The organism is Paratissierella segnis, from assembly GCF_014385195.1.
Lineage (GTDB): Bacteria > Bacillota > Clostridia > Tissierellales > Tissierellaceae > Paratissierella > Paratissierella segnis.
This window is the reverse complement of the sequence record NZ_JACRTG010000019.1, coordinates 1-46,857: the sequence shown is the minus strand read 5'-3', so window position 1 is coordinate 46,857 and position 46,857 is coordinate 1. Positions and strand designations below refer to the sequence as shown.

The following is a 46,857-nucleotide window of genomic DNA, read 5'->3' as shown; positions in this document are numbered from 1 at the left end:
GGTACAATATACTTAATCAAACGACCTTTGAAAGAGTCGGTTTTAATATTATATTACTTTGTATTCTTTTACCAATTATTAATTAAAGAATGAGAATACACAAAATTATTTACACTGCCAATTCATTCACGAATTCTTTATAGAATAAGTTGGTAGCATTTTCAATATCATCTACTTCTATTGCTCCTTGTATGGAATTGGGATTTCCTCCTCCTTTAATGTTTACTTTAGACGAAACATCTTTGTAAGTATCCAATAGATTTATATTTACATCTTTTGTTTTGGTAATATAAAATTGTCCTTTATCTTGACTTTTTAAACCATAGATTTGAACCAGATTTTTATTGTTGTTGTTTAAGTAAGATGATATAAAGCTTACCTCCAAAAGGCTTGTATTTTCCAATATTTTTACAATAAAATTCACTTTTTCATTTTGCTTAGCGGATTTTAAAAACTCATCACCTTTTATTTTATTTAAATCTTCTCTCAATTCCCTTGTTTCCTTTTCTAAAGCATTTTTATCATCATACAGCTTTTTGACCTTGGTCAATAGGTCCTTATCCAAAGACGATAGCATTAGACTTAAAGTTTTGATATATTTATTTTTCCAAGTATAGTCCTTTAAGGCTCTATTTCCGCAAAGAAACTCTACTCTTATATTACCCTTATATTTTTCCCATTTTCGGATTTTTATCATGCCGAGTTCACCTGTGCTTTTAAGGTGGGTCCCTCCACATGGAGAATAATCAAATCCATCTATTTCAACAATTCTTATATTTTTCGTTACAGTAGGCATCTTTCTTAAAGGCAATTTTTTCAATCTCTCTTGACTGGGAAAATATGATTTTATATTGAAATTAGACCAGATAATTTTATTGGCCATTATTTCTATTTTTTCTGCATCTTCTTCTGTTAATTCACTCATTGTGACATCTATGGTAACATAATCATGCCCCACATGAAAACCCACAGTTTGAGCATCGAAAAGGCGGTAGAAACATGAAGACAATAAATGCTGTCCGGTATGTTGCTGCATCATATCCAATCGATTGTCAAAATCTATTGATATTTGCACCTTATTTTCTTTGATATCTTGCTTAAGGACATGTATTATATCATCATTTTCTTCGTAGGATTCAAGGACTTCTATACCATTTATAGTTCCTTGGTCTCCGGGTTGACCTCCTGAAAGATGAGGGTAAAAAATAGTCTTATCCAATTTAATATGATATGTATTGTCCTTTTTCTTTTTATCTATGATAAAAGCATCTAATTCTTTTAAATATGGGTTGTCCATATATACTTTTTTAGTCAAAAATAAACACCTTCCTTAATATTAGTCATATTAATCTATTGCAATATGTTATAATCAAAATAACTTAAGTATAATTATATATTACAAAAATAACTAACTTTCGTCTAGGGAGAATTTTATGGACAAGCCATTTGTAAAATTGACATTTTTATTAATCATAGGGATATTATTAGCATTCTGTTTTGATATAAGCATAGAGTTTATAAGCCTTTTGTTAGGAATTATTGTATTTATTTTCATCACCAATGTGATGAAAAATAGAGATAACAATATAATTATTATTTTTGTGTTTATATTTCTTGGGCTGTTTATCACTAGTATAAATAAAAACAGCAGCTTGGAGTCCCTAATAGATCAGAGGGTTGACTTTATTGGCAGGGTGTCAAAAGTTGTTTATTCAGATGAAAACAAAGGGAAGTATATGGTAGATATTGTTGAAGCGGATAACCATAGAGTAAAAGAAAAGATTATGCTAAACATAGTGGATGGTGGGATATTGGAATTAGGGGATTGTGTTGAGTTCAACGGTGTGTTGAAGTTTCCTAAGGAAAATACAAATCCAAAATTGTTCAATTACAGATTAAATTTATTGACTCATAAGATATATACGACAATGTCAATTAAAGGCTATTCAATAACTGGAATACAAAGAGAAAATAAACCCATTAGGTATAGAGTAACTCAAAAATTTACTGATGACATAAATGGACTTTTCAATAAATATTTAAATCCCCAAAATAGCGGTTTAATATCAAGTATTATCTTAGGGAATTCTAATTTTTTAGATGAGGAGGAGTTAACTCTTTATAGGGATTTGGGATTAGCGCATATACTTGCAGTTTCAGGTTTACATATAGGGATAATATCAGGGTGTTTGATTTTTGTATTTTCAAGACTTGGAATAAAGAGAAAATACAATTATGTCATAACTTTAAGTATAATATGGTTTTATGCAATTTTGATTGGATATTCTCCGTCTACCCTAAGAGCATGCCTGATGTTTAGCATTTTATTTTTATCCGATTTAGTTCATGAGCCTTATGATTCCTTAAATACAATTTTTATTTCCATGTTTATTCTTTTAATTTTCAATCCATTTTGGATATTTAGTGTGAGTTTTCAATTGTCATATATAGCAACTATTTCGATTATTTTAATCAAGCCCAAGATAACTCAATGCCTTTATCCATATAAAGGGAAACTTATCAACTCACTATCCTCGGTTGTAGCTGTAAATATTGGATTACTTCCAATCAATGCATATTATTTTAATACATTGCCTCTACTGGGAATTATAGCGAATTTAATTTCTATTCCAATTTTATCTATAGCTCTTATTGTTGGGATGTTTATGGTAACTTTTAATTATTTGTTTCCTTTTATAATTTCTATTTTGGGTATCGTTTTAAATTTATTACTTAATATAAATTCAATGATAATAAATTTTTTAGGAGATTTTCCTTTTATAAAATTAAATATTTTTTCGCCGGATATTATTACTATTCTTATCTATTATTTTTTATTAAGTATTATCTTGGGACTTATAAAATTTAATAGAATGGAAATGAAGATTAAAAAATTTATATTCTGTTATTTATTGATAACTGTTCTAATCACAACAATCAGATTCAATATAGATGATAGCATAGAAGTGGATTTTATAGATGTAGGGCAAGGAGACAGTATTCTGATACATACAAAGACTTCAAACTATTTGATTGATACAGGGGGGTCATTCAATGAAGATTTTGATATAGGTAAAAATATTACCATGCCTTATCTGTTGAAAAATGGGTTTAATAGATTGGACGGTATAATAATAACTCATTTTGATGCCGATCATTGTAAAGGGCTTGACGCAGTAGTCGAAAATATAAGGGTTAAATCCATTTTTGCAAGTTATATACCCGAAGATAATAGATATAAATTGAATATAATTGCTGACAATAACAAAATTGTTTTAGATAAAAATACAATCCTTGATATAATATGGCCTAAAGATTCTATGGACATAGACCATTTAAGTGCCAACGACAAATCTTTGGTAATGATATTATCTTATTTTAATCATGAGATTTTATTTACCGGAGATATAGAAAAAGAAGTGGAAAACCTACTGCTTGATTCTTTATATCCGGTTGATATACTCAAAGTAGCACATCATGGAAGCAAAACATCATCTACAGAAGATTTTATAAATAAAATTAGACCCAAATATAGTATAATATCCGTTGGGAGAAACAATTTTTATAATCATCCAAATTTAGAAGTGGTTGAGAGGTTATCGGATAGTGATTCAATTATCTATAGAACGGATGAAATGGGACAAATAAAGATTATTTTGGATAGAGATGGGATTGATATTATCCCTTATGTAAGGGATAGGAGCATGGATGAACTTTTTAATTTATCCATATATTTATTATTTTTACTTATCTCTTTTGTGAGCATAAAGAGTTTAAACGTAGGAAAGGAGTGTTTAAGGCTTGAATTATACTGAATTTAAAGAGCTTATTAAAGAAGATAAATTAGAGAACGCCTATTTATTTGTAGGAGAAGAAGATTATCTAATGAATGAATGTATTTCTACCTTAAAAAACAAATATATATTAGGCTCATGGGAAGAGCTGAATTTCACAGTTTTAGATGGTGATAATGCAAATTTTGATACTTTGATAAATGCATGTGAAACATTGCCATTCATGAGTGATAAAAAGATTATTATACTTAAAAGCGTAAATCCTTTTATTGCAAAGGAGGAATTGATTTTAAAGGATGAAATATATAAGTATTTGGATTCTCTCGGCGACCATATTTGTTTAATCCTGATGGATGATTTAAATGAATTGAAAAAGAATACTAAAATATATAGATTTTTTAAGAAAAAAGACTGTGTTGTGGAATTTTCAAAACTAAAGGGCAAATATTTAAATTCTTGGGTGGAAAGTCAATTGAAGCAATATAATAAGAAGATGTCATTTTCAAATATAAATTATTTTTTACAAAATAGCTGTTATTTAAGTAAAAATATCCATTCAGATCTATATGATTTAGAGAATGAATTGAAAAAGCTGATGGATTTTACTAGCGGAAGTGAAATAAATAAAGCTGATATAGATTTTCTATTGATAAAACCATTGGACAATAATATATTTGATTTGTTGTCTCAATTAAGCAAAGGGGATATAAATAACTCATTGAAAATATTTAATGAGATATATTTATCCAATGAACCCATTCAAAAGATATTGTTTATGATTACAAGGCAAATACGGCTATTATTGAATTATAAATTGTACAAAGATGAAGGATGTAATGATGAATATATCCAAGGGAAACTTCAAATAAAATCCTATGAATTTGGTAAAATAGCTTCAAGTTCAAAAAATTATGAAATAGAGGATCTGGAAAATTCCTTAAATTCAATATTGGAAGTGGATAGAAGAATAAAAACTACAAGTACTAATGATAAAATAGAGATGGAGATGCTTTTAGTTAAATTAGCAAAAAAGAAATAAAACTTCGGTGTGTCCGAAGTTTTTTTAAAAGGAGAAACCTATTACATAGCCTGATTCAATTTTTTTGTCAATCTACTTACTTTTCTTGAAACAGCATTTTTATGAATTGTGTTTCTTTGAGCCGCTCTCTTTAGTTTTTTATCAATTACATTAAGCAACACTTTTGCCTCATCTAAATTTCCGTTTGCAACAGCGTCATCAAATCTTTTTATATATGTTTTAATTTCTGATTTTCTACTTTTATTTAAAGCAGTTCTTTTTTCGGTAACTAGGATTCTCTTTTCAGCGGACTTAATATTTGCCAACAATTTCACCTCCTATAATCTAACAAAAATTATTATACTATTAAGTTTTACAAATTGCAAGGATAAATAAGCTCTTTATGGTTAAAAATATTACAAACTAACAATGAAAGGAGAATATAATTGTATCATATTTATACGGATTTAGCCATAGAAAGCAAGGAATTATACGGTGGAAAGGACGTTGAAGTAGAAGGTGTTTCCGTAACGACTGAGACGATGAACAACTACTCTATAACCAGAGTTAAGGTAAGCGATGAGAAAGGTGCACAATCGATTAGGAAACCCATTGGAAACTATATAACAATAGATGTACCTGATTTAAACAATTCAGATGAGGATTTAAAAGATGAAATAAGCAAAGTGTTAGGGAAGGAAATAAAAAATTTTGGGTTAAACAATTCCCATTCAAAGATATTGATTATAGGATTGGGAAATTGGAATATAACTCCTGATGCACTGGGGCCTAAAGTGGTGGACAGAGTATTGGTGACCAGACAGTTTTTTGTAAATTATCAAAAAGACTTTGATGAGGATATGGCAAATGTAGCGGCTATGGCACCCGGAGTTATGGGCATAACAGGGATTGAAAGCTTTGATATAATCAAAGGTGTGGTAGATAAGATAAAACCGGATCTGCTTATAGCAGTAGATGCCCTTGCTTCCAGAAAAATGGATAGAGTAAGTACAACTATCCAATTGTCAGATACAGGCATATCTCCCGGCGGCGGAGTTGGCAACAAAAGAATGACTCTCAATATAAGCACATTGGGTATTCCTGTTTTAGCTATTGGGATTCCTACAGTAGTAAATGCAGCAACTATTGTCAATGATACTTTAGATTTAATAATTTCATCGATGAAAGAGGAAGCGGAAATGGGAAAGGAATTTTATAATATTCTTGAACAATTGTCGGGAGAAGACAAATATTCTTTGATAGAAGAGGTCTTAAATCCCTATATGAAAAACACAATAGTTACACCAAAGGATATTGATGATGTAATTGATGATTTGTCTATTATCGTAGCAAATGGGCTTAATATAGCATTACACCCGGGCATCGACATAAAAGATGTAAATAGATATATAAGATAGAGTTATGGGAATTCACAATGCACAATGCATACCAACTCAGTGAAATTTCACAAAGCATAAAGCTTTGGAAATTTCTACTGCTTGGCACACGGCAATGTACAATAGATACATAACTTAAAAATCTTGTTATAAGATAAACATCCCTTGAATATAAATTGGTTAAGATATATTTTAGGGAGTGTTTACATGAGGAGAAAAAGAAGATATAGAAAAGGAAGATATAGAAAAGTCGTAAGGAGAAAAAAAAGAGGAGACATAATTTTAATTGTACTATCATTATTGATATTTTTAAATATAAGTCTATTAACTATTAATTATTTTCGTGGAAAGAACGATAAAGAAATTGTTAATATTTTTTTTGATTTCTTTAACTTTAAAGGGGGAAAAGATGATTCAGCGGATAGAAATTCTAATTTGAATGAGACAAATCTTGAAGGAGATATAGAGGATGAAGATGAATTCAATAAATATGAAGAATCATTAATAATAGACAAATTGGATGAATATGAGAGCCTAATCATTATTAAAGATTCACATGGGATAAGCTCTATTGAAAATATACCTAAGCCTTTGAATATCAACAAAATTAAATTAGACAAAGCTAAAGATTATATTTTGATGTATCATACTCATTCAACAGAATCTTATCTTACAGAGGATCCGAATGTTTATTACAATTCAGACCCAAATAAAAGCGTAGTAAGCGTAGGTAGGACTTTGGCAACTGTCCTTAAGGCAAATGGACATAAAGTAGACCATGTAGAGACAGCACATGATAATCCTTCTCTTTCAGGATCTTACTCCCGCTCCTTAAATACAATAAATAAGAAAAAAGAAGAAAACTCTAATTTTAAAATTCTATTTGATATTCACAGAGATGGAGTAGAGAACAACGCTTCATATAAGGATAAGTTTCTTCAAAAAGCAAAAATAGATATAAATGGCGTAAGTACCGCTACTTTTTCATTAGTAGTCGGTCCTGACGCAGCTAATTATGAAAAGGTCTTAAATTTCGCAAAATATATAAAGGCTGTATCCGATACGATATATCCTAATCTATGTACCGGAATAATTGTCAAACCTACAGGTAGGTACAATCTATATACTTCCGATTATTCAGCGCTAATCGAAATGGGCAGCAATCTAGTAACATTAGAAGAGGCAAATGAAAGTGCAAAATTAGTTGGTGAAATATTGAGCCTCGTAATAGACAGCATTATAGAATAAACTTTAAATTTGGAATTAATAGTGATATAATCTTATTATGTCTTGTTAGGGGGTTATATTTAATTGGAAAACAATGATGATAAAAAAAATAAAAATGAAACGATAGAATGGATAAAAAGCATAGTAACAGCCGTAATAATTGCAGTTTTAATAAAAACTTTTGTTTTTAATACAACTTATGTGTTGGGGTATTCTATGTATCCAACATTACATGAAAGAGATAGATTATTTTCCTTAAAAGTTCCTCTATATTTTAGTGGACCGGATAGAGGAGATGTGATTGTCTTAAAGGCTCCGGACAATACAAACAAAGACTATATTAAAAGGGTCATAGGGGTTGCTGGAGATGAAGTTGAAATAATTGATGGGAAAGTTTATTTAAATGATCAAATTTTAGAAGAGGACTATATAGACGGAGACGCATTTACGCATACCTATAATGAAAGCTCATGGATAGTTCCAGTGGGTGAAGTCTTTGTTTTGGGAGACAATAGGGAGGAAGGAGCCAGTAAGGATAGCAGATACTTTGGATGTGTTTCTGTTAAGTCGATCAAAGGCATAACAGGATTTAGATATTTTCCTTTTGACGATAGATTTGGCAAGATATATTAGAATAAAATTTTAAAATTGTGTCAACCCTATGAATGGTGATCAATATGGGTGTACGCATGGAAAAATATAAGGAAAGAAAGAAAGTTAAATTTATCAATTTATTAAAATTTAATTCGATATTTCTATTATTTTGCTTAATGATTTTGTTTTTATTTACGGTAAATGAAACTATTATAGCTTTAAATTGTATGGAAAATCCAAATTTATTATCATTTGATTTGCAAAACAATGTACTAAATGTAATGGGCAAATCCTATTATTTAAATTTAAGTTTAATATCTAATTTATTTTAAAGACCAGTTTTTCTGGTCTTTTGTTTTACATAATAGTCTTAATTTGCTATAATTATCTAGAATATGGTGTGTTTTAAGGAGGAAAAATATGCAGGATTTCATACAAAATAGAATTAGAAATTTTTCGATTATAGCTCATATAGATCACGGGAAATCAACCTTAGCAGATAGGTTGATTGAAAAAACTGGAATGTTGGCTTCCAGAGAGATTAAATCTCAGGTTTTAGACAATATGGAATTGGAAAGGGAAAGAGGTATTACCATCAAGCTTAAAGCAGTTAGGTTGGTTTATAAGGCTAAAGATGGAAATGAATATATACTGAATTTAATAGATACCCCGGGGCATGTTGACTTTAATTATGAAGTATCAAGGTCATTAGCAGCATGTGAAGGAGCTGTATTGGTAGTGGATTCTACCCAAGGTATAGAGGCACAAACTTTAGCGAATGTATATCTGGCTTTGGAACAAGATTTGGAGATTCTTCCCGTCATAAATAAAATTGATTTGCCCAGTGCCAGACCTGATGAAGTTAAAAAAGAAATCGAAGAAATAATTGGCATTGACTGTGAAAATGCACCTTTGATATCTGCAAAAGAAGGTATAAATATAGATGATGTACTTGAGGATATAATACAAAATGTACCTGCACCTATAGGAGATCCCAATGCACCTTTGAAAGCTTTGATATTTGATTCATACTATGACAGCTATAAAGGAGTCGTATGTTATATAAGGGTATTTGAGGGGGTTATTAAACCCGGCATGATTATAAGGATGGTATCCACCGGAAAAACCTTTGAAGTAACAGAAGTAGGGATTAACACCAACAGACATATTCCCTTTGAAAGTTTGGGAGCGGGTGAAGTCGGGTATGTAACTGCCAGTATAAAAAATGTAAAAGAAGCTAGAGTTGGGGATACTATTACAGATGACGACAATCCCACAGATGAGCCTCTTCCGGGATATAAAAAGGTTATACCTATGGTATATTGTGGAATTTATCCTGCAGAAGGTGAGGATTTCAATTCCGTTAGAGAGGCTTTAGAAAAGTTGCAAGTAAATGATGCATCGTTTGTATTTGAGCCCGAGACTTCAGTAGCATTGGGGTTTGGATTCAGATGTGGTTTTCTGGGACTGCTCCATATGGAGATTACTCAAGAGAGATTGGAAAGAGAATTCGATTTAAACATCATAACCACAGCTCCCAGTGTTATATATAGGGTTACCAAGACCAGCGGAGAAGTATTGGAAATTCAAAATCCTACAAATTTACCCGACAGTTCGGAAATTAGTTTTATTGAAGAGCCGATTGTAAGTGCTTCAATCATGACACCTACAGAATATGTAGGTGCGATTATGGAATTATGTCAGAATAAAAGAGGCACATTTTTAAATATGGAATATTTAGAGGAAAAACGTGTTGTTCTTCATTATGATATGCCGTTAAATGAAGTAATCTATGATTTCTTTGATGCATTAAAATCTAAGACAAGAGGCTATGCATCCTTGGATTACGAGCTAAAGGGATATAAGGAGTCTAGATTAGTAAAATTGGATATATTGATAAATGGTGAATTGGTAGATGCTTTTTCTTTGATTGTGCATGAAGATAAGGCATATGAAAGAGGAAGAAGAATAGCGGAGCGCCTTGTTGACGTAATTCCAAGGCATCAGTTTGCGGTTCCTATACAAGCAGCCATTGGCTCTAAAATAATTGCAAGGGAAACTATAAGGGCTTTAAGAAAAGACGTGTTGGCTAAATGTTATGGCGGAGATATATCAAGAAAGAAAAAACTATTAGAAAAACAAAAAGAAGGCAAAAAAAGAATGAGACAAATTGGTTCTGTAGATGTTCCCAATGAGGCATTTTTAACTGTCCTTAAGTATGACGAAAAGTAATTAAAGTGAAATTTAATTGCTGTTAGGAGTGGAGGTAAACATGGAATCCTTTAGCCTTTATATTCATATACCGTTTTGTGAGAGGAAATGCTATTATTGCGATTTTACATCCTTTCCTATGAAAGGGCAGGATATAGAAAGGTATATCAGCTATTTAAAAAAAGAATTGTCAATATATAAGGAGAGGTTCTCAAACTATAAATTGCATACAATTTTTATCGGAGGGGGAACGCCATCTGCAATTCATGAAAGATATATCATAGATATTTTGGAATATATATATAAAAATTATGATGTATCCGATTTAAAAGAGATTACAATAGAGTTAAATCCGGGAACTGTTACCAAAACAAAATGTGAAGCATATAAGTCAATTGGGATAAATAGAGTCAGCGTGGGAGCACAATCCCTAAATGATAAAAAATTGCAAATGTTAGGGAGGATACACAATTGTAATGATATAAGAAATACATTGTATCTTTTAAGAAGAGCAGGCTTTGATAATATAAATGTGGATTTGATATTTGGCTTGCCGGATGAGACTTTGGAAGATGTGGATCGTACGTTGAAGCAAATAATTGAATATGAAATTGAGCATATATCCTATTACAGTCTCATCATAGAAGAGGAAACTTTGTTTAATGAATGGCATAAAAAAGGTCTGATTTCATTACCTAATGAAGATTTAGAAAGACAGATGTATCATTATATAGTAGATTTTCTTATACGAAACAGCTACAATCATTATGAGATTTCCAATTTTTCAAAATCCGGATTTGAGTGCAAACACAATTTATCATACTGGAAGATAAAACCCTATTTAGGTGTCGGATTAAATAGTCATTCCAATAGTTTTGGAAAGAGATTTTGGAATACTTCAGATCTTAATGCATATTATGCATTTTTAAGTCAAGATAAATTGCCTATTGAGGGAGAAGAAACAATCGATAAATCTATGGAAATGGCGGAATATTCTATTATGGGTTTGAGGCTCATAAAAGGCATATCAAAGGAAGAATTTTGCAATAGATTTAAACAAGATATTTATAAAATATATAGGGAGGCAATCGACAAACACATAAAAAACGGACTTTTAAAAGATGATAGTAAAAATCTAACATTAACTAAAAAGGGTCTAGATTTAGCTAATTTAGTGGAAGTAGACTTTATGCCTTGAAAATATTTTAAATAGGTATTGACAATATTTATTACAAATGGTAGATTTATATTATGGGTTTAGCACTCGATGACCATGAGTGCTAACAACATCCAATTAACATTTGAGGTGATAATATGTTGGATGAAAGAAAATTAAAAGTTCTATATGCTATTATAAATAGCTACATTTTAAGTGGAGAGCCTATAAGTTCAAGAACTATTTCAAAGATTTATAACTTAGGTGTAAGTTCTGCTACAATCAGAAATGAAATGTCTGATTTGGAAGATTTGGGTTTTTTAAACAAACCTCACACATCAGCTGGAAGGGTGCCATCAGATAGGGCATATAGACTATACGTTGACAGTATATTGAAGTTGGATAATTCAAATATAGACAATAATTTAAAAAATAAAATAAAAAAAACCCTAATTGAAGAATCTAAGGAAATGGATCAACTATTACAAAATGCAGCCAAAATTTTGTCAAAAATAACAAAGTATACTGCATTGGCAATTTCACCTCAACTAAGCAAAAGCAAAATCAAGCATATACAACTTATACCAATAGAAAACAATCAGATACTTTTAGTATTGGTTAATAATTCTGATATAGTTAAGAATACTATATTTAAAGTAGATTCCACTATATCGCCAGGTCAGTTGAATATAATTTCAAATTACCTTACTCACAAATTGAGAGGGGTTTTATTTTCAGAGATACCCAACGAAATAGATTTTAAAGAGATGTACGCTTATAAGGAAATATTAGATAAAATTTTGCCTATGCTGAATGATTCCTTCGATATTATGGATTCCATTGATCTCTATTCAGAAGGTATTACTCAGTTATTAAATTTTCCGGAATATAAAGATGTTGATAAAGCAAAATCTATTATTTCTTTTATAGAGAACAAGGATTTGGTCTTGGACGTATTGTTGGAAGATGAAATCATGGAAGGAATAAAAATTATAATAGGAAATGAAAATATTTATGAACCAATTAAGGATTCAAGCATAATCACTGCATCATATAGTGTAAACGGAAAAAACATAGGTAAAATTGGAGTTATAGGACCTACCAGAATGGATTATCTAAGGCTTATAAACATTTTAAAAATTTTTTCATTAAATTTAACAGAAATTATTAATTTCTATAGTGGTAATTGAAATATTGCTTAATTTAAAGAGGTGAAAAAGATAATGAACAAAGACGACAAAAATACTGTCAATGATATGGCAGAAGGAATGCAAGATACAAATGAAGATAATTCAATTGAAAATGAAGAATCAAAGTCAACTCAAGAGGAAGAATTAACACAATCAATAGAGGAAATAGAAGAATTAAATAACAAACTTCTTAGATTGCAGGCTGATTTTATTAACTTTAAAAAGAGGAGTGAAAAGGAAAAAGAAAGCCAATACTCCTATGGAATTGAATGCTTTGTACTTGACTTGCTACCTATTTTAGACAACTTTGAAAGGGCATTAAACACAGATCAAGATGAAGATGATGGTTTTTATAAAGGTGTTAAAATGATAAATGATCAAATGGTAGATTTATTAAAGAAGTATTCTATAGAAGAGATTGATGCATTGAGTAAACCTTTTGACCCAAATTATCATCATGCCGTGGTAACGGAAGAATCAAAGGAGCATGAACCCAATACAGTTATAGAGGTGTTGCAGAAAGGATATATGCTCAAAGAAAAAGTTATAAGACCTTCAATGGTTAAAGTTTCAATATAGATTAATAGGAGGATATTAAAATGGGAAAAACTATAGGAATAGATTTAGGTACAACTAATTCTTGTGTTGCTATTATGGAAGGTGGAGAATCTACTATAATACCCAACATAGAGGGTAATAGAACCACACCATCTGTAGTTGCTTTTACAAAGGATGGGGAAAGACTGGTTGGAGAGACTGCAAAAAGACAAGCAATAACAAACCCGGACAGAACAATACAATCAATTAAAAGAAAAATGGGTTCAGACTTTAAGAAGGTAATAGACGGTAAGGAATATTCACCACAGGAAATTTCTGCTATGATATTGCAAAAGATTAAGGCAGATGTGGAAAGCTATATTGGCGAACCTGTAAAGGACGCTGTTATAACCGTACCGGCTTATTTTACCGATAGTCAAAGACAAGCAACAAAAGATGCAGGAAAAATATCTGGCTTAAATGTTATAAGGATTATAAATGAACCAACAGCTGCTGCATTAGCATACGGAATAGACAAAGAAGACGGGCAGCATAAGATAATGGTGTTTGATTTAGGCGGAGGTACATTTGACGTTTCCATTCTTGAATTGGGAGATGGCGTATTTGAAGTTTTAGCTACAAGAGGAAACAATACCCTTGGTGGAGACGACTTTGATGATGCTATAATAAAATATATAAATGAGCAATTCAAAAAAGAAAATGGCATAGACTTAACAAAGGATAAAATGTCGTTGCAAAGATTAAAGGAAGCGGCAGAAAAGGCAAAGAAAGAGCTTTCTTCCGTTATGTCAACAAATATAAATTTACCTTTTATCACAGCAACTTCATCGGGTCCGTTGCATTTAAATATGGACATTACAAGAGCTAAATTTAATGAATTAACATCAGACCTTGTAGACAAAACATTGGATCCTGTAAAGTCAGCATTAAAAGATGCAGGATTGCAACCATCTGAAATAGAAAAGGTACTATTGGTGGGAGGTTCTACAAGAATACCTGCTGTTCAGGAAGCGGTTAAGAGACTTATAGGAAAAGATCCTCAAAAAGACATAAATCCCGACGAATGTGTGGCATTAGGTGCAGCTATACAAGGCGGAATATTAGCTGGGGAATTTGGTTCAGACTTACTTCTATTGGATGTTACTCCATTATCTTTGGGAATTGAAACCTTAGGTGGAGTTACAACTAGACTTATAGAAAGAAATACCACCATACCGACTAAGAAATCTCAAGTATTTTCAACTGCAGCAGATGGTCAAACTGCCGTAGATATTCATGTATTACAAGGTGAAAGACAAATGGCAAATGATAACACTACATTAGGTACATTCCAGTTGACGGGGATACCGCCGGCACCAAGAGGAGTACCTCAGATAGAAGTTACATTTGATATAGATGCCAATGGAATCGTAAATGTAAGTGCTAAGGATTTAGGTACCGGAAAAGAGCAGAAAATTACAATTACAGCTTCTTCAAATTTATCAGACGATGAAATAGAAAATAAGGTAAAAGAAGCGGAAAGATATGCCGAAGAAGATAAGAATAAGAAAGAATCTATAGAAGTTAGAAACAATGGTGATTCCATAGTATATCAAACTGAAAAGACTTTAAAGGACCTAAAAGGGAAGCTTTCCAAGGATGAAGAGTCAAAAGTGAAAGAAAAGTTAGAAGCGCTTAAGAAGTCCTTAGAGGGAGACGACATTGACGATATAAAACATAAAACCGATGAATTAACACAAGAGTTTTATGCTATATCTCAAAAGTTATATGAAAATACGCAGGGACAAGATGGTCAAGGCGGAGGTACTTCCGGCAGCGATGATGATGTAGTAGATGCTGATTATGAAGTAGTAGATGATGACGAAGACAACGAAGATGAATAATTTAGTAAGCTAAATCCTAGGATTTAGCTTACTAAATTTTCACAGACAATGAAGGGTAGGTGAAATATTTGAGAGATTACTATGAGATCTTAGGAGTCAATAAAGATGCGAATGAAAACGAAATAAAAAAAGCATATAGATCCTTGGCAAAGAAATATCATCCGGATTTAAATCCCGATAATAAAGAAGAAGCAGAACAAAAATTTAAGGAAGCGAGTGCAGCATATGAAATATTAAGTGATCCCGAAAAGAGATCCAGATATGACAGATTCGGTCATGCCGGAGTGGATCCGCAGGCCGGCAGCGGAGATTTTGGAGGATTTTCTGATATATTTGACGATATATTTGATATATTTGGCGGAGGTTTCGGCGGTTCAACTTCAGGAGCAAAGAGAAGAGGTCCTACCAGGGGCTCTGATTTAAGATATAATTTGAATTTGGACTTTAGGGATGCGGTCTTTGGAGTAGAAAAGGAGATACAAATAAGAAAAACAGAAAAATGTTCTTCTTGCTCCGGTACAGGCGCAAAGAATGGAACGGAGAAAGAAGTTTGCCCTAATTGCAATGGAAAAGGCGAAGTGAGATATGCGCAGCAAACCCCCTTCGGACAATTTGTAAGGGTAGGGACATGTGATAAATGTGGCGGTACAGGAGAAATAATCAAAGAAAAATGCAATGTATGTAACGGTTCAGGCAAGGAAGTCAAGGATAAGAAAATAAAGGTCAAGGTACCTGCAGGCGTAGACAATGATTCAGTTATATCCATAAGGGGAGAAGGAGAATCCGGAAATTCAGGAGGACCATCCGGGGATTTATATGTTTATATTACGGTTAAAGAAGATCCTATATTTAAAAGAGATAGAAATGATTTATTTTTAAATATTCCAATATCATTTGCTCAAGCAACTTTGGGAACCGAAATTCAAGTCCCGACTTTGGAAGGTATTGAAAAATTTGATATACCCGAGGGAACTCAAACAGGAAGCAGGTTTAAAATAAAGAATAAGGGAGTTCCAAATGTCCGGGGTGTAGGCAGAGGAGACTTGTATTTTACGGTTGATGTAAAAGTGCCTACAGATTTGTCGGAAAAGCAAAGGGAATTATTGCTGCAATTTGCTGAGGAATCGGGAGAAGATCTTAAAGAACATAAAAAAGGATTTTTTAAAAAAGTTAAGGATGCATTTAATTGAGAATCACACTGGATAGACACCAGATAGAATATATGAGAATTAAAAATCATGAGGAGATTTCTCCAACATTAATTTGCTCCTTAGGATAGGATCCGGAGTGTATTATAATGCCATTTCAGTTGAAATGATGCCTTTGGCTTTTGTCATCTAAATACCAATGTGGAGGGGTCTCCCTTTTAACTTAAATATCAACAATGATTACTATTGTCGCGGTTTGGTCGGATTTTTTTTGAAAATACTAGCAATTTATGATATATTAAGATATAATAATTTGAGATTATTTAAGGATGTGTGAACTATGAAATGGCTTGAAATTCAAGTTAAAACAACAGAAGAAAATGAAGATATAGTAACTGACATATTGTATTCTGCAGGGGCAACCGGATTGGCGATAGAAGACCCTCATGATATTGAAAAATTTTCAAAGACTGAAGATAATTGGGATTTCATCGATCCAAATATAATTGATTTAGACTTTGAAGGAATTCTGATAAAAGCATATTTTTCTGAAAGTGAAGATTTATTAGAAACCGTGGATTTTATAAGGGACAATATAGAAAAAGCGCCCCTTTTATTAGGTAATAAACCTTATGGAGAAGTTATTATATCTGAAATAGACGATAAAGACTGGGCAGAAAATTGGAAGAAATATTACAAGCCTAAGGAAATTGGAGAGAAAATTGTAATAAAACCATCTTGGGAATCATATCAAAATATCTCAAATAAAATAGTAATTGAATTGGATCCGGGAATGGCATTTGGAACCGGTACACATGAGACTACAATGATGTGTATTCAAAGCTTGGAAAAATACATATCAAATAACTCAAAAGTATATGATGTTGGGTGTGGAAGTGGTATACTAAGTATAGTGGCTGCAAAATTAGGAGCGAAAAAAGTTACTGCAATAGATTTAGATGAGGTATGTATAAAGGTTTCAAATGAAAATATTAAAATAAATAATGTTGAAGAAATAGTTCAAGTAAAAAAAGGGAATCTTTTGGATGTTATAGACGGTAAAGCAGATATAATTGTAGCCAATATCATTGCGGAAGTAATCGTAAAGCTGACATCTGATTTGAGTTCATATCTAGATAAAGGCGGCATATTTATAGCTTCAGGGATAATTATTGAAAAGATACCTCTAGTAGAAATGGCTTTAGCAGAAAATGGATTTAAAATACTGGATATAAATCAGATGAATGGATGGGCATGTATGACTGCTTCTAAGGTTAAAGTAATATAATGCATAGATTTTTTGTAGATAAATCTCAAATTAGTGAATATAAAATTATTATTATAGGAAAAGACGTTAAACATATAAAGGATGTCCTTAGATTAAAGAAAAATGAAATCATTGAAATACTTAACGATGGTTTTGTATATGTATGCAGGATAGAAAGAATCGAAAAGGATAGAATTGAAACGGCAATTGTGGATAGAAAAGCAGGTGTAAATGAATCTAAAGTTGACATTACATTATTCCAAGGATTGGCAAAAGGTACAAAGATGGACTTTATTTTTCAAAAAAATACTGAAATCGGCGTAAAAGAATTTTATCCTATAATAACACATAGGTCAGTTGTAAAGATTAAAGAAATGGATAAAGAACAAAAAAAGATTAATAGATGGAATTCAATAGTTGAAGAAGCTGCAAAACAGTCAAAAAGGGATTCAATCCCTATTGTAAGGGATATTATAACCTTTGATAAAATGATTGATATTTTAAGAAATGAGAAAGATATTATCGTTCCCTATGAGGAAGAAAAATCCTATTCTATTAAAGAAGGACTTATAAATTCAGGGAAAAAAATCAATATAATTATAGGTCCGGAAGGAGGATTTGAACAAGAAGAAATACAAATTTTAAGGGATGTAGGCGGTAAAATCGTAACCCTAGGCAATAGAATTTTGAGGACGGAGACAGCTGGTCTTGTTGCTTCCACTATCATTCTTTACGAATTTGGCGATATAGGAGTGGTCTAATGAGAACCGTTGCATTTCATACTCTGGGATGTAAAGTAAATCAATATGAAACTGAAGCCATGGAAGAATTATTTGAAAAAAATAATTATTCTATTGTTAATGAAAATGATATAGCGGATATATATGTAATAAATACCTGCACAGTAACAAATCTGTCGGACAGAAAGTCAAGACAATTTATAAGAAAAGCAAAGAGATTAAATAAAAACGGAGTGATTGCCGTAGTAGGTTGTTATTCACAGGTTTCTCCCAGTGAAGTTGAAAAAATCGACGGCGTGGATGTAATCATTGGCACCAGTGATAGGAGAAGAATTGTTGAACTTTGTGAAAGAGCGATGGATACCAATGAAATAATCAATGTAGTTCAAAATATAAAAACGTATAAAAAATTTGAAAAGATAGATATAGATGATATAAAATCTAAGACAAGAGCATATATAAAAATTCAGGATGGATGCAATCAATTTTGTAGTTATTGCATCATACCATATGCCAGAGGTCCAATAAGAAGCAGAGCAATCGATGATATAATCGAAGAAACGAAAAAACTAAGCCATGCAGGATTTAAAGAAGTTATACTTACCGGTATTCATGTTGCCTCATATGGTAGGGATTTAAAAAACATACAGCTTATAGATATTATCGAACAAATTGGAAATATAGATGGTATTGAAAGGATAAGATTAAGTTCTGTAGAGCCCACCCTAATAAATGAAGAATTCATGAAATCCATAGCAAGAGTAGGGAAGGTATGTGATCATTTTCATTTATCGCTTCAAAGCGGCAGTAATAGCGTGTTAAAACGTATGAATCGAAAATATACCAGTGAGATATACAAGGAAAAGGTAGAATTGATTAGAAAATACATGCCTGATGCCGGAATTACAACTGATATTATCGTAGGATTTCCGGGTGAGACCGATGAAGAATTTAAAGAGACATGTGATTTTGTGAATGAAATCAAATTCTCAAGGATACATGTATTCAAATATTCTCCGAGAAAGGGAACCCCTGCAGCTAAATATCCGGATCAAATAGATGGCAATGTAAAGAACGAACGAAGTGATAAGCTGATAGAATTAGGAAACAAGCTGGCTTTTGAGTTCATGAACAGGTTTAAAGATAGAAATTTAGATGTTTTATTTGAAGAAGCAAATAAAAATAATATAGATTTACATGAAGGATATACTACAAATTATATTAGAGTGGCAGCAAATTCAAATATTTCTATAATAGGTGAGATAAAGAGCACCAGAATAGTTGATATTCAAAATGATTTATTAATAGGTGAAATATTACATTAATTATATTGTTATAATTATGTAAGATAAAAGGAGGTGTAGTAGGGTAATGGATTGTTTATTTTGCAAGATAATAAATAAAGAAATACCAACCGAGTTTTTATATGAAGATGATAAGGTTGTGGCTTTTAATGATATAGACCCTCAAGCCCCAATTCACTTTTTAATAGTTCCGAAAGAGCATATTGAATCCAATGATGATATAAACGATGAAAACTCCCATATCGTTTCCCATGTATTTCAAGTTGCTAAAAAATTAGCAAAGGAAAATGGATTAAAATCCGGGTACAGAATAGTAAACAATTGTAAGGAAGATGGCGGTCAAAGTGTTAATCATATTCATTTTCATGTATTAGGAGGACGACAAATGTTATGGCCTCCAGGTTAAAAACATATTGATAAATATATAATAATAATGTATAATTATCAAGTATGCAATCCTTAACCATTGTTTATTTGAAGTACTCTTGTATAAGGAGAGGGGAGGGAAGAATCGGATGTCAGAAATTAGAGTTGGAGAAAATGAATCTCTTGACAATGCATTGAAAAGATTTAAGAGACAATGCGCGCGTTCTGGTGTTATTGGAGAAGTAAGAAAAAGAGAACACTATGAAAAGCCTAGTGTAAGGCGTAAAAAGAAGTCTGAAGCTGCAAGAAAAAAAAGGCATGCAAAGTATTAATAAGAAGGTGGAGTAATGTCCCTTGCGAATAAGCTTATGGATGATTTAAAATCATCTATGAAAAACAAAGATACCATTAGAAAAAATACTATAATTATGGTTAGAGCTGCAATTAAACAAAAAGAAGTTGACGAAAGAAAGACATTAACTGATGAAGAAATATTAGAAATAATATCTAAACAATTAAAAGAAAAAAGAAGCGCAATAGAAGAATTTAAAAAGGGCTCCAGAGAAGATTTGGTTAAGCTGACTGAATCGGAAATGGAAATTCTCTTGGAATATCTTCCTAAGCAACTATCTGAAGCAGAAGTTGAAGAAATTGTTAAAGCTACAATAAAAGAAATAAATGCTACCTCTATGAAAGATATAGGATTGGTTATGAAGTCTGTCATGCCTAAAGTAAAAGGGCGAACAGATGGAAACATGGTAAATAGGGTAGTTAAAAGAATATTAAATTAACCTGAGCTTTTAGCTCAGGTTTTTTGCATATTTTAGGGTATATGTCAAATAAATATGTTATTATAAAGGTGGAGGTGATTTTTTGAAAAAAAGATATGTATTTATATTTATTGTGTTGCTTTTATTAAATAGTATAAGTTTTGCAGATGAAGCAAATGATGTATATATTGTTCCTATTAAGGGGGAAATAAACAGAGCAACATATAATTATTTGAAAGATACAATTGATGATATCAACAATGAAAAAAACGTTGAAGCAATTATTTTTGAAATCGACACTTATGGAGGATTGATCGATGAGGCTGAAAAGATTAAAAACTTAATTTTGGCTACAAATATACCCACCATGTCCTATGTTAACAATAAGGCAGAGTCGGCAGGCGTTTTAATTACAATAGCAAGTGAAAAAGTTGTAGTGGCTTCAAATGCTACCATAGGATCTGCCGAGCCTAATCCAAATACGGAAAAAATAATGTCCATGTGGAGGGCAATGCTAAGGGATACGGCTCAATATAGAGGAAGAGACCATGAGTTAATCGAGGCAATGGCTGATAAAGATATAGTAGTAGATGGGGTAAGTCATAAAGGTAAATTGGTAAATCTTACATCACAGGAAGCGTTAAAATATGGGATTGCAGATTATGTTTCCGATGATTACAATGAAATGTTAAACTACTTTGATATTGAAAATGCAAATATAGTCAAAGTGAAGGAAGGATTACAAATAAAACTTGCAAAATACATTTCAAACCCATATGTAAGCAGCCTGTTGTTGGCATTAGGTTTTATTGGACTGGTAATAGAGCTAATAACTCCGGGATTTGGTTTAGGCGGTTCGATCAGTATAATTGGGTTTGGTCTATATTTTGGAGGCAATATACTAGCCGGGAATTCCAATTGGACATCATTGGCATTATTTGTTACCGGGTTGATTCTTTTGATAATAGAGGGTATAGTGCCCGGCTTTGGACTTCCGGGTATTAGCGGTATTATTTTAGTTGTTACAGGTACGGTACTTGCTATGGATAACTTGCCCAATGCAATTTTATCTATAAGTATTTCAATTATAATAACTGCCATAGTCACAGTAATTTTGATGAAATTGGGTTTTAAAAGTAAGTTATTAGATGATATAATACTAAAGACAAATCATAATTCAGAAGTAAGTTCAATAGAATTTGGAAAAGAAGACTTAACAGATAAAGAAGGCATCGCAATTTCAGAACTTCGACCAACAGGTTTTATAGAAATAGCTGGAGAAAGATATGATGCACTAACTGAAGGAGGATATCTACCGAAAGGTACTCCGATTTTAGTTATAAAGGTTGAAGGAAATAAAATTTTTGTAAGGAGGAAATAATATGGATGGAAAAATCATGTTTACATTTGGTATTGCATTAATCATCATTATTTTTGTAATAATATTTTTCACATTTGTACCGGTAGGATTGTGGATTACAGCGTTTTTTTCAGGAGTAAAGGTAAAAATCTCAACTTTAATTGGGATGAGATTGAGACGTGTAGTTCCAAGCAGGATAGTAAACCCAATGATTAAAGCGACAAAAGCAGGGTTGATTTTACACATAGATGAAGTGGAAGCCCACCATTTGGCAGGAGGTAATGTCAATACCCTTGTAGATGCTTTAATAGCAGCACAAAGAGCGAACATACCACTAGAATTTGAAAGGGCGGCAGCCATCGATTTAGCAGGTAGAAATGTTCTGGAGGCAGTTCAAGTAAGTGTAAATCCAAAAGTAATTGAAACTCCGCAAATAGCAGCAGTTGCTAAGGATGGGATAGAAGTAATAGTAAAAGCCAGAGTTACTGTTAGAGCAAATATTGAAAGATTGGTTGGCGGAGCAGGAGAAGAAACAATTATTGCAAGGGTTGGAGAAGGTATAGTAACTACGGTAGGCAGTTCTAATTCTCATAAAGATGTGTTAGAAAACCCGGATAGCATATCCAAGACTGTATTGGATAAAGGGCTGGATTCCGGTACTGCATTTGAGATATTGTCTATAGATATAGCAGATGTTGATGTTGGCAGAAACATAGGAGCAAAATTGCTAATGGACCAAGCTGAAGCGGATAAGAGAATAGCCGAAGCAAAGGCAGAAGAAAGAAGAGCTATGGCTGTAGCTAAAGAACAGGAAATGAAGGCAGAGGTTCAATCCATGAGGGCAAAGGTTGTGGAATCCGAATCAGAGGTTCCCCTTGCATTAGCATCAGCCTTAAAGGAAGGAAAGCTTGGAGTTATGGATTATTATAATATGAAAAATATATTAGCTGATACAGATATGAGATCGTCAATATCCAAGATAGCAGATGATGAAAAAAGCACAAAATAGGATGTGATTGAATGAATAGCCCATTAGTTTTACTAATCATATGGTTTCTAATAAATATGTTTTTAAAGAGTGCAAACGATAAAAAGAAAATAGAAGAAGCAAGAAGGAAAAGAGTTCAGCAGTTAAGAAAAGATAAACCTCCAATGATGCGCAAAGATATGGGAAGTACTGTATCGCCTGATGTGGTATCAACTGATGAAGGAAATGTATATCATTCTAAAATGGAGAGTGTCCATCCATATCAGGCAGAAGATGAAGATAGGGATATTGGAACACATCCGAAAGCTGTGAAAGTAGAAAGAAAAGAAAAGTCGGATAATAGAATCAACACACCTGTTTTGGATTTAAGGAATGACATACTTAAAGGGATTATATTCTCTGAAATTTTGTCAGAACCAAAATCAATACAGAATATTAAAAGAAGCATGTAATATGCCAGAAGCACGTAAAGTGCTTCTTTTTTTGACTTGTCCCCAACTCTTCTATCTTAGTCCTTAGTTCTTCACTATCTTTTCGATTGTGAGCTGTGATTTGTGAATTGTCTTTTCGATTGTGAATTGTGAATTGTGAATTGTGAATTGTGAATTGTGATTTGTGAATTGTGATTTGTGAATTGTGATTTGTGAATTGTGAATTGTATTGTAATAGTGGAATATACCCGTGCATATGATAAATTGGAGGGATATTTATGAAAAAAAAGGTGGAGGATATCAAGATAAATTTATCGGAAGCGCTGGAACTGCCAATGGATATTACTTTGGATTTGCCAAAGATATCACTAACAGGAAACAGGGAAGCCAGTATAATAAACCATAAAGGCATAATAGAGTACTCAGATTTGATGATTAGAATAAATTCAAAGATAGGTATTATTAAAATAATTGGATACGACTTGGAAATTAAAAATATACTTATGGAAGAAATACTTGTAACGGGATTAATAGAAAAAATAGAAATATTGAGCTAGGAGTGATGAGATGCTAGCTATAAAAATATGGAATTATTTAAAAGGTTATGTTATTATTAAGATTGAAGGTTTATCCCTTGAAAGGCTTTTAAATCTTGCATTGACAAACGATATTTACCTTTGGGATGTAAAAAGGTTAAACTATTTTCAAGTTGAGGCAAATGTTAGCATAAAAGGGTTAAGAGATATCGAAGAACTGGTGAGCAAAGCAGGGTGCAAATTAACTGTTTTAAAAAACAGGGGATTGCCTTTTTTAATAGAGAAAATAAAACACAGAAAGATGTTTGCAGCCGGATTTGTAGCTTTCTTTTTATTATTGATATTTTTGTCCTCTTTTATATTTAAATTTGAAATAAATGGATTGGAACAAACTCCCAAGGAAGAAATACTTGAATTACTTGAAAAAAACAATATTAATATAGGCACACTTAAAAGAAAAATTTCCACGGAAGAGTTAGAATTAAAAATATTGGATGAATTTAATTATTTTTCATTTATCGAAGTTCAAAAAAAAGGAGTAAAATTGATAATTGATGTAAAAGAGGAACCAATACCTCCGGAAAGAGTTGATAAGTCATATCCAAGCAATATAATTGCTAGGAAAAAAGGCGTTATTGAAAAGATTGTTGCCCGAAATGGTACTGCAGTGGTTAAAGCCGGTCAAATTGTTCAAGAAAATCAAGTGCTTATTTCCGGCGTTATAGAAAGTGAAAGTATGGGAAACTATTTAGTCCATGCGGATGGTGATGTACTTGCAAGGACAAGATATGAAGCTAATGTTGAAGACCAGATTGTAAAAAAGGTAGAAAAAGAGACCGGAAAGTTTATGAAACAAAGAGGTATAAAAATCAACAATACCGGGGTAAAATTTATTAAGGATATACCATATGAAAGTTACAAGGAAATAGTAAGAGAGGATGAATTGATTGATTGGGACTTTTTAGAGATAGATTTTCCAATAAAATTGATAACCTATGAATATAAAGAAACCCAAATCACAGAGGTAAAGCAGGACATTGAATTTTTAAAAAAATCCAATCAATTAAAGGCAATTGAAAAAATTAATGAAGAATTGTTTAAAGAAGCCAAAATAGCTAGTAAAAATGTTATTCATTCGGTGGAAGATAACACTTTAAAAACAACTGTTGTAATTGAGACAATTGAGGAAATAGGAAAGCAACATATAATTAAATAGGAGGTTGGAATTTGACAAACAAAGCAAATGAGAAAAGAATAGAAATCAATAATAATCATATTATTCGAGAAATATTTGGTGAATTTGACGAGAAAGTTGATATAATTAAAGAAAAGTTAAACATAGATGTAATGATATCAAACGGTGATTTAAGATTGTATGGAGAAAGCGAAGCTATCGATTTAGGGGAGAAGTTAATATACAATCTAATTGAAATCATAAAAAAACAAAAAAGACTTGATAAACAGGATTTAGACTATGCAATTCGGCTTATTTTGGAGGGTAAGGAGGACAAGATAAGTGAACTATTAAATCAAGTTGTATGTGTGACAGCTTCAGGAAAAAGCATAAAGCCAAAAACATTAGGTCAAAAACGATACTTAGATTCTATAAAGAACAACGATATAGTATTTGGCATAGGGCCTGCCGGTACCGGAAAAACATTTCTTGCGATGGCAATGGCGGTTCAAGCTTTTAAAAATAAAGAAGTTAATAGAATTATTTTAACAAGACCTGCCGTAGAAGCCGGAGAAAATTTAGGATTTTTGCCCGGAGATTTGCAGGAAAAAGTTGATCCGTATTTACGACCTATATATGATGCATTATTTGAAATATTAGGGTATGAAACATATGAAAAATATGTGGTAAAAGGTCTGATCGAAGTTGCACCCTTAGCTTATATGAGAGGTAGAACTCTTGATTCTTCTTATGTTATATTGGATGAAGCTCAAAACACAACCAACGAGCAAATGAAGATGTTTTTAACTCGTCTGGGTTTTGGGTCCAAAGCTATTATTACAGGAGATATAACTCAAATAGATTTACCGAGAGGTAAGCAATCAGGACTTAAAACTGTAAGTAGAATTTTGGAAGATATACAAGGTATTGATTTTATATATTTAACAAAATATGATATTGTAAGACATCCTTTAGTCCAAAAAATAATTGAAGCGTACGAAAGAAATGATAATAAACAAGCGTAGGGGGTAAACCTATGAAAAAAGCAAAAATGGATGAAAAAAATTTTATAAAAAAACATTTAAACTTTAACAATAAAAAATTATTTGTTGGATTATTGCTAGTAATTTTTACGGCAATACTTTTTTTTATAACAATTGCAAGATTTGAATCAAAGAAAATGGACGTAAAAATAGGTGATATAGCTAAGAATGATATAAGATCGACAAAGGAATTTGTAGATGAATATTCAACTAATATTCTTAAATCAGACGTGTTAAATAATGTGACGCCTAAATATAGGATTTCACCTTCGATACAAATGCAAATGAAGGATTCTATAACGGAGTTCTTGGATACAGTCAGAGATGTAAAATTACAGAACAATATAAGCACAAGTAAAAAAACCGATCTCTTGTTGGAAAGTACGGATTTAGAATTGAGCAAAGGACAAGTTCTTACTGCGCTCAATATGGATTTTAGAACACTTAATGATTTTGAAAATTTAATTATAGATTTGGTAAATCAAATGATGGGAAGGGGAATAAGAGAAGAGGAATTAGAATATGAAAATGAAAATTTGAAGGAAACTTTTGAGTCATTAAACCTTAGTGAAGAACAAAAATCTTTGGGGATTACACTGATATATGAAACTATAAAACCCAATGAGACTATAGATGTTGTTGAAACAGAGAAAATTAAAAAAGAGGAAGTGGATAAGGTAAAGCCCATAATGATAAAACAAAATGATTTGATAGCTCAAAAGGGAGATATAATAGATGAACATAAATTTAGTTTAATCAAAGAGTCAGGGTTATTAAAAGAGGATAATAAAACTCCTTTTAAGACATATTTCGGCATGGGACTGTTGCTTTTTATCTCAATATTGTTTTTTATATATTATATCTTTCTATTTAACAAAGATATACTGGGAAATACAAAGATTGTATTGTTATTATTAGTTATGACTCTAACGATTATAATTTCCCATGGCTTTAGCATAATTTCCACATTTCTAATGCCTATTTCAGCAGGTTCTTTATTGATATCTATTTTGATTGAACCCAAACTGGCATTGATAAGTCATGTATTTTTGGTTACATTTTTGGGCCATAGTCTAAGACTTGATACGAATATAATCTTTATGTTTATTTTAAGCGGAAGCATAGGAGTGCTAACCTCTACAAAACAAAATCAAAGATACAGCGTCTTGCTAAATGGATTGTATATTGGTATAATTAACATTCTTGTCATTAGTTCCCTTGGAATTATTCAAGATCTGGATTTTAGAGAATTATTGATTAGAAATTTTTTGGGACTTATAAATGGAATTTTATCAGGAATTATCGCTTTAGGTTCATTGCCGCTATGGGAAAATGCATTTTCGATTTTAACTCCATTAAAGTTATTGGAGCTATCGAATCCAAATCAACCTCTACTCAGGCAGTTGATTATGGAAGCTCCCGGAACCTATCATCACAGTCTGATGGTTGGCAATTTAAGCGAGGCGGCTGCTGAAGTCATAGGGGCAGATCCTCTGCTTGCTAGGGTTGGGTCATTTTACCATGATATAGGAAAAATAAAAAGGCCATATTATTTTGCAGAAAATCAATTTGGAATGGAAAATCCACATGATAAATTAAATCCTGTGCAGAGTGCTCGCATTATTACAAATCATACTTTAGATGGAATACAAATGGCTAAGTCAAATAAATTGCCAAGAGAAATAATCAATATAATTGAAGAACACCATGGAGATACTCTAGTTGCCTACTTTTATTATAAAAGGAAGGAAGAAGGCAAGCCAATAAATGAAGAGGATTTTAGATATAAAGGCAAAAAACCGCAGAGTAAGGAATCTGCTTTAGTTATGCTTGCAGATTCTACGGAGGCAGCTGTGAGGTCATTGAAAGATCCCACAAAAGAGGCAATTAAGGGTATGGTTTCCAAGATTGTAAAAGGCAAATTAGATGATGGACAATTAGATGAATGCGATATAACAAGGAAAGATATAACCAATATTATTGAAACCTTTAACAGTATTTTGATAGGTATATATCATGATAGAATTGAATACCCAAATATGGAAAATGATAAAGAGGTAAAAGCCTAATGAATATATATATAGATAATAGACAAGAAAAGTTTGATATTAGTGAGGAAATCAATAAACACGTAAAAACTGCAATAATAGAATCATTGAAGGTAGAAGGCTTAAAGGATAATTATGAGGTAAGTGTATCCTATGTAGATAATTATGAAATAAAGAAATTGAATAGAGAATATCGCGGGATAGATAGAGAAACCGATGTACTGTCATTTCCTTTTAATGAAGTTGTAGATATACCCGTTTTGATTCTTGGAGATATTATAATTTCTGTCGAAAAAGCTTATGAGCAGTCCATAGATTATGGTCACTCTCTGGATAGAGAAATTGTGTATTTGACTGTACACAGTATGTTCCATTTGATGGGCTACGACCATCTAAAAGATGAAGAAAAGGAAATTATGAGGAATAAAGAAAAGCGTGTAATGAAAAATCTTAAAGTGTTCAAGAGTTCTTCCTAAGAGGGGATTGTTATGAATAGAAGCTTATTGGAGCGTTTCAATCATGCGGTATCCGGAATTATTATAGCTTTTAGAACTGAAAGAAATTTTAAAATTCACTACACTATTGCAATTTTGGTAATTTTATTGAGTTTGTTTTTTGATTTTTCAAGAATTGAATTCTTACTTTTATTGTTTTCTATTTCCTTGGTCATCGTTTCTGAGATGATCAATACTGCAATAGAAAGAACTATTGATTTAATTACACAGGATTATCATCCTTTAGCAAGACTGGTAAAAGATGTTTCAGCCGGAGCAGTTCTAATATCAGCTATGAACTCTATTATCGTGGGGTATTTATTATTTTTTGATAGATTAAGTTCTTTTGGAGAATTGTTATTATTTAAAATAAGGAGATCTTCTATACACTTGACTTTTATTGCTCTGTTTATTGTGATATTGCTCACAATAGCCTTGAAAGCAAAATTCTATAGAGGCAGAGGAACCCATTTCCAAGGAGGTTTTGTAAGCGGACATTGTGCTATAGCCTTTTGCATTGCAACTATCATATCCTTTTTAGCAGAAAATATTTTAATAAGTACTTTTGCTTTAGGATTGGCATTGCTGGTTGCGGAAAGTAGAATTGAAGCAAGGATACATTCACTATTGGAGGTTGTTTTAGGAGCATTATTGGGTATAATTATAGGAATTTTAGTATTTCAAGGCTTAGGATAAGAGGGGGACAAAAATGAAAAAAATTATGACAATGTTACTGATTATAATATTTATTCTTACAGGATGTAAAAAGGAATTAGATGAATCCACTATAATTGATAAACCTATAGTTGATATTGATGATATAATGGAAGAAGACGATGATACACCAAAAAAAATTGGACGACCTTCACCTTTAAGCGGTATATATGCATCAGAGGATAGATTAAATAGAAGAGTTGTGGGTATAATGTTTGACAATCACCCCGGAGCAAGATGGCAGGCAGGATTAAAGGATGCAGAAATTGTATATGAATTTCCTGTTGAGGCGCCATATACTAGGTATTTTGGACTTTATTTAATTAATAGTCCTGAAAGCATAGGACCTATAAGGAGCGCAAGACCTTATTTTGTAACAAAAGCATTAGAATTTGATGCGGTTTATGTACATGTTGGCGGTAGTGAACAGGCTAAATCCGATATCAAAAGCCTTAAAATTGCAGATATTGACGGGCTAACAAGTTCAAATAAGGTTTTTTGGAGAAATAAAAACAAAAAAGCACCAAACAATTTATATTCAAGCATGGAAGTTTTACGTAAGACTCAGGAGGAAAAGGGATATAATTTAAACGGTAATTTCGAATCCTTTAAGTTTAATGAAGAGGATAAAGATATGGTTGGCTATAGCGGTAAGAGTATTTTAATTAACTATATGAGAAATAATAGTACCAAGTATACATATGATGAGGAAAGTAAAGTATATCTAAGACAAAAAGATGGAAAAGATCATATAGACGAATCAGATGGTTCTAGAATAACTGTCAAAAATGTTATTGTTCAAGAAGTAAATACTAAAGTACTCGATAATGAGGGCAGGCTGGAAGTGGAATTAATAGGTGAAGGAATTGGTAAGTATTTTACAAACGGTTATGGCATAGATATAAAATGGGAAAAGAAGGATAGAGGCGGAAAAACCTATTATTATGATGAAAATGGTAAAGAGATAGCATTAAATTCCGGAGTTACATGGATTCAGGTTATAAAGAAAAATTCGGATATTGTTATCGAATAATTGGGGGGGATATCTTGGATAAAAAGGAATTAATTAAAAGAGCTTTGGAAGCACAAACATTAGCCTATGTGCCATATTCAAATTTTCATGTTGGTGCGGCTGTTCTCACCGAAGATGATACAATATATTCAGGGTGCAATATAGAGATATCTTCATATTCGCCTACTATATGTGCAGAGAGGACAGCAATATTTAAAGCTATATCCGAAGGACATACTAATATAAAAGCTATAGCAATAGTAGGAGATTCGAATCCTACTTTTCCATGCGGCGTTTGCAGACAAGTAATAAGAGAATTTGGAAAAGATGCTAAAATAATCATTGCAAATTCTGCGGATAACTATAAGATGTACACATTAGATGAATTGCTTCCTCATAGTTTTGGTCCGGAGGATTTAGATAATAAATTAGGAGAATAAATATGTATAAATCGGGATTTGTGACTGTAATTGGCAGACCAAATGTTGGGAAGTCAACATTGTTAAATAAAATCATTGGAGAAAAAATATCCATTATTTCAGATAAACCTCAAACTACAAGAAATAAAATTCAGATGGTTTATACCGAGGAGAATTGTCAGATTGTATTTCTGGATACTCCTGGGATACAAATGCCTAGAAATGCTCTTGGTGAGTATATGCTAAAAATCTCAAAGAGTACTTTGGAAGAAGTTGATATAATCACATTTATGGTAGATGATAGCATGGAAGTAGGGAAGCTTGACGGATATATTTTAAAGGAATTAAGAGATATTTTTACTCCTATTATTCTGTTAATAAACAAAACGGATAGATTGAATGAAGAATCTATTACAAAACTAATTAATAAATATAACAATTTAAATATATTTAAAGAAATCATACCAATTTCAGCAATAAATGATGACAATATTGATAGATATATAAAGACGATTAAAGAAATGATTCCGGAGGGACCACAATATTTCCCCGAGGATATGATAACCGATCAGCCTGAAAGATTTATAATATCAGAGATAATAAGAGAAAAAGCATTGCTTAACCTGGACGAGGAAATACCACATGGAATATATGTAGAGATTGATAGCATTAAAAGTAGGGAAGGCAAGGATTTGATAGATGTATTCGCCAACCTTTATTGCGAGAAAAAGTCACATAAGGGAATTATAATAGGAAAAAACGGTCAAAAACTACGTGAAATTGGTCAAAGCTCCAGAGAAGATATAGAAAAACTATTAGGGAGTAATATCAATCTGCAGATTTGGGTTAAGGTTGAGAAAAACTGGAGAGAAAGAGAAAATAAGGTTAAATATTTCGGCTATAAGTAGAAGGTGTAAAGTTGATTAAAACAGAGGGAATTGTTTTAAATGAGATAAGATATAAGGAAACCAGCAAGATATTGAACATATATACTAAAGAATTAGGCAAAGTAACTGTTATGGCTCAAGGTGCTTTTAGACCTAAGTCCAGCTTAATGGCCAGTACGCAAAGTTTTACATTGAGTGAATTTTATTTAAAAAAAGGACGAAATTTTTATTATATCAATAACTCGGATGTCCTTGATTCCTATTATTCTATCAGAGAAAATATGGAAAGAATGATCTATGGCTTTTATATCTTAGAATTGATTGAAAAATCAACGCCCTTTGAAGAAGAAAATGAAAGAATATTTTTATTGTTAAAAAAAGGATTAAAAATACTGTCTGAATTGGACAGGGACTTTTTAAAATTTGTTGCTGCTTATGAAGTTAAATTTATTTCTTTCTTAGGTTATAGACCATATTTAAATAGATGTGTTAACTGCAATAAGGAAATTAAATCAGATATGAAGTTTAGTAGTATAAACGGAGGATTATTATGTGAAGAGTGCTATTCTATAGATTTATCAGCTAAGTCCGTAGACAGTTTATTTGTAAAAGGACTAAATGATTTACTATATTCATCTCTTGACTCTTTAGACGATGTCAATATATTCAATACAACCTTAAAATCTATTCACGATGTATTATTAAACTACATTTTGTTAAACATAGAAAGAAAAGAGTTTAAATCTTTAAATATTTTAAATTCAATAGGAGAGTTTTAAAGGAAATAAACTCTACTATTGACATAGTAAGGTATTTTTGTTAAATTTATATTCATGAATTGAATTTATACAATGATGAAGAAAGTAACCAATATCAGTTATTAAAGTGAGTCTAGGATAGTGAGAGCTAGATATAATTATTTTGGTGAAAGGAGCTTTGGAGTATGTTCTATTAAAAGAGTGCCTATTATAGGTTTGATATTAATAAGATTCATTCCTGTATAGAATGGTATTAAGTAGGGTGGAACCACGGAAGGAACCTTTCGTCCCTATAGGGATGATAAGGTTTTTTGTCTTTTGGAATAAAGTTTTATTAAGGAGGGTTTATATGTTTTTTCAGGATTTGATGCTGAAATTACTTAGTTATTGGGGTGAAAAAGATTGTATAATAATGGAACCATATGATGTAGAAAAAGGTGCAGGCACAATGAATCCGCATACATTTCTCAGAGCTTTAGGCCCTGAACCATGGAGGGTCGTATATGTAGAACCCTCAAGGAGACCTGCAGATGCAAGATATGGTGAAAATCCTAATAGAGTATATCAGCATCATCAATTACAAGTTATCTTAAAGCCATCACCTGAAAATGTTCAAGATTTATATTTAGATAGCCTTAAAGCTATTGGAATAGATCCGATAAAGCATGATATAAGATTTGTAGAAGATAATTGGGAAGCTCCGACATTAGGTGCATGGGGTTTGGGCTGGGAAGTCTGGTTGGATGGAATGGAAATCACTCAATTCACTTATTTTCAGCAAGTTGGAAGCATCAATTGTGAGCTGGAATCAGCAGAGTTAACCTATGGGCTGGAAAGGATTGCAATGTATCTCCAAGATGTGGATAATATATTTGATATAAAGTGGAATAGAAACATAACTTATGGAGAAGTATTTAATAAGGCAGAATATGAACATTCTGTATATAGCTTTGAAAAAGCAGATATCAATACTCTAAAGGGATTATTCAATACCTATGAGAATGAAGCTTACAAAACTTTAGATAGTTCATTGGTATTGCCGGGATATGATTACGTTCTTAAATGCTCCCATACATTCAACGTTTTAGATGCTAGGGGTGCTATATCTGTTTCGGAGAGAACAAACTATATCGGAAGAGTTAGGAATCTGGCAAGGATAGTAGCCTCTAAATATCTTGAGCAAAGAAAAGATATGGGGTTTCCATTGCTGGATAAGGAGGTGGGCATAGATGAGTAAATATCTTTTAGAAATAGGCGTGGAAGAGATACCTGCTAATGTTATTCATGATACAATAAATCAAATTAAAAATATCAGTAATGATTTATTGAAAAAAGACAGACTTATATACACAGATTTGGAAGTTTACACAACACCAAGAAGACTTATTTTAACTATTAATGGAATAAAAAATATGCAGGAATCCATAGAAGAAAAAGTAAAAGGCCCTTCAGTAAAAATAGCATATGATAGCGAAGGGAAACCATCAAAAGCTCTTATGGGATTTATGAAAGGTCATGATATAGATGAAAATTCATTAACAGTTGAAAAAATAAATGGTGAAGATTATATTTATGCCTTAATTAAAAAGATGAACAAATCAATAGAAGAAATTCTTTCAAATGATATGCCTGCGCTAATAAGAAGTATTTCTTTTCCAAAGTCTATGAAATGGGGAGGAAAAAATTTAAAATTTGTCAGGCCTATAAGATGGCTTGTATCTCTTTTAGATGACAAGGTTATACCATTTAATCTGGAAGGAATTAAAGCTTCTAATATTACAAGAGGACATAGGTTCTTGGGAAGCAGTCATATAGTAATAGATAATGTGGACGATTATGCTAAGTTACTTAGAGAGAATTATGTTATAATCGATCAAAATGAAAGAAAAGAGCTTATAAAATATGGTTCTGAAAGATTGGTTAGGGAAAAGGGAGGTACTATATTGCTTGATGAAGATCTCCTTGATGAAGTAACAAATATCGTAGAGTATCCTACACCTATAATAGGAAGAATAAAAGATGAATATCTAAGCTTACCTATGGATGTAGTTATTACACCTATGAAAGAGCATCTAAGGTATTTTCCGGTAGTAGATGACAAGAAGAGGCTGTTGCCATATTTCATAACTGTTAGAAATGGTGATGACAGATATATTGATATTGTTGTTAAGGGAAATGAAAAAGTATTGGGTGCAAGACTGGAAGATGCTAAATTTTTCTACAAAGAGGATATAAAATATCCACTGGAAAAATATGTTGAACGATTAAACAATATAACTTTTCAAGAAAAACTGGGTACATTGTATCAAAAAACAAAGCGTATACAAAAATTATCATGTAAAATTGGAAATTACTTGGAGGTTGGAGATGAAACCGTAAAAAATGTGGATCGGGCGGCGTTCCTTTCCAAGGCGGATTTAGTTACTAAAATTGTAAGTGAATTTACAGAATTACAAGGCAAAATGGGAATGGAATATGCTAAAATCTCCAATGAAAATGAAATAGTTTCTATAGCCATATTTGAACAATATTTACCAAGGTATTCCGGAGATCAGCTCCCATCCACTACTGCCGGATCAATATTGTCAATTGCTGATAAATTGGATTCTATTGCCGGATTGTTTGCAATAGGCATACAGCCTTCGGGGTCTCAAGACCCGTTTGGATTGAGAAGAAGTGCCTTGGGTATTATCAACATAATACTTGATAAGAAGTGGAATATTTCACTCAATGAAATAGTTGATTTCGCTTTATATATTTATGTTGAAGAAAATGGACTGGCATTTGATTACAACAAGATAAAGTCTGATATTATGGGCTTTTTTATCGCAAGAATAAGAAATATGTTCATGGATATGAATATTCGACATGATATTATCGAAGCAGTAGTAAGTACAAATATAGATGACATCTATGATTTAAAAATCAGAGCAATTAAATTGAATGAGTGGCTGAAAAAAGATGGTCTTCAAGATATTTTAACAGCCTTTAACAGGGTATCAACTCTTGCTGTAAAAGCTCCTTCAAATGAGATTAAAAGAGATCTATTAACAGAGGATGAGTTGAACCTGTATGACAGCTATAACAATATAGAGGAGAAAGTTCTTAACTTAATTGAGAAAAAGGAATATGATAAGGCATTAGACTTATTGATAACTTTAAAGGATCCTATAGATAATTTCTTTGAGAAGGTTATGGTCATGGTGGAAGATGAAACGCTTAAAAATAATAGATTAGGTCTATTGAAAACAATTTACGATACCATGATGAAAGTATGCGATTTATCAAAAATAAATAAATTATAGCCTAGAAAGAAGTGTTTTGAAACACTTCTTTTTCAATGTATAAAAATTTTAAACAAAAAGAAGGATAATTTGAATTTATGTTGTATATATAAAATAGGAGTATTTATACTTAAGCGGGGTAGATATAATGAATATTAGAGAACAAACTGAGGAATGGGAAGAAATTAGGCTATCCAAGTATGCGACTTTGAGTAAAAACTCAAAGGGGAGAAAAACATATGAAGAAAAATGCACTATAAGAACTGATTTTATGAGAGATAGAGATAGGATAATTCACTCTAAGTCTTTTAGAAGATTAAAGCATAAGACGCAGGTTTTTATAGCGCCTGAAGGCGACCATTTTAGGACAAGACTTACTCATACTCTGGAAGTATCCCAAATAGCAAGAACTCTAGCCCGTGCTTTACGTCTTAATGAAGACTTGGTGGAAGCAATCTCATTGGGACATGATTTAGGGCATACACCTTTTGGGCATACAGGTGAGAAGGTATTAAACAGTCTAAACCCTCATGGTTTTGATCACAGCAAACAGAGTATAAGAGTAGTAGACTTTTTAGAGCATAAAGAGAACAAAATTGGACTAAATTTGACATATGAAGTACGAGAAGGTATAATAAAACATTCTGGTAATAATTTAAGCAATACATTGGAAGGACAAGTAGTAAAATATGCTGATAGGATAGCGTATATAAATCATGATATAGATGATGCAATAAGAGCAGATATAATTAAGAATGAGGATTTGCCGGAAGATTGTGTTGTTATTTTAGGGAGAACTCATGGTATTAGAATAAATACTATGATTATAGATATTATCAACAATAGTATGGATGAGAAATATATATTAATGAGTGAAGAAATAGATAAAGCAACTAATAAATTAAGGGACTTTATGTTTGAAAATGTTTATTTAAATAAGTCTGCAAAATCAGAAGAAGAAAAAACAGAATATATTATTACCGAATTATTTAACTATTATTTAAAAGATTTGGAGAAACTTCCGAAAGAGCATCTGAAAATATATGAGCATGTAGATTCGGAAAAGGAAGATATCATTTGTGATTATATAGCAGGTATGACTGACAGGTATGTTGTAAATCTTTTTACAAATAATTTTCTACCAAAACCTTGGGAAAAATTTTAAAAAAAGAAGGATTTTTAATATTTTATGTCGAATAAGGGTATATATCGAGGTATAAAATGACCTTGATCTTTATTACGAATAGGAAAATTTTCAATTTAATAAAAGCAATAAAAACATTATAACGATGTATTATATATATTTGGTAGGTGTTAATAGGTGATAATATGACATTATATATTAGTGATGAAATAATTCAAAAAGTTAAAGAAGATTCGGATATTGTAAATATAGTATCCGAATATGTAAATTTAAAAAAATCAGGGTCGAATTATGTAGGACTTTGTCCTTTCCATAGCGAAAAAACTCCATCTTTTACAGTTTCTGAAACTAAGCAATATTACCATTGTTTTGGTTGCGGAGAAGGGGGAGATATAGTTTCATTTATAATGAAAAAGGAAAACCTTGAGTTTTTAGATGCAGTTAAATTTCTGGCGGACAAGCTTGGCATTGAAATAGAAGATAAAGCTGTAAACTTCAACGATAAAGAGGATAAAAGTGAGATCTATGAAATCAACAAAGTATCTGCAAGATATTTTCGTGACAATTTATATAAAAACTCTTTTGCTTTGGAGTATCTAAGGAAAAGAAATATAAATGCAAAGACTATAAGACAATTCGGTTTAGGATTTTCATTAAATAGCTGGGACAATTTATACAGATATTTGTCTCAAAAAGGATATTCTGATAACGCAATAGAAAAAGCAGGACTTATAGGTAAGAAAAGTGGTAATAATGGATATTATGATAAGTTTAGAAATAGGATTATTTTTCCTATAATTGATACTAAATCAAGGGTTATCGGTTTTGGGGGTAGGGTATTAGATGATTCTCATCCCAAATATTTGAATTCCCAAGATACAATTGCTTTTAATAAGGGCAATCATTTATACGGTCTAAATTTATTGAACAAACATTCAAACAGAAAAAGAATACTTCTTGTAGAAGGGTATATGGATGTAATTTCATTATATGCGAAAGGTATAAATTATAGCGTAGCTAGCCTTGGTACAGCTTTGACTGATAGGCAATGTAAGCTTATTAAAAGATATGGAGAAGAAGTGTATATCTGTTACGATTCAGATTTAGCAGGTATCAACGCTGCTTTAAGAGCTATAGATTTAATGCTTAAGGTTGATGTCAATCCTAGAATCATTTCTTTACCAAAGGGTATGGATCCGGATGATTATATAAATCAAAAAGGGCTAATAGAATTTGAAAAACAATTAAATAATTCCCTTAATTATATGGATTTTAAAATAAATATAATTAGGGAAAAGTATGATTTAGAAAAGCTTGAAGAGAAAGTGAACTTTACTAAAGAAATAGCAAATTTAATTAAGGGTTTGAAAAGCCCCATTGAACAGGATGTCTATATTGATAAGATATCAGATAAAACAGGTATTTCAAAAGAAGCTATAGAAAAGGAAATAAGAGGTAAATTTTATAAAAAAAAGGAATTATATAAAAAGGATATTATCAAGGAAAATATAAAACCCATTAAAACCATATTGCCGACAGCTTATTTAAAGGCTGAAATGGATATCATAAGGCTATCAATCACTGACAAAGATTATTATGAAATAATCGCTGATAGGTTAAAATTTAGAGATTTTGAATCCAATGAATGCAGAATGATATATGAATTAATAGGTAAAATGTATGCGAATGAAGAAAATATAGACGAAAAGGTATTATTTGTAAAGACATTGGAAATACCTAATTTAGACAAGGAAACTGTAAACAATATATTTAAAAACACATTAAATTATCAACCTTCTAATATAAATAGAATTATAGATGATTTAATAAATACCATTTTAGTCAGTAAATTGTTAAATAAAAGAAAAGAACTTATTGTTAAAATAGAGGAGCTTGAAAAAATCAAAAGAAATAGTGACGAAGAGTCATTGTTATTAAGACTTTGTTTAGAACTTACAGCACTGAACAAAGAAATTAATCTCATTAATTGAGTAGGGAGGAACTTGAATTGGAAGAAAATAATAAAGACCCAATGAAAAAACAAAAAGATAAATTAGAGTCTGAAAAAAAGTTAATATCAAAGGGGAAAAAGAATGGTATTTTAACATACAAGGAAATAATGGATACTTTGGAGGAAATTTCTATGGAACCGGAAGAGATTGATAATTTATACCAAAAAATCGAAGATGCCGGTATTGATATTATAGGAGATAAAGTAGAAGAATTGTTGTTAGAAGACGAAGATGATGATGATTTAGATAAGGATTTGGATAAAGATCCTGAAAAAGAATTTAAAAAGATTAAAGAAGACGATTTATCTGTACCAAAAGGGGTAAATATTGATGATCCTGTAAGGATGTATCTGAAGGAAATAGGAAAGATCCCATTATTAACCGGAGAAGAAGAAATCGAATTGGCTAAGAGAATGGAAGCAGGAGATGAAGAAGCCAAGAAAAAACTTGCAGAGGCAAATTTGAGACTTGTGGTAAGCATTGCAAAGCGTTATGTCGGAAGAGGTATGCTATTTTTAGATTTAATTCAAGAAGGAAATCTTGGGCTTATGAAAGCTGTCGAGAAATTTGAATATAAAAAAGGATTTAAATTTAGTACCTATGCTACATGGTGGATTAGACAGGCAATAACCAGGGCGATTGCTGATCAAGCCAGGACAATTCGAATTCCTGTTCATATGGTTGAAACAATAAATAAACTAGTTAGAGTTCAAAGGCAATTAGTTCAAGAATTAGGCAGGGATCCTTTACCTGAGGAAATCGGTAAGGAGATGAATCTTGATGTGGATAAAGTTCGCGAGATAATGAAAATAGCTCAAGAACCCGTTTCTCTGGAAACACCAATAGGCGAGGAAGAAGACAGCCATTTAGGGGATTTTATTCCCGATGATGAGGTGCTGGCTCCTGCAGAAGCGGCTACATTTACCATGCTTAGGGAACAATTGATTGACGTATTAGATAGCTTAACTCCGAGAGAACAAAAAGTACTGCGACTTAGATTTGGTTTAGATGACGGAAGAGCAAGAACACTGGAAGAAGTGGGCAAAGAATTTGATGTAACTAGGGAAAGAATAAGACAAATAGAAGCAAAGGCCTTAAGAAAATTGAGACATCCAAGCAGAAGTAAAAAATTAAAGGATTTTTTGGAATAGAAAAGATTCGCTTATTTGCGAATCTTTTATGTTGGAAAGGAAGATATTTTATGAAATTATCAAATCGACTTAAAGAAATAGTAAGACTTACACCACAGAATTCTATCGTTGGTGATATAGGAACAGATCATGGATATATACCTGCATATTTGATTCAGAATAATATATCAAAATATATTATTGCCACAGATATAAGTCAAGGCTCTTTAAATAAGGCAATTGAATATGTAAAGATAGCTAACCTTGAAAATAAAATAGAAACTAGATTAGGCAATGGCTTGGAAATACTTCAACCATTTGAAATAGATACAGTCATCATAGCGGGAATGGGAGGTTTGTTAATCAAAGAGATACTTGAGAAAAATCAAAATATGACAGATTCAATAACAAATTTCATCTTCCAGCCAATGATAGCAAGTCGAGAACTTAGAGACTATCTTATACATAATAAATTCAAAATCATTGAAGAAAGTTTAGCAAAGGAGGATGATAAATTCTATGAGATAATCTATGCTAAAAAAGGTCTAGATTTTGTTGACAAGGATATATATTTTGAGATTGGGAAATCTTTGATAATGGAAAAACATCCCTTACTAAAGGAATTCCTTCAAAATAAGATTCAAAGTGTATTAAACATTATAGAGGATTTGGAAGAAACTCCTTCCGAAAAGGGAAGGGCAAGATATGAGGAATTAACAGAGAAGATTAAGGATTATAAGGAGGTGTTAACGGAAATTGAAAGCTAAAGATATAATAAATGCAATGGATAGTTGGGCTGATAGCAAACTTATTGATTCTTGGGACAATACCGGATTTCAGGTGGGTTGTGATGATTCTCATATAGAAAGGATACTTGTTGCATTAGACACAAATGAGGATGTATTAAACACAGCAATTAAAGAAAATTATCAAATGATAATCACCCATCACCCAATAATTTTCAAACCATTGAATAGTATAACGAACAGGACATACAAAGAAAGACTTATACTAAGTGCAATAAGGGAAGATATCACAATTTATAACGCTCATTCAAATTTGGATTTAGCCATAGGCGGAGTCAATGATATTTTGGCAGATATGTTAGAACTTAAAAATGCTACTTGTTTGAGCATATCAAAAATATATGATGATAAAATTTATGGATATGGAAGGATAGGTGATATAGAAAAGAGAACTGCAATAGAGTATTTAGGCTTAGTTAAGTCAAAATTAGATGTGGATTATATCTCTGTTTTTGGAGATATCAATAAATCTATTTCAAGGGTAGCTGTATGTGGTGGCAGCGGTTCGGATTTTATTTATGATGCTTATAAAATGGGTGCAGACATTTACATAACCGGGGATATAAAGTATCATGATGCTGAAATGGCAGTGCAATTAGGATTGCTCTTGGCAGATGCCGGTCACTATCATACAGAAAAGATAATATTGTCTGAAATCAAGAAATATCTGGACGAAAGATTTCATAATGAGATTTACATTAAGATTTATGAGGAACCATCCGTTAAATGTCAATTATATTAAAATGGAGGGATTTTATGTCTCAGCTAGATTTTATTTGGGAACTGGAAAATCACTATAATGCATTGGAGAATCATAAAGAAAATCTGGATATTATTAAAAAGGATTTAAAAATGAAACAAATTTTGGAACAATTTAATAATATCAAGGAGAAAGTAGATAATCTAAATGATAGGATTAAATCGAACAAGAGCGCTTTAAATAGAAGCAATAGATTTTTAAACACTTATGATTTTAAGATTAAAGAAATAGATGCAGATTTATATAATGGTAAAATCAACGATATAAAACAGATCAATTATTTAATTGAAGAAAAAGACAAATTAAAAATCAAAATAGAAGATATTGAAACAGAAATACTGACCCTGATGGAAGAAAATGATTCTTTGGAAGAAGAATATATAGTTTCTACGGATTTATTAAATAAAATTGCCAATCAAATTGAAAATTTAAAGGAATCAAATAGCGAAATGCAAAAAAGTTTAGTGGAAAAGATTGAATATGAAAATATTCAAATTAAAAGCTTAAATGAAAAAATTAACAAAGACATTTTAAACAGATACCAAGTGCTGAAGAAAAGCAAAAGACGCGGTATAGTAACTGCCGAAAATTTTGTGTGTGGCGGTTGCAATATGTTTGTCTCTATGTATGCAAGAGAAAGACTTCAAAAAAAGGAAATAGTTTTTTGTGAATCTTGCGGTAGGATACTGTATTTACCCGAGGATTAATGATATATATTTTGTCATTTCGGTTTTCCTTTCCAAATTATGTTTTTGCAAATAGCTTATAAATATGTTATATTATTATAGAGAGTAAGTTGTGTGGTCGCGTGCCAAAAGCATGAGGAAAGTCCGTGCTCTACAGAGCGTGATGCTGGATAACGTCCAGTGGGGGCGACCCTAAGGAAAGTGCAACAGAAAGAAACCGCCTAGCATATCAAGTGTGAGGTAAGGATGGAAAGGCGAGGTAAGAGCTCACCAGCATTTAGGTGACTAAATGGCTATGTAAACCCCATCAAGAGCAAGACCAAAAGAGAACAAAAAAAGCAGCTGCTCGTTGCTGTTCAAATGGTAGGTCGCAGGAATCTATTGGTAACAACAGATCTAGATAGATGACCATATAAACAGAACACGGCTTATAGACTTACTCATTGATATGGAAATCCTAGGGTGATACCCTGGGATTTTCTTTATTTTTCAACTTTTTTCAACTATTTTGTAACTTTTTTGTAATAATTATGTTGCCAATAGCAATAGATTATAATATAATAATTACAGTTAAGTAAATCTTTACGGTTTTATGCTTTAATAATTCTGTGGATTAAATCAAATAAAGGGGGAGTGTTTATTTTGGAGTCAAAAAGACACAATCTGCCAATGGTTGTAGCATTATTGTCTATAGTATTGTTGTTAGGATTTAAAGACACTGGAAAATTCGTTAAGGAATATAAAGCTATAAAGGATGACGGAACTCAAATTGCTTTCAACAAAGGTGATGTTGTTGATGTTGTAAAGGAAAGAGAAGACTCATTCTTGATACAATATGGAAAAGAAGGTATAAAGATACCCAAAGATGTGCTAATTCGCACTACAAATAGTTCGCTTAAATACAAAGTAGTTAATAATACACCGTTATTAGACAAGCCGGAAGGCACAATGATTAAAATATTAAATGTTGATGATTTTGTAACTCCTGAAAGAATAGAAGGAGAATACGGTTTGTTTAAAACTACAGAAAATATCAGCGGATATGTGAAACTGGCAGAGCTGCAGCCTTATAACTCTGAATCTTTAACTCAAGGCATATCATTAGTAAATAAAGTTATAAAAAAAGATGATAAGTGTTATGTATTAACACAAGGTGATTCAGTTGTTATAAAAGATTATGTAGATGGAAAGTTCATCATTGCTGATGGAAACGTGAATGAATTTTCAGTAAATGATAATGATATAGAATTGAGAAGTGCTAGAGAGCAGGTTTCCAGGTCCTCTGGTTCAAGAAAATCTCAAATATTAAGTAAAGCTGTAGCATCAGCGTATAGCAAGCTTGGAAAACCATATGTTTATGCAGATACTGGAAGAAGAGGTTATGATTGTTCAGGACTTACATACTCGATTTATTCCATGGAATTGGGAATTAAAATTCCTAGATCATCATCTGAACAAGCACAGGTAGGCACGTACATAGATAAATCCGAATTAATACCGGGAGACTTATTATTCTTCAATACAAGCGGCAGAGGAATATCCCATGTAGGGATATATATAGGAGACGGAAATATGATTCATGCCTCCTCCAGCACTGCAAAAAAAGTAACAATCTCCACTATTGAATCGGGTTATTACGGTCAAAGATATGTAACAGCCAGGAGAATTGTAAATTAAATTTTTGAATATGAATTGCATGAGCACTATTAATTTAGTGCTTTTTTTTTAAATCCTTGTAATAAACCAAAGCTATGCTATAATATGGGTAAATAAAAGAGGAGGGATATTGTGACAGAGATTTTAAAGGGAAGCCTTGTTGCTAAAAAAATAAAGGAATCTATGGCTGAAAGAATAAAGGAATTAGAAAGTAAGGGCAAAACTTCGACAATAGGTGTAGTTAGATTGGGTAGTGATCCCAGTGATATATCCTACGAAAAAAGCATCATAAAAAGCTGCGAAAAGCTTGGTATCAAATCTATTGTATATGAAAAAGACGAGAATATAAGCACAGATGATTTAATGCAATTTATGGATGTCTTAAATAAAAATGATTATATTTCGGGGATTCTTTTGTTTAGGCCGTTGCCGAAACATATCGACGAGGAAAGAATAAGAACCTCCATAAGTCCGGATAAGGATGTTGACTGTATGCATCCGCTCAATCTGGAATTGATCTTTGAAGGAGATATGGAAGGGTTTGCACCGGCTACTCCTAAAGCCGCTATGGAAATACTTATTCACAATAATATTGAATTGGAAGGCAAAAATGTAGTGATAATTAACAGGTCAATGGTAGTTGGTAAGCCTTTGGCAATGATGCTGCTTCAAAAAAATGCTACAGTTACTATTTGTCATTCCAGAACTAAAAATTTAGAAGAGCTTACTAGAAATGCCGATATTGTTGTAACAGCATTAGGGAAAGCTAAATATTTTGATAAAAAATATTTCACTGAAAAATCAATTGTTATAGATGTAGGTGTAAGTTTGGATAGGGAAGGAAATTTAAGCGGTGATGTGGATTTTGACAGTGTATCTGATTTTGTAGAAGCGATAACACCTGTTCCCGGAGGGGTAGGTAGCGTTACGACTACTGTACTTTTAAATCAAGTTGTAAAGGCATGCTTTAGGCAGTTGACAGAGGATAGATGAGAGTTAAAAATTAAGAGGGGATTTCTCCATTACAGTCGAAATGACGCCTTTGGCTTTTGTCATTTCCGACCAACTTGGAGGGATCTCCTTTTTTCTCATTAATCGACAAAAATAGTTAAAATTCTTTGAAGGAGAAAACTATATTTATGTTGAATATTCACATAAGCTAGGGGGGATAAATTTGAGTTATACTATAGATACTGAAAAAAATAATTTGATTGTTCATTTTTATGGGGAATTAGATCACCATATAAGCGAAAAAGCAAGGCTAAAGATTGATATGAAATATAAAGAGAGCAGCCTTAAAAATATAATCCTTGATTTAACGCAGCTTTCATTGATGGATAGTTCCGGAATTGGGCTTATTATGGGAAGGTATAAAAATGCAACTGAAAATAAAGGAAAATTAGCAATAGTTAGTTCAAATGTATATGTTGATAAGTTGATTAGGATGTCAGGGTTATTAAAAATAATTGAAGTTTATAAAAATATAGATGATGCTTTAGAAACTTTAGAGGGGTGATGATTATGGATAAAAATTATATGAAATTAGAATTTTTAAGTAAGTCTTCAAATGAATCTTTTGCTAGGGTTGTTGTAGCTAGTTTCGCGTCTCAATTGGATCCTACTTTAGAGGAACTATCTGATATAAAAACAGCAGTATCGGAGGCCGTTACAAATGCCATAATACATGGCTATGAATATGGAGATGGTATGATAACCGTAGAGGCAAGTATAAATAGAAATGAAATCGAAATTAGCATTACAGACGAAGGCAAAGGTATTGAAGATATAAAGCAGGCTATGGAGCCTTTTTATACTTCTAAGCCTGATTTAGATAGATCCGGTATGGGTTTTACAGTTATGGAAACATTTATGGATGATTTGATAGTGGAAAGCCATAAGGATAAAGGCACAATAGTTACCATGAAGAAAAAGATAAATACCTCTATTGATAAGGAGTAGATATTATGAGCTCTGAGGGAAATAGAAAGGCTCTATTATCCCATGAAGAGACGATAGATTTAATTAATAAATCTCAGAATGGGGACAAACGAGCTAAAGAGATTCTGGTAGAGAGTAATTTGGGGTTGATCAGATCTGTCTTAAAAGGTTTTATGAATAGGGGATATGATACAGAGGATTTATTTCAAATAGGTAGCATAGGTCTTTTAAAAGCGATAGATAAATTTGACAATTCATATGATGTAAAATTTTCTACATATGCTGTGCCAATGATCATTGGGGAAATCAAAAGATTTTTAAGAGATGATGGCATCATAAAGGTAAGCAGATCCCTTAAACAAGTAGCAGGAATGGCAAAGTCTGCAGAAGAGAAACTACAAAAAGAATTGGGAAGAGAACCGACTATCCAAGAGATTTCAGAAGAAATTGGTATTGAAAAAGAAGAAATCGTAATGGCGCTTGAATCCTCTTATCAACCTGAATATTTATATGATGTGGTTCATCAAAACGAAGGTTCGCCATTATATCTTATAGACAAAATAAGCTTAGAGCCTGAAGAAGATGAAAATTTAATAGACAATATAGTTTTAAAGGAAATATTGAATCAACTTAAGCCTAGAGATAGGCAAGTGATAATATTGAGATATTTTAAGGACAAAACTCAAACTGAAGTTGCGCAAATGTTGGGCATATCGCAAGTGCAAGTTTCCCGCATCGAAAAGAGGATAATCGATGATATGAGGAAAATACTAGCAAAGGCATGATATGCCTTTTTTGTATTAAAAATGAGAATAGGCAAATAATAGTATTAACAGAGCAATCTGGTAATATGTCAAGATAAAAAAACAAATAAAAACAAAAGAAATGATTAAAAAAGGGCAAAATTAATAGAACCTCTTAAATTCAAAGAAAAAAACAGGATAGAGAGAAAAA

46 protein-coding genes and 1 other RNA gene are annotated in these 46,857 nt (G+C 31.9%); 45 read left to right on the top strand and 2 right to left on the bottom strand.

The genetic code is table 11. The features are described from left to right. Positions 1-109: 109 nt before the first annotated feature. Positions 110-1,315, bottom strand: a complete 1,206-nt coding sequence (locus H8707_RS09205; protein ID WP_262429856.1) for an alanyl-tRNA editing protein — start codon at positions 1,313-1,315, stop codon at positions 110-112. A 118-nt stretch (positions 1,316-1,433) separates the two neighbouring features. Between H8707_RS09205 and H8707_RS09200 the strand changes: the two genes are divergently transcribed. Next, positions 1,434-3,815 carry a DNA internalization-related competence protein ComEC/Rec2 gene (locus tag H8707_RS09200; RefSeq protein ID WP_262429855.1) on the top strand — a complete coding sequence of 794 codons (2,382 nt, stop codon included), beginning with the start codon at positions 1,434-1,436 and terminating at the stop codon, positions 3,813-3,815. Continuing rightward, complete coding sequence (gene holA / locus H8707_RS09195) at positions 3,802-4,833, top strand: DNA polymerase III subunit delta (RefSeq protein WP_262429854.1); 1,032 nt, start codon at positions 3,802-3,804, stop codon at positions 4,831-4,833. The genes H8707_RS09200 and holA overlap by 14 nt, the downstream gene beginning before the upstream one ends. Positions 4,834-4,874: 41 nt before the next feature. On the opposite strand, the gene rpsT is transcribed toward holA, so the two are convergent. Further along, positions 4,875-5,138 (bottom strand): 30S ribosomal protein S20, encoded by a 264-nt coding sequence (rpsT, locus tag H8707_RS09190; RefSeq protein WP_262429853.1) that lies wholly within the window; start codon positions 5,136-5,138, stop codon positions 4,875-4,877. Positions 5,139-5,258: 120 nt separating this feature from the next. Here rpsT and gpr point away from each other — a divergent pair, with 120 nt between their 5' ends. From gpr to sigF, 43 genes are all read left to right on the top strand, one after another. Further along, positions 5,259-6,230: a GPR endopeptidase gene (gpr, locus tag H8707_RS09185; RefSeq protein ID WP_262429852.1), complete on the top strand. Its 972-nt coding sequence runs from the start codon at positions 5,259-5,261 to the stop codon at positions 6,228-6,230. Between the two features lie 186 nt (positions 6,231-6,416). Next, complete coding sequence (gene spoIIP / locus H8707_RS09180) at positions 6,417-7,457, top strand: stage II sporulation protein P (RefSeq protein ID WP_262429851.1); 1,041 nt, start codon at positions 6,417-6,419, stop codon at positions 7,455-7,457. A gap of 63 nt (positions 7,458-7,520) precedes the next feature. Beyond that, on the top strand, positions 7,521-8,069 hold the full coding sequence (lepB, locus tag H8707_RS09175; RefSeq protein ID WP_262429850.1) for a signal peptidase I: 549 nt from the start codon (positions 7,521-7,523) through the stop codon (positions 8,067-8,069). Between the two features lie 56 nt (positions 8,070-8,125). Next, complete coding sequence (locus H8707_RS09170) at positions 8,126-8,362, top strand: hypothetical protein (RefSeq protein ID WP_262429849.1); 237 nt, start codon at positions 8,126-8,128, stop codon at positions 8,360-8,362. 88 nt (positions 8,363-8,450) lie between these two features. Then, positions 8,451-10,262 carry a translation elongation factor 4 gene (lepA, locus tag H8707_RS09165; RefSeq protein WP_262429848.1) on the top strand — a complete coding sequence of 604 codons (1,812 nt, stop codon included), beginning with the start codon at positions 8,451-8,453 and terminating at the stop codon, positions 10,260-10,262. Between the two features lie 40 nt (positions 10,263-10,302). Continuing rightward, a complete protein-coding gene (gene hemW / locus H8707_RS09160) occupies positions 10,303-11,439 on the top strand; it encodes a radical SAM family heme chaperone HemW (protein WP_262429847.1) in 1,137 nt (378 codons plus the stop codon). A 116-nt stretch (positions 11,440-11,555) separates the two neighbouring features. After that, positions 11,556-12,587, top strand: coding sequence for a heat-inducible transcriptional repressor HrcA (hrcA, locus tag H8707_RS09155; protein WP_262429846.1), 1,032 nt, complete (start codon positions 11,556-11,558; stop codon positions 12,585-12,587). 33 nt (positions 12,588-12,620) lie between these two features. Next, positions 12,621-13,166 carry a nucleotide exchange factor GrpE gene (gene grpE / locus H8707_RS09150; protein ID WP_262429845.1) on the top strand — a complete coding sequence of 182 codons (546 nt, stop codon included), beginning with the start codon at positions 12,621-12,623 and terminating at the stop codon, positions 13,164-13,166. A gap of 20 nt (positions 13,167-13,186) precedes the next feature. After that, entirely contained in the window at positions 13,187-15,028 is a 1,842-nt protein-coding gene (gene dnaK, locus H8707_RS09145) for a molecular chaperone DnaK (RefSeq protein ID WP_262429844.1), read from the top strand. 59 nt (positions 15,029-15,087) lie between these two features. Next, positions 15,088-16,218, top strand: coding sequence for a molecular chaperone DnaJ (gene dnaJ / locus H8707_RS09140; RefSeq protein WP_316699643.1), 1,131 nt, complete (start codon positions 15,088-15,090; stop codon positions 16,216-16,218). A 298-nt stretch (positions 16,219-16,516) separates the two neighbouring features. Then, a complete protein-coding gene (prmA, locus tag H8707_RS09135) occupies positions 16,517-17,464 on the top strand; it encodes a 50S ribosomal protein L11 methyltransferase (RefSeq protein ID WP_262429843.1) in 948 nt (315 codons plus the stop codon). Beyond that, the gene (locus H8707_RS09130; protein ID WP_262429842.1) at positions 17,464-18,204 is read left to right on the top strand and encodes an RsmE family RNA methyltransferase; all 741 of its coding nucleotides are present in this window, start codon (positions 17,464-17,466) and stop codon (positions 18,202-18,204) included. The genes prmA and H8707_RS09130 overlap by 1 nt, the downstream gene beginning before the upstream one ends. Further along, the gene (gene mtaB, locus H8707_RS09125) at positions 18,204-19,508 is read left to right on the top strand and encodes a tRNA (N(6)-L-threonylcarbamoyladenosine(37)-C(2))-methylthiotransferase MtaB (protein WP_262429841.1); all 1,305 of its coding nucleotides are present in this window, start codon (positions 18,204-18,206) and stop codon (positions 19,506-19,508) included. Before H8707_RS09130 ends, mtaB begins: the two co-directional genes overlap by 1 nt. Positions 19,509-19,554: 46 nt before the next feature. Beyond that, positions 19,555-19,893: a histidine triad nucleotide-binding protein gene (locus tag H8707_RS09120; protein ID WP_262429840.1), complete on the top strand. Its 339-nt coding sequence runs from the start codon at positions 19,555-19,557 to the stop codon at positions 19,891-19,893. A 109-nt stretch (positions 19,894-20,002) separates the two neighbouring features. Then, complete coding sequence (gene rpsU, locus H8707_RS09115) at positions 20,003-20,185, top strand: 30S ribosomal protein S21 (RefSeq protein ID WP_262429839.1); 183 nt, start codon at positions 20,003-20,005, stop codon at positions 20,183-20,185. A gap of 15 nt (positions 20,186-20,200) precedes the next feature. Next, positions 20,201-20,644, top strand: a complete 444-nt coding sequence (locus H8707_RS09110; RefSeq protein WP_262429838.1) for a GatB/YqeY domain-containing protein — start codon at positions 20,201-20,203, stop codon at positions 20,642-20,644. An 82-nt stretch (positions 20,645-20,726) separates the two neighbouring features. Next, positions 20,727-22,004 (top strand): NfeD family protein, encoded by a 1,278-nt coding sequence (locus H8707_RS09105; protein WP_262429837.1) that lies wholly within the window; start codon positions 20,727-20,729, stop codon positions 22,002-22,004. Between the two features lie 16 nt (positions 22,005-22,020). Continuing rightward, on the top strand, positions 22,021-22,992 hold the full coding sequence (gene floA, locus H8707_RS09100; protein WP_394354655.1) for a flotillin-like protein FloA: 972 nt from the start codon (positions 22,021-22,023) through the stop codon (positions 22,990-22,992). Between the two features lie 11 nt (positions 22,993-23,003). Then, the gene (locus tag H8707_RS09095; protein WP_262429835.1) at positions 23,004-23,423 is read left to right on the top strand and encodes a hypothetical protein; all 420 of its coding nucleotides are present in this window, start codon (positions 23,004-23,006) and stop codon (positions 23,421-23,423) included. A 257-nt stretch (positions 23,424-23,680) separates the two neighbouring features. Then, the gene (gene yqfC / locus H8707_RS09090) at positions 23,681-23,959 is read left to right on the top strand and encodes a sporulation protein YqfC (protein ID WP_262429834.1); all 279 of its coding nucleotides are present in this window, start codon (positions 23,681-23,683) and stop codon (positions 23,957-23,959) included. 10 nt (positions 23,960-23,969) lie between these two features. Next, the gene (gene yqfD / locus H8707_RS09085; RefSeq protein ID WP_262429833.1) at positions 23,970-25,154 is read left to right on the top strand and encodes a sporulation protein YqfD; all 1,185 of its coding nucleotides are present in this window, start codon (positions 23,970-23,972) and stop codon (positions 25,152-25,154) included. Between the two features lie 11 nt (positions 25,155-25,165). Next, positions 25,166-26,137 carry a PhoH family protein gene (locus H8707_RS09080; RefSeq protein ID WP_262429832.1) on the top strand — a complete coding sequence of 324 codons (972 nt, stop codon included), beginning with the start codon at positions 25,166-25,168 and terminating at the stop codon, positions 26,135-26,137. A gap of 11 nt (positions 26,138-26,148) precedes the next feature. After that, on the top strand, positions 26,149-28,224 hold the full coding sequence (locus H8707_RS09075; protein ID WP_262429831.1) for an HD family phosphohydrolase: 2,076 nt from the start codon (positions 26,149-26,151) through the stop codon (positions 28,222-28,224). Beyond that, entirely contained in the window at positions 28,224-28,679 is a 456-nt protein-coding gene (ybeY, locus tag H8707_RS09070) for an rRNA maturation RNase YbeY (RefSeq protein WP_262429830.1), read from the top strand. Before H8707_RS09075 ends, ybeY begins: the two co-directional genes overlap by 1 nt. A 12-nt stretch (positions 28,680-28,691) precedes the next feature. After that, entirely contained in the window at positions 28,692-29,393 is a 702-nt protein-coding gene (locus tag H8707_RS09065) for a diacylglycerol kinase (RefSeq protein ID WP_262429829.1), read from the top strand. A 13-nt stretch (positions 29,394-29,406) separates the two neighbouring features. Beyond that, positions 29,407-30,444, top strand: a complete 1,038-nt coding sequence (locus H8707_RS09060; RefSeq protein WP_262429828.1) for a DUF3048 domain-containing protein — start codon at positions 29,407-29,409, stop codon at positions 30,442-30,444. A gap of 14 nt (positions 30,445-30,458) precedes the next feature. Next, on the top strand, positions 30,459-30,863 hold the full coding sequence (gene cdd / locus H8707_RS09055; protein WP_262429827.1) for a cytidine deaminase: 405 nt from the start codon (positions 30,459-30,461) through the stop codon (positions 30,861-30,863). 2 nt (positions 30,864-30,865) lie between these two features. Next, positions 30,866-31,750: a GTPase Era gene (gene era, locus H8707_RS09050; RefSeq protein WP_262429826.1), complete on the top strand. Its 885-nt coding sequence runs from the start codon at positions 30,866-30,868 to the stop codon at positions 31,748-31,750. Between the two features lie 11 nt (positions 31,751-31,761). Then, on the top strand, positions 31,762-32,508 hold the full coding sequence (gene recO / locus H8707_RS09045; protein ID WP_262429825.1) for a DNA repair protein RecO: 747 nt from the start codon (positions 31,762-31,764) through the stop codon (positions 32,506-32,508). A gap of 328 nt (positions 32,509-32,836) precedes the next feature. Further along, a complete protein-coding gene (gene glyQ, locus H8707_RS09040) occupies positions 32,837-33,724 on the top strand; it encodes a glycine--tRNA ligase subunit alpha (protein WP_262429824.1) in 888 nt (295 codons plus the stop codon). Then, on the top strand, positions 33,717-35,792 hold the full coding sequence (gene glyS / locus H8707_RS09035) for a glycine--tRNA ligase subunit beta (RefSeq protein ID WP_262429823.1): 2,076 nt from the start codon (positions 33,717-33,719) through the stop codon (positions 35,790-35,792). The genes glyQ and glyS overlap by 8 nt, the downstream gene beginning before the upstream one ends. Positions 35,793-35,919: 127 nt before the next feature. After that, on the top strand, positions 35,920-36,936 hold the full coding sequence (locus H8707_RS09030) for a deoxyguanosinetriphosphate triphosphohydrolase (RefSeq protein WP_262429822.1): 1,017 nt from the start codon (positions 35,920-35,922) through the stop codon (positions 36,934-36,936). Positions 36,937-37,100: 164 nt separating this feature from the next. Further along, positions 37,101-38,906 carry a DNA primase gene (dnaG, locus tag H8707_RS09025; protein WP_262429821.1) on the top strand — a complete coding sequence of 602 codons (1,806 nt, stop codon included), beginning with the start codon at positions 37,101-37,103 and terminating at the stop codon, positions 38,904-38,906. A gap of 41 nt (positions 38,907-38,947) precedes the next feature. Next, positions 38,948-40,078, top strand: coding sequence for an RNA polymerase sigma factor RpoD (gene rpoD / locus H8707_RS09020; protein ID WP_262429857.1), 1,131 nt, complete (start codon positions 38,948-38,950; stop codon positions 40,076-40,078). A 50-nt stretch (positions 40,079-40,128) separates the two neighbouring features. Beyond that, entirely contained in the window at positions 40,129-40,824 is a 696-nt protein-coding gene (locus H8707_RS09015) for a tRNA (adenine(22)-N(1))-methyltransferase (RefSeq protein WP_262429820.1), read from the top strand. Next, on the top strand, positions 40,814-41,605 hold the full coding sequence (locus H8707_RS09010) for a Nif3-like dinuclear metal center hexameric protein (RefSeq protein WP_262429819.1): 792 nt from the start codon (positions 40,814-40,816) through the stop codon (positions 41,603-41,605). The genes H8707_RS09015 and H8707_RS09010 overlap by 11 nt, the downstream gene beginning before the upstream one ends. Positions 41,606-41,619: 14 nt before the next feature. Beyond that, on the top strand, positions 41,620-42,330 hold the full coding sequence (locus tag H8707_RS09005; protein WP_262429818.1) for a zinc ribbon domain-containing protein: 711 nt from the start codon (positions 41,620-41,622) through the stop codon (positions 42,328-42,330). Between the two features lie 81 nt (positions 42,331-42,411). Beyond that, positions 42,412-42,756, top strand: an RNA gene (gene rnpB, locus H8707_RS09000) — RNase P RNA component class A. 195 nt (positions 42,757-42,951) lie between these two features. Next, on the top strand, positions 42,952-43,986 hold the full coding sequence (locus H8707_RS08995) for a C40 family peptidase (RefSeq protein ID WP_262429817.1): 1,035 nt from the start codon (positions 42,952-42,954) through the stop codon (positions 43,984-43,986). Between the two features lie 111 nt (positions 43,987-44,097). Then, complete coding sequence (locus H8707_RS08990; protein WP_262429816.1) at positions 44,098-44,958, top strand: bifunctional 5,10-methylenetetrahydrofolate dehydrogenase/5,10-methenyltetrahydrofolate cyclohydrolase; 861 nt, start codon at positions 44,098-44,100, stop codon at positions 44,956-44,958. Between the two features lie 181 nt (positions 44,959-45,139). Further along, a complete protein-coding gene (locus H8707_RS08985; protein WP_262429815.1) occupies positions 45,140-45,481 on the top strand; it encodes an STAS domain-containing protein in 342 nt (113 codons plus the stop codon). Between the two features lie 5 nt (positions 45,482-45,486). Further along, positions 45,487-45,924, top strand: a complete 438-nt coding sequence (gene spoIIAB / locus H8707_RS08980; protein ID WP_262429814.1) for an anti-sigma F factor — start codon at positions 45,487-45,489, stop codon at positions 45,922-45,924. 5 nt (positions 45,925-45,929) lie between these two features. Beyond that, the gene (gene sigF, locus H8707_RS08975) at positions 45,930-46,688 is read left to right on the top strand and encodes an RNA polymerase sporulation sigma factor SigF (RefSeq protein ID WP_262429813.1); all 759 of its coding nucleotides are present in this window, start codon (positions 45,930-45,932) and stop codon (positions 46,686-46,688) included. Positions 46,689-46,857: the final 169 nt, after the last annotated feature.

What these genes read in the sequence shown, in the direction of transcription:
- H8707_RS09200 (WP_262429855.1), top strand. Translation starts at nt 1,434, where the DNA reads ATGGACAAGCCATTTGTAAAATTGACATTTTTATTAATCATAGGGATA.
- spoIIP (WP_262429851.1), top strand. Translation starts at nt 6,417, where the DNA reads ATGAGGAGAAAAAGAAGATATAGAAAAGGAAGATATAGAAAAGTCGTA.
- H8707_RS09170 (WP_262429849.1), top strand. Translation starts at nt 8,126, where the DNA reads ATGGAAAAATATAAGGAAAGAAAGAAAGTTAAATTTATCAATTTATTA.
- lepA (WP_262429848.1), top strand. Translation starts at nt 8,451, where the DNA reads ATGCAGGATTTCATACAAAATAGAATTAGAAATTTTTCGATTATAGCT.
- hemW (WP_262429847.1), top strand. Translation starts at nt 10,303, where the DNA reads ATGGAATCCTTTAGCCTTTATATTCATATACCGTTTTGTGAGAGGAAA.
- hrcA (WP_262429846.1), top strand. Translation starts at nt 11,556, where the DNA reads ATGTTGGATGAAAGAAAATTAAAAGTTCTATATGCTATTATAAATAGC.
- grpE (WP_262429845.1), top strand. Translation starts at nt 12,621, where the DNA reads ATGAACAAAGACGACAAAAATACTGTCAATGATATGGCAGAAGGAATG.
- dnaK (WP_262429844.1), top strand. Translation starts at nt 13,187, where the DNA reads ATGGGAAAAACTATAGGAATAGATTTAGGTACAACTAATTCTTGTGTT.
- prmA (WP_262429843.1), top strand. Translation starts at nt 16,517, where the DNA reads ATGAAATGGCTTGAAATTCAAGTTAAAACAACAGAAGAAAATGAAGAT.
- H8707_RS09130 (WP_262429842.1), top strand. Translation starts at nt 17,464, where the DNA reads ATGCATAGATTTTTTGTAGATAAATCTCAAATTAGTGAATATAAAATT.
- mtaB (WP_262429841.1), top strand. Translation starts at nt 18,204, where the DNA reads ATGAGAACCGTTGCATTTCATACTCTGGGATGTAAAGTAAATCAATAT.
- H8707_RS09120 (WP_262429840.1), top strand. Translation starts at nt 19,555, where the DNA reads ATGGATTGTTTATTTTGCAAGATAATAAATAAAGAAATACCAACCGAG.
- rpsU (WP_262429839.1), top strand. Translation starts at nt 20,003, where the DNA reads ATGTCAGAAATTAGAGTTGGAGAAAATGAATCTCTTGACAATGCATTG.
- H8707_RS09110 (WP_262429838.1), top strand. Translation starts at nt 20,201, where the DNA reads ATGTCCCTTGCGAATAAGCTTATGGATGATTTAAAATCATCTATGAAA.
- floA (WP_394354655.1), top strand. Translation starts at nt 22,021, where the DNA reads ATGTTTACATTTGGTATTGCATTAATCATCATTATTTTTGTAATAATA.
- H8707_RS09095 (WP_262429835.1), top strand. Translation starts at nt 23,004, where the DNA reads ATGAATAGCCCATTAGTTTTACTAATCATATGGTTTCTAATAAATATG.
- yqfC (WP_262429834.1), top strand. Translation starts at nt 23,681, where the DNA reads ATGAAAAAAAAGGTGGAGGATATCAAGATAAATTTATCGGAAGCGCTG.
- yqfD (WP_262429833.1), top strand. Translation starts at nt 23,970, where the DNA reads ATGCTAGCTATAAAAATATGGAATTATTTAAAAGGTTATGTTATTATT.
- H8707_RS09075 (WP_262429831.1), top strand. Translation starts at nt 26,149, where the DNA reads ATGAAAAAAGCAAAAATGGATGAAAAAAATTTTATAAAAAAACATTTA.
- ybeY (WP_262429830.1), top strand. Translation starts at nt 28,224, where the DNA reads ATGAATATATATATAGATAATAGACAAGAAAAGTTTGATATTAGTGAG.
- H8707_RS09065 (WP_262429829.1), top strand. Translation starts at nt 28,692, where the DNA reads ATGAATAGAAGCTTATTGGAGCGTTTCAATCATGCGGTATCCGGAATT.
- H8707_RS09060 (WP_262429828.1), top strand. Translation starts at nt 29,407, where the DNA reads ATGAAAAAAATTATGACAATGTTACTGATTATAATATTTATTCTTACA.
- era (WP_262429826.1), top strand. Translation starts at nt 30,866, where the DNA reads ATGTATAAATCGGGATTTGTGACTGTAATTGGCAGACCAAATGTTGGG.
- glyQ (WP_262429824.1), top strand. Translation starts at nt 32,837, where the DNA reads ATGTTTTTTCAGGATTTGATGCTGAAATTACTTAGTTATTGGGGTGAA.
- glyS (WP_262429823.1), top strand. Translation starts at nt 33,717, where the DNA reads ATGAGTAAATATCTTTTAGAAATAGGCGTGGAAGAGATACCTGCTAAT.
- H8707_RS09030 (WP_262429822.1), top strand. Translation starts at nt 35,920, where the DNA reads ATGAATATTAGAGAACAAACTGAGGAATGGGAAGAAATTAGGCTATCC.
- dnaG (WP_262429821.1), top strand. Translation starts at nt 37,101, where the DNA reads ATGACATTATATATTAGTGATGAAATAATTCAAAAAGTTAAAGAAGAT.
- rpoD (WP_262429857.1), top strand. Translation starts at nt 38,948, where the DNA reads ATGAAAAAACAAAAAGATAAATTAGAGTCTGAAAAAAAGTTAATATCA.
- H8707_RS09015 (WP_262429820.1), top strand. Translation starts at nt 40,129, where the DNA reads ATGAAATTATCAAATCGACTTAAAGAAATAGTAAGACTTACACCACAG.
- H8707_RS09005 (WP_262429818.1), top strand. Translation starts at nt 41,620, where the DNA reads ATGTCTCAGCTAGATTTTATTTGGGAACTGGAAAATCACTATAATGCA.
- spoIIAB (WP_262429814.1), top strand. Translation starts at nt 45,487, where the DNA reads ATGGATAAAAATTATATGAAATTAGAATTTTTAAGTAAGTCTTCAAAT.
- sigF (WP_262429813.1), top strand. Translation starts at nt 45,930, where the DNA reads ATGAGCTCTGAGGGAAATAGAAAGGCTCTATTATCCCATGAAGAGACG.